Source organism: Rhodopirellula sp. UBA1907 (assembly GCF_002337565.1).
In the GTDB taxonomy this organism is placed as follows: Bacteria; Planctomycetota; Planctomycetia; order Pirellulales; family Pirellulaceae; genus Rhodopirellula; species Rhodopirellula europaea.
Map to the genome: position 1 here is coordinate 1 of NZ_DDGH01000109.1, position 50,313 is coordinate 50,313.

At 54.8% G+C, this 50,313-nt stretch carries 41 protein-coding genes and 1 tRNA gene; 21 read left to right on the forward strand and 21 right to left on the reverse strand.

Annotation, left to right across the window (positions count from 1 at the left end):
- From B2R17_RS27495 to B2R17_RS27540, 10 genes are all read left to right on the forward strand, one after another.
- Positions 1–744 (forward strand): AAA family ATPase (locus B2R17_RS27495; protein ID WP_286766515.1); only part of this gene is annotated, 744 nt, incomplete at its 5' end.
- Positions 745–762: 18 nt separating this feature from the next.
- Positions 763–1,746 carry a pyruvate kinase gene (locus B2R17_RS27500; protein ID WP_286766516.1) on the forward strand — a complete coding sequence of 328 codons (984 nt, stop codon included), beginning with the start codon at positions 763–765 and terminating at the stop codon, positions 1,744–1,746.
- A gap of 198 nt (positions 1,747–1,944) precedes the next feature.
- A complete protein-coding gene (locus B2R17_RS27505) occupies positions 1,945–2,562 on the forward strand; it encodes a 50S ribosomal protein L25 (protein WP_286766517.1) in 618 nt (205 codons plus the stop codon).
- Positions 2,559–3,131 (forward strand): aminoacyl-tRNA hydrolase, encoded by a 573-nt coding sequence (gene pth, locus B2R17_RS27510; RefSeq protein ID WP_008669448.1) that lies wholly within the window; start codon positions 2,559–2,561, stop codon positions 3,129–3,131. Before B2R17_RS27505 ends, pth begins: the two co-directional genes overlap by 4 nt.
- A 41-nt stretch (positions 3,132–3,172) precedes the next feature.
- Complete coding sequence (gene rpsF, locus B2R17_RS27515; protein ID WP_008654678.1) at positions 3,173–3,595, forward strand: 30S ribosomal protein S6; 423 nt, start codon at positions 3,173–3,175, stop codon at positions 3,593–3,595.
- 34 nt (positions 3,596–3,629) lie between these two features.
- Complete coding sequence (locus tag B2R17_RS27520; RefSeq protein ID WP_008654676.1) at positions 3,630–4,133, forward strand: single-stranded DNA-binding protein; 504 nt, start codon at positions 3,630–3,632, stop codon at positions 4,131–4,133.
- A gap of 78 nt (positions 4,134–4,211) precedes the next feature.
- The gene (gene rplI, locus B2R17_RS27525) at positions 4,212–4,745 is read left to right on the forward strand and encodes a 50S ribosomal protein L9 (protein ID WP_007324822.1); all 534 of its coding nucleotides are present in this window, start codon (positions 4,212–4,214) and stop codon (positions 4,743–4,745) included.
- 147 nt (positions 4,746–4,892) lie between these two features.
- A tRNA-Leu gene (locus B2R17_RS27530) sits at positions 4,893–4,974 on the forward strand.
- 25 nt (positions 4,975–4,999) lie between these two features.
- Positions 5,000–6,016, forward strand: a complete 1,017-nt coding sequence (locus tag B2R17_RS27535; protein WP_286766518.1) for a DUF6268 family outer membrane beta-barrel protein — start codon at positions 5,000–5,002, stop codon at positions 6,014–6,016.
- 105 nt (positions 6,017–6,121) lie between these two features.
- Positions 6,122–7,840 (forward strand): endo-1,4-beta-xylanase, encoded by a 1,719-nt coding sequence (locus tag B2R17_RS27540; RefSeq protein WP_286766519.1) that lies wholly within the window; start codon positions 6,122–6,124, stop codon positions 7,838–7,840.
- Between the two features lie 121 nt (positions 7,841–7,961).
- On the opposite strand, the gene B2R17_RS27545 is transcribed toward B2R17_RS27540, so the two are convergent.
- Positions 7,962–8,201 (reverse strand): hypothetical protein, encoded by a 240-nt coding sequence (locus B2R17_RS27545; RefSeq protein WP_286766520.1) that lies wholly within the window; start codon positions 8,199–8,201, stop codon positions 7,962–7,964.
- A gap of 88 nt (positions 8,202–8,289) precedes the next feature.
- Between B2R17_RS27545 and B2R17_RS27550 the strand changes: the two genes are divergently transcribed.
- Genes B2R17_RS27550 through B2R17_RS27560 form a run of 3 tightly spaced genes read left to right on the forward strand, consistent with a single transcriptional unit; the run spans position 8,290 to position 10,742 of the window.
- Entirely contained in the window at positions 8,290–9,174 is an 885-nt protein-coding gene (locus tag B2R17_RS27550) for a DUF1573 domain-containing protein (RefSeq protein WP_286766563.1), read from the forward strand.
- A 12-nt stretch (positions 9,175–9,186) separates the two neighbouring features.
- The gene (locus B2R17_RS27555) at positions 9,187–9,723 is read left to right on the forward strand and encodes a hypothetical protein (RefSeq protein ID WP_286766521.1); all 537 of its coding nucleotides are present in this window, start codon (positions 9,187–9,189) and stop codon (positions 9,721–9,723) included.
- The gene (locus tag B2R17_RS27560; protein ID WP_011122525.1) at positions 9,720–10,742 is read left to right on the forward strand and encodes a hypothetical protein; all 1,023 of its coding nucleotides are present in this window, start codon (positions 9,720–9,722) and stop codon (positions 10,740–10,742) included. Before B2R17_RS27555 ends, B2R17_RS27560 begins: the two co-directional genes overlap by 4 nt.
- A 150-nt stretch (positions 10,743–10,892) precedes the next feature.
- Here B2R17_RS27560 and B2R17_RS27565 read toward each other — a convergent pair whose 3' ends face one another.
- Positions 10,893–11,459 carry a DJ-1/PfpI family protein gene (locus B2R17_RS27565; RefSeq protein WP_286766522.1) on the reverse strand — a complete coding sequence of 189 codons (567 nt, stop codon included), beginning with the start codon at positions 11,457–11,459 and terminating at the stop codon, positions 10,893–10,895.
- A 181-nt stretch (positions 11,460–11,640) separates the two neighbouring features.
- Positions 11,641–12,114 carry a hypothetical protein gene (locus B2R17_RS27570; RefSeq protein WP_286766523.1) on the reverse strand — a complete coding sequence of 158 codons (474 nt, stop codon included), beginning with the start codon at positions 12,112–12,114 and terminating at the stop codon, positions 11,641–11,643.
- Positions 12,115–12,600: 486 nt separating this feature from the next.
- On the opposite strand from B2R17_RS27570, the gene B2R17_RS27575 reads away from it, so the two are divergent.
- Complete coding sequence (locus tag B2R17_RS27575; RefSeq protein WP_286766524.1) at positions 12,601–15,255, forward strand: flagellin hook IN motif-containing protein; 2,655 nt, start codon at positions 12,601–12,603, stop codon at positions 15,253–15,255.
- Positions 15,256–15,278: 23 nt separating this feature from the next.
- Here B2R17_RS27575 and cydB read toward each other — a convergent pair whose 3' ends face one another.
- The 6 genes from cydB to B2R17_RS27605 all read right to left on the reverse strand — a co-directional run bounded on the left by cydB (position 15,279) and on the right by B2R17_RS27605 (position 25,165).
- Positions 15,279–16,307 (reverse strand): cytochrome d ubiquinol oxidase subunit II, encoded by a 1,029-nt coding sequence (cydB, locus tag B2R17_RS27580; protein WP_286766525.1) that lies wholly within the window; start codon positions 16,305–16,307, stop codon positions 15,279–15,281.
- Complete coding sequence (locus tag B2R17_RS27585; protein WP_339886585.1) at positions 16,304–17,779, reverse strand: cytochrome ubiquinol oxidase subunit I; 1,476 nt, start codon at positions 17,777–17,779, stop codon at positions 16,304–16,306. The genes cydB and B2R17_RS27585 overlap by 4 nt, the downstream gene beginning before the upstream one ends.
- Before the next feature lie 37 nt (positions 17,780–17,816).
- A complete protein-coding gene (locus B2R17_RS27590) occupies positions 17,817–18,962 on the reverse strand; it encodes an FAD-dependent oxidoreductase (RefSeq protein ID WP_286766527.1) in 1,146 nt (381 codons plus the stop codon).
- A 168-nt stretch (positions 18,963–19,130) separates the two neighbouring features.
- Positions 19,131–20,564 (reverse strand): DUF1501 domain-containing protein, encoded by a 1,434-nt coding sequence (locus B2R17_RS27595; protein ID WP_286766528.1) that lies wholly within the window; start codon positions 20,562–20,564, stop codon positions 19,131–19,133.
- A gap of 199 nt (positions 20,565–20,763) precedes the next feature.
- Positions 20,764–23,988 carry a DUF1553 domain-containing protein gene (locus B2R17_RS27600; protein WP_339886579.1) on the reverse strand — a complete coding sequence of 1,075 codons (3,225 nt, stop codon included), beginning with the start codon at positions 23,986–23,988 and terminating at the stop codon, positions 20,764–20,766.
- A 70-nt stretch (positions 23,989–24,058) separates the two neighbouring features.
- Positions 24,059–25,165 carry a 6-bladed beta-propeller gene (locus tag B2R17_RS27605; protein ID WP_286766530.1) on the reverse strand — a complete coding sequence of 369 codons (1,107 nt, stop codon included), beginning with the start codon at positions 25,163–25,165 and terminating at the stop codon, positions 24,059–24,061.
- A gap of 137 nt (positions 25,166–25,302) precedes the next feature.
- Here B2R17_RS27605 and B2R17_RS27610 point away from each other — a divergent pair, with 137 nt between their 5' ends.
- Complete coding sequence (locus B2R17_RS27610; RefSeq protein ID WP_008654659.1) at positions 25,303–26,040, forward strand: AraC family transcriptional regulator; 738 nt, start codon at positions 25,303–25,305, stop codon at positions 26,038–26,040.
- A 290-nt stretch (positions 26,041–26,330) separates the two neighbouring features.
- The gene (locus tag B2R17_RS27615) at positions 26,331–27,275 is read left to right on the forward strand and encodes a hypothetical protein (protein WP_286766531.1); all 945 of its coding nucleotides are present in this window, start codon (positions 26,331–26,333) and stop codon (positions 27,273–27,275) included.
- A gap of 234 nt (positions 27,276–27,509) precedes the next feature.
- Here the strand turns inward: B2R17_RS27615 and B2R17_RS27620 are convergent, their stop codons facing one another.
- From B2R17_RS27620 to B2R17_RS27655, 8 genes are all read right to left on the reverse strand, one after another.
- Positions 27,510–29,099 carry a sulfatase gene (locus B2R17_RS27620; protein ID WP_286766532.1) on the reverse strand — a complete coding sequence of 530 codons (1,590 nt, stop codon included), beginning with the start codon at positions 29,097–29,099 and terminating at the stop codon, positions 27,510–27,512.
- A gap of 3 nt (positions 29,100–29,102) precedes the next feature.
- Complete coding sequence (locus B2R17_RS27625; RefSeq protein WP_286766533.1) at positions 29,103–30,563, reverse strand: sulfatase; 1,461 nt, start codon at positions 30,561–30,563, stop codon at positions 29,103–29,105.
- 78 nt (positions 30,564–30,641) lie between these two features.
- On the reverse strand, positions 30,642–32,003 hold the full coding sequence (locus B2R17_RS27630) for a FecR domain-containing protein (RefSeq protein ID WP_286766534.1): 1,362 nt from the start codon (positions 32,001–32,003) through the stop codon (positions 30,642–30,644).
- Positions 31,945–32,514, reverse strand: a complete 570-nt coding sequence (locus B2R17_RS27635; protein ID WP_233215637.1) for an RNA polymerase sigma factor — start codon at positions 32,512–32,514, stop codon at positions 31,945–31,947. The genes B2R17_RS27630 and B2R17_RS27635 overlap by 59 nt, the downstream gene beginning before the upstream one ends.
- A gap of 412 nt (positions 32,515–32,926) precedes the next feature.
- Positions 32,927–34,147 (reverse strand): DUF1559 domain-containing protein, encoded by a 1,221-nt coding sequence (locus B2R17_RS27640; RefSeq protein ID WP_339886577.1) that lies wholly within the window; start codon positions 34,145–34,147, stop codon positions 32,927–32,929.
- An 821-nt stretch (positions 34,148–34,968) separates the two neighbouring features.
- Positions 34,969–36,138 (reverse strand): radical SAM family heme chaperone HemW, encoded by a 1,170-nt coding sequence (gene hemW / locus B2R17_RS27645; RefSeq protein ID WP_286766536.1) that lies wholly within the window; start codon positions 36,136–36,138, stop codon positions 34,969–34,971.
- A 1-nt stretch (position 36,139) separates the two neighbouring features.
- Positions 36,140–36,979 (reverse strand): MBL fold metallo-hydrolase, encoded by an 840-nt coding sequence (locus B2R17_RS27650; RefSeq protein WP_286766537.1) that lies wholly within the window; start codon positions 36,977–36,979, stop codon positions 36,140–36,142.
- Positions 36,979–37,782 (reverse strand): segregation and condensation protein A, encoded by an 804-nt coding sequence (locus B2R17_RS27655; protein ID WP_286766538.1) that lies wholly within the window; start codon positions 37,780–37,782, stop codon positions 36,979–36,981. The genes B2R17_RS27650 and B2R17_RS27655 overlap by 1 nt, the downstream gene beginning before the upstream one ends.
- A 324-nt stretch (positions 37,783–38,106) precedes the next feature.
- Here B2R17_RS27655 and ilvN point away from each other — a divergent pair, with 324 nt between their 5' ends.
- The 3 genes from ilvN to B2R17_RS27670 all read left to right on the forward strand — a co-directional run bounded on the left by ilvN (position 38,107) and on the right by B2R17_RS27670 (position 40,343).
- Positions 38,107–38,646 (forward strand): acetolactate synthase small subunit, encoded by a 540-nt coding sequence (gene ilvN / locus B2R17_RS27660; protein WP_007339870.1) that lies wholly within the window; start codon positions 38,107–38,109, stop codon positions 38,644–38,646.
- Between the two features lie 61 nt (positions 38,647–38,707).
- Positions 38,708–39,712 (forward strand): ketol-acid reductoisomerase, encoded by a 1,005-nt coding sequence (ilvC, locus tag B2R17_RS27665; protein ID WP_007339869.1) that lies wholly within the window; start codon positions 38,708–38,710, stop codon positions 39,710–39,712.
- A gap of 4 nt (positions 39,713–39,716) precedes the next feature.
- The gene (locus B2R17_RS27670) at positions 39,717–40,343 is read left to right on the forward strand and encodes a DUF4254 domain-containing protein (protein WP_286766539.1); all 627 of its coding nucleotides are present in this window, start codon (positions 39,717–39,719) and stop codon (positions 40,341–40,343) included.
- Between the two features lie 290 nt (positions 40,344–40,633).
- On the opposite strand, the gene B2R17_RS27675 is transcribed toward B2R17_RS27670, so the two are convergent.
- Complete coding sequence (locus tag B2R17_RS27675; RefSeq protein ID WP_286766540.1) at positions 40,634–41,470, reverse strand: amidohydrolase family protein; 837 nt, start codon at positions 41,468–41,470, stop codon at positions 40,634–40,636.
- A gap of 355 nt (positions 41,471–41,825) precedes the next feature.
- Here B2R17_RS27675 and metH point away from each other — a divergent pair, with 355 nt between their 5' ends.
- The gene (metH, locus tag B2R17_RS27680) at positions 41,826–45,530 is read left to right on the forward strand and encodes a methionine synthase (protein ID WP_286766541.1); all 3,705 of its coding nucleotides are present in this window, start codon (positions 41,826–41,828) and stop codon (positions 45,528–45,530) included.
- Positions 45,517–46,845 (forward strand): ArnT family glycosyltransferase, encoded by a 1,329-nt coding sequence (locus B2R17_RS27685; RefSeq protein WP_286766542.1) that lies wholly within the window; start codon positions 45,517–45,519, stop codon positions 46,843–46,845. Before metH ends, B2R17_RS27685 begins: the two co-directional genes overlap by 14 nt.
- Before the next feature lie 174 nt (positions 46,846–47,019).
- Here B2R17_RS27685 and B2R17_RS27690 read toward each other — a convergent pair whose 3' ends face one another.
- Genes B2R17_RS27690 through B2R17_RS27700 form a run of 3 tightly spaced genes read right to left on the reverse strand, consistent with a single transcriptional unit; the run spans position 47,020 to position 50,167 of the window.
- Complete coding sequence (locus tag B2R17_RS27690; protein ID WP_286766543.1) at positions 47,020–48,714, reverse strand: serine/threonine-protein kinase; 1,695 nt, start codon at positions 48,712–48,714, stop codon at positions 47,020–47,022.
- A gap of 7 nt (positions 48,715–48,721) precedes the next feature.
- On the reverse strand, positions 48,722–49,387 hold the full coding sequence (locus B2R17_RS27695; RefSeq protein ID WP_286766544.1) for a sigma-70 family RNA polymerase sigma factor: 666 nt from the start codon (positions 49,385–49,387) through the stop codon (positions 48,722–48,724).
- Positions 49,388–49,441: 54 nt separating this feature from the next.
- Positions 49,442–50,167: a 3-keto-disaccharide hydrolase gene (locus B2R17_RS27700; protein WP_286766545.1), complete on the reverse strand. Its 726-nt coding sequence runs from the start codon at positions 50,165–50,167 to the stop codon at positions 49,442–49,444.
- Positions 50,168–50,313: the final 146 nt, after the last annotated feature.

Below are 50,313 nucleotides of genomic sequence, written 5' to 3' on the forward strand. Positions count from 1 at the left end.
GACTTCGATGTCGAAGCCGCTCAGCGTGGGATTTTGTACATCGACGAAGTGGACAAGATCGGCAGCACGAACGGCAATGTCTCGATCACTCGTGACGTTTCGGGCGAAGGCGTTCAGCAAAGCTTGTTGAAAATGCTGGAAGGCACCGTTGCCAACGTTCCACCGCAAGGCGGACGCAAGCATCCCGAGCAACAGTACATCCAGCTGGACACGAGCAACATCCTGTTCATCTGCGGCGGAACGTTCGTCGGAATTGAAGAGATCATTCGCCGTCGTCTCGGCCATCGCACGCTCGGATTTGGCGAAGGTGCCAACGTCCGCAACGAGCAAACTCCGGGCGAATTGGTCGCTCAAGTCCAAACCGAGGACATCCTGAAGTTCGGTTTGATTCCTGAGCTCGTTGGTCGGATGCCGGTCATCAGTTACCTGCAGCCGCTTGACTTGGAAGGTCTGATTCAAGTTCTGACCGAACCAAAGAACTCGCTGGTCAAGCAGTACCAAGCGTTGTTCGCGATGGAAAATTGCGAACTTGAGTTCACCGAAGAAGCCTTGCATGCGATCGCGAAGAAAGCGGTCGACAAGGGCGTCGGGGCTCGTGGTTTGCGAGGCATCATGGAAGACGTGATGCTGGACATCATGTATGACCTGCCGGAACAAGAAGCCGGCAAGGTTTACACGATTGACGAAGCGATCGTGACCGGCAAGCAAGACTTGTTCAAAATGCCAACGACCAAGAGTGCCTAGGCACCTTTGAATCATCTGATGATACGAATCCATTCGTTGAAGTCTGACTCGCATCGCCAAGCCCGCCTGTTTCAGGTTGGCTTGGCGTTTGCCGTTTGGTGTGCCCTGATTGCCGGGACGTTGGTCCTGGCCTCGATCACTGGTTCAAATTCCGCGTCTGCGCAACCGCCAATTGCCAAAGCGGCGTGGGGCGTGGATTCGGGTGTTGTTCGGTTGCCGGCCGGCTTGGTCGCTCAATCGATGCCACGCGATCGATTCAATCAGTTGTTGTTTCTGGGCACGCCCAAGCTGACCCATGGTGATGTCGATGACGTGATCGAAGTGGTTCGCCAAAACAGCAGCTTGTTTGGATTGGCGATCATGGCCACGGTTGTTCAGCAGGACGGCAAGTACCAGCTTCGCGAAGTCGGGCTGGGGCATTCCTACAAGATTGGCAAGCGTCCGACGATCGTCACGTCAGAGGAAGCGGAGTCGCTCGGTGCTGATCTGGGGATGATCGCCACTCGCGTGTTGGCCAAGAACGAAGCGATGATGGATCCGCCGATTGTGGTGATCCAGACCACGTCGTTGATCGTTTTCGATGTCACTGCGGTGATGGCGATCAATGGTCAACATGTCGATCGCCGGATGCGGCATTTGATATGGACGCACCCGACGACTGGGCGAACGGCGACGGCGGTTTGGTTGTTGAACGAAGAAATCACTCCTCCGGGTGCAAAACAGTGGGCGATCGAGTCCGCAATGCCGATTCATCTGATTCCGGCTGATACCGTCGAGGATCGGGCCATTCATGTCGATGGCGACGAAATCTCCTGGACGATACCCAGTGACCGGGCTTTTGCACTGCAGCGATTGCCTGGCAAGACGCAGGTTTCCTGGACTCCCGCTTTGCGAGAGCATTTGGGAAATCGAACGTTTGACAATGCGTCGCTGGGTGGAATGCTGGAAGCGATCAACGATGCGATTGCCAGTGCGACTGGATCGGAGACGCAAAACAGGTAGTTTTGGCCTTGCAGGCAGGCCGGAAATCGGCATACTGCCGTGCTTCGAAAAATTGCTCCGCCAGGAATCCCGCGCCCCGTGTTCGGAATCGCACTTCTCAAAGTGCCGTTTTTGATTCAACGATGATGGCTGCGAACACGATTTCAAAGCGGTTTTCCCCTTCCATATCCACTTTCATTGCCCAGGTCGGTCCCCGTTATGACGGACGTCATTCAAGTCACCAAACGTGAATCCACCGGCACGGCCGCCACTCGCCGTTTGCGTCGCGACGGTCATGTTCCTGCCGTCCTGTACGGTCACGGCGAAGCCAACGAACACTTGGCTGTTCCTTCGGCACAAGTCAAAGGCCTGCTTCGTCACCACAGCAAGACTGTCCAATTGTCCGGCGATGTCGATGAGACCGCCCTGGTCAGCGACATGCAGTGGGATCCATTGGGTATCGAAGTCCTGCACATGGACCTGATTCGGGTCAATCTGAAGGAAAAGGTCGAATTGGGCGTGCCAATCGTGCACCACGGCGAAGCTGTTGGTGTTCGCGAAGGCGGGATGTTGCTGGAAAACGTTCACGAAGTCGAAATTCGTTGCTCAGCCGGATCGATTCCTGACCACTTGGTTCTGGAAGTCTCCGAGTTGGGTGTTGGCGAGCACAAAACTGCCGGTGATCTGACGCTTCCTGAAGGCGTGGAACTGATCACTGATAGCGACGTTGTTGTCGCGCACATCGAAGCTCAACGCGACGAAGAAATCGCCGAAGCTGGTGACTCCTTGGCGGAACCTGAGGTGATCAGCAAAGGCTCCGGCGAAGCAGAAGAGTGAAGTTAGTCGTCGGCTTGGGTAACCCTGGTCGCAAATACGACCAAACCCGCCACAACATTGGATTCATGGTCGCCGACGCCCTCGTGCGTCGGTATGTCGGTTCTCCCCCGACGACCAAATTTGAGGGAGAGATCAGCGAGTGTCGCATCGAAAACGAAAAGGTTTTGGTGCTTTGCCCGCACACATACATGAACGCCAGTGGGCAAAGTGTCCGCAAGGCAATGGATTTTTACAAACTTTCCCCGGAAGACATCCTCGTCATTTGTGATGACTTGAACCTCGAAACCGGTCGCGTTCGATTGCGACGATCTGGTTCCGCTGGTGGTCAAAAAGGCCTGGTCGACATCATTCGTCACCTCGGCAGCGAACAATGGGCGAGACTAAAGATCGGAATCGGACGTCCGCCAGCGAAATGGCAGGTGTCTGATTATGTTTTGGGCAAGTTTGACAAAACCGAACTAGAAGAAATGGAACATGCCATCGTGCATTCCTGTGACGCCACCGCTTGCTGGGTGGCCAACGGAGTGACGGAAGCCATGAACCGTTACAATGCCGCCAGCGGCACTTAGTCAATTTTTTTCCCGTACCCGCACCTCCCGCGATCTTTCCCGTGGCAAAAGTCAACACTTACGAAACGCTGTTCATCCTCGATAGCAATCACTACGCACGCGATCCCGGTGGCGTCGCCAAGCAGCTCGAAGAGCTGATCGCCGAGAACGGTGGTGAAGTGCAAGTCAGTCGGATGTGGATGGAGCAAAAGCTTGCTTATCCAATCGACAAGCACCAGAAGGGCACCTACTACCTGATCTATTTCAGCATGGAAGGCCCGAACTTGACTCAATTGGCTCGCGCTTTCGCATTGGCTGAGCCCGTCATTCGTGAACTGACCATCAAGTTGGATCCACGCTTGGTCGAGCCAATCCTCGCCAACGCTCGTGGTGAACACTTCACCGGACCAGCTGGTGCGGAAGGTTCCGACGATGAGTCGACCGAAAGCACTGGCGAAGCGGTTGCTGAAACCGCCGATGCTTAATCGCGATTGACTCGAATTCCGGGAGGACACAACCATGGCAAGTTTTAACCGCGTGATGTTGATGGGTAATTTGACCCGCGACATCGAACTGCGTTACTTGCCCAGCGGAATGGCCGTCGCGGAGTTTTCGATCGCAGTCAACGAAAAACGCAAGGCGTCCGATGGACAGTGGGTTGAAGATGTTTCGTTCTTCGAGATCACGCTGTTTGGACGCACCGCAGAAGTTGCCAGTGAATACCTTTCCAAAGGTTCACCGATCTTCGTCGAAGGCCGTCTGAAACAGGACACGTGGGAAAAAGACGGTCAGAAGCGCTCCAAGGTCAAAGTGATCGGCGAACGCATGCAAATGATCGGCGGCCGAGGTGATTCCGGTGGCGGTGGTGGAGGCGGAAGACCCGCTGCTTCGCGACCGAATTCCGGTGGGGCTCCTGCCGAATCGCAACGTTCCAATTACGTCAATTCCAATACTCCTTCCTCGCATGATTCACAACCGACCGGAGACGGCCCTGGTTACGACGAACCGGACATCCCGTTCTAGCATCCAACCCGCCAAGTGACGTTTTCGATCACCTCCGATCATCCCGAATCAGAACCCTTTATCCTTCGACCCTGAACCATGTCAAAATCAGCGACTAGCCACTTCAAGCGGCTTCCAAAAGGCCAGAATGGCGGTATCGAACTGCTGTTGATCCACAACGTTGAACACCTCGGACGCCAAGGCGACTTGGTCGAAGTCAAACCCGGTTACGCGTTGAACTACTTGTTGCCACAAGGTTTGGCAACGATCGCAACCGACCACCACAAACGGATGGTCGAGAAGCACCGCGAAAAATTGCGTGCGATCGAATTGGAAAAGCTGAAAAGCTACCGCGAACAAGCCGACGAATTGGCCAAGCAGTCGATCACGATCGAAGCCAACGCCAACGACGAAGGTCACTTGTACGGCAGCGTTGGACCTCACGAGATCGTCGACGCTCTCAAGGCCAGTGGCATCACCTTGGCTCAGGACCAAATCCGTTTGGAAGGTCCTTTGAAAGAGTTGGGTCTGTACACGGTGAAGATTCACCTGCACAGCGAAGTCGATGCCAGCCTGAAGGTTTGGGTCGTGCCAACGGTTGCGGCAGAAGGCGGCGAACCAGGCGCCAGCTGATTTGGACTGCGACATTTTTGGCGTTGCAATCAGCGACGCAAAACGGCAGAAGAGATAGACGCAACCGTGCACCGATGTTCGACTCTGATGTCGAACGGTTGCACGGAATGCAATGAGACACGATCAGGCCCTGAGTCTGGTTGCCACGGGGCTGTGGCGGAACTGGCAGACGCGCTAGATTTAGGATCTAGTTCCTTCGGGAGTGCAGGTTCGATTCCTGTCAGCCCTATTTCCATCTGAACGAGTGAAACCTCATGGATGAGGCCACACGGTATCGATCTCGCATGGTGTATTGCGTGCGATCGTTTGTTTTGGGTGGTTTCTTGTTGTGGTTCACCGATGGAACCGCAATCAGCCAAACGCCGGTGACGCAAGTGTTGCCTTCGCATCCTCCGGCATTGCAGTACCCTCCCAATCAATGGCTGGCTGGTAATCAGCCTGAAATCGAGCTTGAGAACTTTCGTCGTGGCGTGTTCCAAGGCGGCGAATTGTTGGGCGGGTTCCTCACGGATGGCAGTGATGCCTCCGTCGGTCCAGGAACCACGGGTGGGCTTGATGAAACGTTCTGGGAAGTCCGGCTGAGCACTGGTATTCCTCTGGGAAGCCTCGACAACTTGCTCGGAGTGCGTCCATTCTTTCGGGCGGATCATTTCAGCGGTTTGTCAGGCATCGATGCCCCTGAGACGCTCTACAGCACCGGTGTCACGTTGTTCCATCGCAAGAAGTGGAATGAGCGAGTCTCAACCATTGTCATTGCAACACCATCGGTGCGGAGTGACTTCACTACGAGCGACAATGCGTTTCGTTTATTTGGCTTGGGGCTGGTCAATTGGCAGTGCCGCGACGATCTCAGTCTGTCTTTGGGCGCCGTCTACTTCGATCGCAGCGACCTGGGCGTGTTGCCGGCGTTTGGTTTGAGCTGGACTCCCACGCCGGAATGGAAGATCGATTTGATGATGCCTCGTCCGCAAATCAATCGACGATTGTGGGTCGATCCGGGCCAGGCGGAGGGCTGGGTATTTGTCGGCGGTTCAATCGGTGGCAACACGTGGGCGGTGACCCGTGAAGGCGGCGTCAGAGACGGTCAAAGCGATGAATTGACCGTGAATGGCCTTCGGGTCTTCGGCGGCTACGAAACGCTCGTGACGGGCAATCGTGGCTGGGGAGTGGAGGTCGGTTACGTCTTCAACCGGTCGATTGAGTATGAGCGGCAAGCGATCGAATTTGATTTGCACGATGCCGTGTTCGTCGAAGCCAGCTGGAAATTTTGAGCGTTGGTGAATTCCGAGAATTCCTGATCGGCTCGGTCTACAATCTGTGCGAAGGCGAGGTCCAGTGGATCTCCTTTTTCCGATGATTCCAGTGGCCGTCGCATCATGTTCTCTTCAAAAAGTCTGTCGTCCTTCGCTTCGTGCTTGGTTCTGTTTTCGCTATCAGCGGGGATCCATCGGCAGGCGTCGGCACAAGATGGATTTCCTGGCGATCGTTTGAAAGAGTTGGCTCCACCCAACTTCGCCATTGGCGGAGTGATGGGCGGGTACGACACCGAGTCGCTCAACACCCCGGTCCTTGATCTGGCTCGATCGGAGTTCAATGCGGTGACGGCAAAGGCGTTCATGCCGTTTGGTCCTTGGGCCGACCCCAACCAGCCGATCGACACGTCGGGGCTCACACAGAACGTTGCTTGGGCCGTTCAGAATGGCATGCAGGTGCACGCTCACGTGCTGGTCTATCCGACTGAGAATGTTCGACTGCCTTGGTTTCAGAACTTGCCGAACGAAGACGTCGAGCAGGTGCTTCAGCAGTACACATCGACGATGGCGGGCAGTGTGTCCGGCGGTGTTTGGGTGTGGGACGTTGTCAACGAAGTCATTGGCGACAACGGCGATGTGATGGATTCCGATGGACTTCGGATGGGGCTTGGTACAGGTGAAAACTATGTGCCCTACAAAGAGTACGCGGCGATGGGGCCAGACTACATCGCGAAAGCGTTTCAGTGGGCTCACGAAGCCGATCCAAACGCGTTGCTGATTCTCAACGAGTACTCCGCCGAAACGGTGAACGACAAATCGGATCGTTTGCTGGCGTTGTGCAAGCGACTGCGAGACCAAGGTGTTCCCATCGACGGAGTTGGTTTCCAAAACCACTGGCTCGACCTTCGCTACGAACCCAACTACGACAGCATTCGCGAAAACTTTCAACGGTTTGCCAACGAGGGTTTTCAAGTCTTCATCACCGAGTGTGACGTGGCGGCGGTTCAAACGCAGGATCCAGCGGGCAGTCCGCCGTCGCAGGAACAGCTTCAGCGACAAGCTCGCGTCTTTTCAAACCTGTTGCAGATCGCATTGGAACAACCTGCGTGCAAGTCATTCTTGATGTGGGACTACACCGATGAGACCTCGTGGTTGCAGGACACGGACTTCACGTTGACCTTGGCTGACCGGCGACCAGGATTTTCAGATACGGTAGTGCCGCCGGGAACGTCAATGTTCGCAACACCGATTTCAGGAGGGGATGGTGTGGTTCCGATTGCGCCGAAGTTGGCATACCTGCAGATGCAGGCGGTGCTGCTGAATCGACCTTTCGACACCTATCGAGTGACGAGTGGTTGGGATTGGCAAACGTCCTACTTGGCCCGCTTTGGGCAACCCAATTTGGATGGTCAGTTCGTTCCGGGGTCAGGGGTTTATGTGGAACGCTTGGACGATCAGTCCGAGACGTGGTCCAGCTTGAAGTGGGAACTGGAGCGGATTGATGCGAGTGCTTATCGCATTCGCAACCTGTGGGGCGATGGGGCGGACTATCTGACTCGGCAGCCTGCCTCCAATGAAGATCCCGATCAAATTCTGCCTGGCGGTACCGTCGAAATGCAGACGCTCAATGAAGCTTGGACGAGCCAGCAATGGTTTTTCATTCCGGCCGGCAACGGTGGCTTTCGATTGGTCAACGGATGGGCACCCGAAGACGGCGTTCTGACCCGCGAGGCTCAGGGCCAGAACACCGCCGGCGACAATGTGCCTGGCCCTGAGGTTCGATTGCATCCACCGGCGGATTGGTCCAGCCAGGTCTGGTACTTCCACCGCATCGGCCAATGAGTTGCAAGGAACCATTCTGCCGAGTCAAACCGGCAGAATGAAAGCAACGAGTGGGAGAAGATCTTGACTGTACGCATCAAAACAAATGTGACTCCAGGGTCAACGAGGTTCGCCTAATCACCTACTCTGGAAAACTCCCGAAAAAAAGAATGAAAAACTGGCGTCCCAGGTCTTCGTTCGTTACGTTGGACCCACCGACAGGCTGGTAAGAAGCACCCACGGGAAGGTCAAGGGAGAAGATGATACGTTCCGGATTGACGTCAACGCAAAGCGACCACCATTTGATCTTCGTATCACTTGCGTACTTCATTTCAATGTGCTGTCCCTTTCCCGGGATCGAAGCAGCGGAAAATTCTTCCACTGAGATCTCAAAAAATATTTTATTCTCGAACGTAGATGTGTCAACTTTACTAAGTACTGGCTAGGTAAAGACCACACCAACAGACACGATACTCGCGAACGAGACATGCAGCGTAGAGATACCATTTGTAAACTCGCCCGAGACTACCGTAATTGTAGATTCTATAAAAACTAGCTGCGGTTGCTTTTCGAGAAGTATTGGAACACTGAAGCTGCATTCAAATGAAACAACCCTTGTGTCATTTGAATTGCACGGACGAAAACCAGGTAACTTTGGCGTCGACATCGTGCTGACGCTCGCCAATGGATCAAAGAAGAAGGTGATTCTCAGGGGAGTGGCTAAGCCCAGATTTCGTCTGCATCCCGAAGTAATTGAGGTTCACGAACGCGAAACAGAAGACTACGAATGCTATTTGGAAAACAATTCTGGACAGATGTTTGATGAAACGGTTCGACTTGCTTTTGAGAAAACTCAGTCAGGTGGAATTTCGATAACAGAACGAAGCGCGAATCGTCTAACATTCATGCTCAACAAGAAATTGGTTGCCGAGGCAACCGAGAACGACGGCGGACTGTTGCAGGGAATATTGTATTCGGGAGAGATAGAACACAAATTGTCGATAAAAGTCCTGGACGCCAAACGGGCTGTGAGACTACCAAGAATTGTTACAGCTGAAGGTGAAGGCTTGCGTGAGTTTAGTATCTATCTCCGTAGTAGCAGTGCAAAAATAACTGAAGACGACGCTCGAAACACGACGATTCAAAAACTCGCTCCGATTTCATCGAGTGTTCAGGGAGGCACTCTCGAGCTAGTTTCCTATCGGGCAGTTAGCCCGCTTTTAACGAAACTTACCTACAAACTTGAGGCAAGTTTCAAAAACCTCCTAGCCTCCAGGTCGGTCTTAAGCTTGTCGTTAAACGACAAGATAGATGGAAAGCTCATCCTGTTGATCCCTCAGTCAAATGATCAGTGAAAGTTTGTTACGATGTTAAAACCTAGAAGCGTCGCCGTCTTATTTGTGGTGTTCTTCCAATCAGTGGTGACCGGCCAAGATTGCTTTTATTACAACGGGGACAAGCTGTGCCCGTCTCCGCCTCAAAGAGATCCTTGCGGCGACGTTGCGTGTGACGGTGTTTGTCCAAAGGGTGCGAATGGCTCCAATCGTATCTATGTACAATGGCCATTCCCTGAAGAAGACGAAGAAACCATGGTTCCTTGGCTCGGCGAGGAACTCATCGAGAATGATGGAGAGGACGGTTACGGACGTATTGAACGGGGTGATTTCACGTGTTTCACGGTCTATAGCTGTACGTGCAAGCAGTTGTTTTTGGTCGGAACAATGGGTGCGGTAGTCAAGCAATGTGTCCCAGGGACCTGGTTATTCGACGGGGAGGTGGTCATCGAAGAACTCGACTATGAGTGGCCGTGCGAAAACATTGATCTGGAGCAGGACGATACTGGCGGCGATGGGACCATGGATGAAGACGAAGCCGGTAGTGCTGGTGATGGAGGCTATGAATGATTCACGTAGTCAAATGCTGGCAGCACACAATGAGAATTTCTTTCGTCAGTCTTTTTGTTGTTTTGTGGCCACGAGTAACGATAGCTGATGGTCCGTCTTCAGTGGCAATTCCAAACGAAGATGCTGTGGTCAATGCGCTCGTCAGTTATCTTGAACATGGAAGTGAGATTCAAAAGGACTTTGCAGCTTGGGTATCTGTTGAACAAACGACAACAGGGGACGATTTTGAATTACCGCTTGTCTTGAAAGTGCAATACATCTTTGCTGCGAACGAAGTGGACTCGTGGCAGTATTGGTCTCAGGGACAGAAGTCTAGTCGTGGCCCCGAAAACAATCCGTTTTGGGCGCAGTACTTGCGAAATCCGGATCATATAACAACGCTACGTGTTGGGGTCGGTCCCATTGTACGGAAAGGTGAAATTAAGGAAAAAGCAAAACAGAACTTACACTTTCGCAATCCGTTTCACAGAGCATTGTCCGATGTCACCGCGATCCAGATGAACAGAACATCTGAGCAGTATTTAACCAGGTTGTTCTTGGAAGTTGCGAAACTAGGGGAAGCAAGTTACGAAAAAAAAACCGGGGATCTGTTGGCTCGCTTTGAACTTGGTGGCAATGGATTTGACGTTTGGATCGATGTTCGATTTAGCAGTGATAAAGGAATGATGCCGAGCGAGGTGGTTTTTAATTCAATGGAAGATGGGAAGGTGATGATTTCAAACTACACCCGTACCAAATGGCAGCAAAAGGCAAAGCATTGGTTGCCGACCTCTTTCGAATCTTTCACGCAGGACTGCGCAGGCACGGTCAAACAGGATTTAATCGTTGATGTTGAATGGAAGGTTGGCGACGAGGCCCCAAATCAGCTTCCAGCTTACGAGGACGACGATTGGCGTCGGTATTTTTGTGAGCTGTTTGAGCGTGACTGCTACGATCACAAGGCAAGAATGGCCGAGTTGTCAGCCATGAGGGGATTGTTCAAGAAATCGAAACAGACAGAACCCAGCGACCCGGAATGAGGTGGCGTCAATATGGCGTCTGGTATCAGTTGACCGAAGTTCGCACATCTCACCGGCTTAGACGGAGGTGAAGAGTCTTTCGCTTTGTTGTGGTTGCCTTCGTCGACTGAGTATGAAGCGATTTCCTGACGGTAAGTCACCCGCGACTGCTTAGCCTTTGGAATCGCGAGCGGCTTCGAGTTGCTTGATCCATGGCGCGATATAGAAGCCGTTGTCGCGGTAGGTCCGTCCGCTGACGAGGTTGCCATCGATCACGCAGGGTTCATCGACGAAGATCCCGCCGCAAACTTCTAAGTCAAACTGGCACTTCGCAACGGTCGCCATTCGGCGTCCGCGAACTCGATCGGCGTAGGCGGGGATCTCGACTCCGTGGCAAACGCTGGCGATGGGTTTGTTGGTGTCAAAGAAGTGTTGGGTGATCCGCACCAAGTCCTCGTCGTAGCGGATGTACTCGGGTGCTCTGCCGCCGGAGAAGAAGATGCCGGCGTAGTCTTCTTCCTTCACATCCGCGAAGGGAACATCGCAATCCAGCGTGTAGCCTTCCCATTCCTTGGTGATCGTCCATCCCGGTTTGATTTCGTGCAAGACGAGCTGGTAGAGCCGTTTTTCGGGTGCAATGACGACCGGTTCGAAGCCAGCTTCTTGCAGCCGGTAGTACGGATACATCGTGTCCAGCAACTCGGTGGCATCACCGACAACAATCAACACTTTTTCCATGACGGATTCCCGTGGTACAGTCGCGAAAATCGTCGCGTGGCAATCAGTTCGCCTCGCACACGCCGATTTCTAAGACCATCACTTTACCTTGTCGCGGAATGGTCGCGTATCAGGCAACGAGTTTTCACCAGAATGGTAGCTGCCGAATGAGGTGATGCTGCGCCACGGCTGTCGCGCTCGATCAGCGAGGGCGAACGAGCTTTTCCAAGTAGTCATCCGCTTCACGAGAGACCCATTCATCTGGATCGACTTCCTGCGTCGTGGATGATGAGGCCTTGGGCTTTGTCCAACGGAGTCCGCTGTTTTTCCATGCCAGTAGGTAGCGACCAAAGACTGTGGTCAGCAGACCGGGCATGGTCGCTACCAATGATGCCAGCAACGGAACCAGCGTCATCTGAAACAACAAGCCTGAGCTACCAGCGATCGCGTCGTTGTCGCTCAGCTGCAATCCAATGGCAGAAAGCAACTCGATGAACGTCGAGATGATTCCCGCAGCAACCGGCAACCAAGTCAAAGGTTGAAATGCAGCGAGCACTTGTGGGTTCTTGAAACGTACCACCAGTATCAATGCCACGATGAACAACGCGGCCGACAGAATGCTGAGGACCAACGTGAGCGGCAATCCGATCAATTGGATGAGAAACTGAACGTTCAAAACAGCTCGCTCCAGACGAGAATGAAGGAATCGCGGTAGTGGACGGCGGGGGGGACGTTCTGTCCAGTTCCAATGTTCGATCCGCCTTGAAGCTCGTCAAATCTTCATTTGAGCGAGACCGGCTGCGTTTAGCTGACGTCCTTCACGTGCTCCCGATCGGTGCGAAGGGAACCAACTAGCTCACCGAAAACGCTCGCTCTTAATGCCTTTTGAAGCCGCCGAGTGGAAAATATCGCATGTTCTCGCCGCTTCAGGTCCATTCTTGACCTAGAGTTCAGGTGCTGGCTCACGAGAGGCCAGTTTTGGAGCCGGGGGGTTCCTTCTTAGGAGACATGGGCAGTTTGCTGTTCCAATCCAAGTACCCCTACGATGACAATCAGCTCCAGTACATCAACGAGTTTCGCTAGTCGGTCTCTCCTCGTCGAGAACTTTCAACTGAGCGCCCGTGCGCCCAGTCAGTCCGAACCCGAAACACTTCTGCGTCGCGTGGACACCACGTCTGACCGGATCAACTCACTGGTTGCTGGCATCGGTGAAAAGCTGTTGGATGCCGCTCGAGCCGGAAGTTCTTTCACAAATCTTCAGGGCAGCATCGACACCGCACTGACTGAGATCAGTGAGCTCCTCGGGCAATCATTGACGTTAGGCGGATCCGAGAATTCCGTTGTTCGCGGCCTCGATTCCAGTCAGATCAAAGACCTAGAAATCTTGTCGTTGCCGCCCAATGGATCGGCACGATTTTCCGGTGGGATTACGCAACAAGCCGGCAATGCGAAGGTTTTGATCACCGATGCCGGACGTCTGCAGGGCGGCGGTTCACTCGACCTGAAGATCGGCGACTCGGAGCGTCGGATCCAGTTTCAACCCGGGCGTTCCATTGCGGGCATGGCTCAGCAAATCAATTCGAAGAACGTTGGCGTCAAGGCGATCGAGCTGGATGGGAAATTACGTTTGACTTCGCGGACTTCTCAATCGCTGGAAGCGACCGTGCGTCCCGTTCGAGTGGGACGAAACTATGGCGACAATCAATTGTTTGGAGTCAACGCGTCACAGATCGATCGTGTTGATTTAAGTCGATTGCCCGAAGGCGTATCTGAAACGGTCCAAGGACAAGTCGATTCTGTGGCTGCCGTTGCTCGGCTGACTTACCAAGGCAATGCCAGTGGATTGGTCACCGGGTCGGCAAGCTTTGATCTGAGCGGAGATCTTGGCACCGCGAATGTGGAAACTACTCGTGGTGAATCGTTGCTTTCATTTGCTGAGAAAATCAATAACGTTTCGGCATTCACTGGCGTCAAGGCGGAAGTCAACGGGAATGAGCTTCGGCTTGTATCCCAAATGAGAGGTGACGATGCGGAAGTGCGATTGTCCAACGTCGTTCGACAGTTTCGTCCGACGGTTGAAGGGGTGAATGCGGCGCAGATTCCACGTTTCGATTTGCAAAGCATCGCGGATGGAGCCGTGGTCGAATTATCCGGCACTGTCACCACCGCTGCGGACACTGCGAAGTTGCAATACCAGGGCAGTGGCGGCAACGTAGCCGACACCGCCTTGTTCACACTTTCGGGCAGCCTGGGTAGCGAACAAATTGCCATTGTCCAAGGTGAATCGCTGACAGATGTGCGTGATCGAATCAATGCGGAAACAGAGTCCACGGGTGTGGTTGCCACCGTGGACGGCGACACGCTTCAGTTCAGCGGTCAAACGATTGGATCGTCCGAAAGCATTCAGGTGACGTTGGATGACATCACTCAATATGTCGATGTCGAAGGCGTCAACGCGGGGCAGATTCAAGGGTTCACGGTGAATTCGTCCGAGCCCCGGTCGACCAACACTTTGAGCGGAACCGTCGACCAAACGGCAACCAAAGGCCAGCTGACCTACGACGGTTTCTTGGGCTCAGTCAGTGGTAGTGCAACGTTCAATCTGACGGGTGAACTGGGTACGGCCGAAATCGATGTTGACGCCTTTCAATCGCTCAGTTCTCTTCGCGACGACATCAACGACCGAACGGGTGACACGGGCGTGGTGGCGACGCTGTCTGGCAGTAGGCTGACGCTGGAAAGCCAAGGTGAGGGCTCGGATGGTATTGTCGAAGTAGACGTTGTTTCGGGCTCCTTCGACACCGATGGCGGGGATGGAAACGGGAACGCCGCTGGCACGGATGCCCAATTGACCATCAATGGTGAATCCGTCGTGGCCGATGGGAACCATGTGGACTATGCCGATTCACTCGGGTCGTATTCCTTTGACGTGCAGTCCGGATTCACTGGCACATTCGACTCGATTGAAGTGACCACATCAGACGGAAGTTTTGACCTTTCCGGAGGTGATGAAACCGGGACGGCTTACGGCGTGGATGCAGAGGCCACTTTCAACGGTCAATCGTTCGTTGCTGATGGCGATGAGTTTGATGTCACCATCGATTCCGCTGTCATGACATTCGATGTCGAAACTGGATTCCTTGGTGCGATTGACCCCATCACGTTGCGATCCGATGAAGATGAGTTTTCTGTCTCAGGAGGAGATGGAAATGGCAACGCCTATGGACAAGACGGCCAAGCAACCATCAACGGCCAAACCTACACTTCATCCACCAACACGTTCGAGGTGTCCCTCGGCGAGAGTTCGATCGATTTGGAGTTTGTCGACGGTTTTGTAGGAGCTCTGGACGCATTTGAAATCGATTCCGAGGTCACCCTGCAGCGTCGCACTGGGAGTCCAAGTACCTACCGCTCATCAGCGACTCGCGAACAATTCGCGATCAACGGGCAAGAAGTGACCAAGGTCAACGGACGGTATGAATTCGAACAGGATGGCGTGAGGATCGGTTTTCAACTCGCAGAAGGTTTTCGCGGCAGTTTCGAAAACTTCACGATCACGGCGAATGGGTCCGCATCGGAATCCTATCGCAGTTCCCAGATGGAGGCGTTGACTGGCACAACATTGGAAGCAACCCAGACCGCGCTGGCGGATCTGTTTCAATTGGCATCGGGTGGAAAGTACGACAGCGAAAACGTGGACGCGCTGGATGCTTACAACGTGACGAAAGACGCTTTGGCCAATTTGCAATCGATGTTCGGAGTTTCCTCCCGGCAAGGGCGTTCACTCAACGGATTGCTGTTCGACCAAAGTGCCTGATTGATGTCGCACCGTCGTTGTTCTCAATAGCTATTGGATTCCAACCGCACCTTTCCTCGGAAGATCCAATAGATGATCACGGTGTAGCTGAGAACACACGGCATCCCGATTCCCGCGATGATCAACATAATGTTCAGTGTGCCCTCGCTGCTTCTCGCGTTTTCGAGCGTGATGCTGTAGGACGGGTCGATCGTCGAAAGCATGAAGTTGGGAAAGATCCCGACGCTAAAGAGCGAGGCCAAAGCCAGGATCACCATCGCCGATGAGAAGAATGCATAGGCAGGCTTACCAAGGTGCATCGCGCGCGGGATGTTCAATACCGCCAACGCGTTAAGAATCGGAACGACCCATAGAATGGGATAGTTGGCAATGTTCTCGGTCGCATGCGGCACGTGCCACCACGTCGCGAAAGTGACGAGCGAATACATCCCGGCGAATACGTAGAACAAGGGTGTGATGGCTGCTCTCACGCGCTGCTGCAATTTTTGTTCTGTTTTTAAATACAAGAAGATCGCACCGTGCAGTGCAAACAGTGAAACGGTCAGCGTGCCCACCAGCAAGGGGTACCAAGTCAATTGGCTGAACAAGCTGCCTTCGTAGTGGTACATGGGGCCGAGTTCCATTCCCTGCATGATGTTTCCACCGGCGATGCCGAGCAGCAACGCAGCGCAGGTTGACGACAAAAAGAAACCAAAGTCCCAAAGTCGTCTCCAAGTGGGCGAGTGAACTTTCGAACGAAACTCAAGGCTGACGGCACGGCCAATCAAACAAGTCAGCAGCAAGTAGAACGCGAGATAGAAACTACTGAACACGGTTGCGTAGGCGACGGGGAAAGCAGCGAAGAGAGCCCCGCCAAATGTGACCAGCCAAACCTCATTTCCGTCCCACAGCGGGCCGATGGAGTTCATCACCAGTCGACGCTCCTCATCCGTTTTCGCGATGAACGGGTGAAGGATTCCAACGCCCAAGTCAAATCCATCCAGAATCGTGTAGCCGCATAGCAAAACGCCCAATAAAACAAACCATATGAACGTGACGGTTTCGTAGCTCATTCCGAGTCCTCCTCGAGAAAATCCCCGCCGTGCGATTTGCCGGTCCGTTGGAATTGCTCCGACATCGAATTTGGATGCGTGCGTCGCTTGTGTTCTAACAATGCATCAATGCTTTCCGGGCCATGCTGGATTTTGTGATTCAAGACAAACACCCACACGGCGAAGAGCATCGAGTAGATGATCCCGAACAAGATGATGGAGCTGAGGACTTGCTCGGCGGTGACCGATTCGCTCAGGCCATCGGCTGTTCTCAGGCCGATCATTTCCACGCCGTCTTGGATCGACGGATAGACGATCCAAGGTTGTCGGCCAACTTCGGCGGTGATCCAGCCAGCCTGATTCGCGGTCATGGCAGCGATGGGCATGAACACGATTGTCCACAGCAACCAACGGCGTTGTAGCAGAGTGCCGCGAAACCAGAACCAGCAGGCGAGTGACGAAACTCCAATCATCATGGTTCCCAGTCCAACCATCAGGTGAAATGTTTGAAACGGCAACCAAACCGGTGGTCGTTCATCGGAAGGGATTTGGTCCATTCCAGGCACAGGTTCCATTGGGTCGTTGTGAACCATCAGACTCAGCAGATAGGGAACTCGAACGCCAAAGTGAACCTTTTCTTCTTCGGCATCAGGCCATCCGAAAAGGTAAAGTCCCGTGGGCTGATCCGTCGTTTCGAAGTGGGCCTCCATCGCGGCCAGTTTTGCCGGCTGAGTTTCGACGAGCTTCTGAGCCGAGTCATGACCGGTGGCTCCGGCCAGAAGCGTGAACAGCAACGATGTGGGCAATGCGATCGACAAACAGCGACGCGCAATCTCTTCGTGTCGTCCCTTGAGCAAGTAGTACGAACAAACCGAAGCGACGAAGAAAGCCCCCAGAACGAATGCTCCGATCAACGTATGAGTCAGGCGATCAACCGAGGAAGGGTTGAAAACCATTGCCCAGAAATCGGTGACTTCAGCCCTGGGCATGGACTCGCCTTGCACGTCATGCCAAACGATGTGATAGCCGGCCGGCGTCTGTTGCCAACTGTTGGCGACGACGATCCAAACCGCACTGAACATCGATCCGAGAAACACCATCAACGTGCTGAACAAGTGCATGGTCGGACCGACTCGATCCCACCCAAACACCAGCACCGCCAAAAACCCGCTTTCCAAAAAGAACGCAAAGATTCCTTCGGCGGCCAGTGCGGATCCGAATACGTCTCCGACAAACCGAGAGTAGGCGGCCCAGTTGGTGCCGAACTCAAACTCCATGACGATACCCGTCGACACACCCATCGCGAAATTGACGGCAAAGATTCGTGTCCAAAACCGGGCGGCCGCTTCCCATGCCGGATTGCGAGTGCGGTAGTACGCCAGTTCGCATAGGAATAGTTGCAGGCCCAGACCAATCGACAACGGCGGAAACAGGTAGTGGAACATGATCGTTCCTGCAAACTGCAACCGGCTGAGAATCTCAACGTCCATCATGGCGAAGTGTCCGTGGGTTGATGTCATGGTGAGTTCATCACGGCGAAGGAAATTGGCGTATGAATCGGCGATCAATCCAAGTCTTCAGCGTCCAACACCATTTCGCATGAAATGAAAACCATCCGTAGTCGAGCAGGCCTTTTCCATCACCGGTATTCAAGATTTTGAGAAACGTTTTCCGTGAACGAAACTTCTTCATCGGAGCATTTTCAATGAACGCTCGAAGATTGTGCCACAGAATGGGACTTTGACGCACCGCGGTCACGCCGGCTTTCGGGGCAGGGGAACGAATGACTGTTCCCGCGTCTCCAACGGCAAAAACATGTTGGTGCGACAACGATTGCAGTGTGTCTGATGTGGCAATGAAGCCTCGGTCATCGGTGTCGAGACGGGTCTGATGAAGAATGATTGGTGGGGCCGCACCGGTCGCCCAAACGACCGCTTCGAACGGAATCGTCTTGCCATTGTTTGTGGTGAGTGATTCATCGCTAACTTGGGTGACGGTTGATTTGAAGTGGGTTTCAATGTTTCGCTCCGCCAACAACCGCAGAATGGTTTCTTGGCTTCTCGCATTCAGCTCATCGCCAACGGATGGGCTGCGAGAGAACAGATGCAATTGCACCTGATCGAGTCGGCCTTGTTTGCGGAGATGTTCGTGCAGGCACAGCAAGATTTCGACGCTGGCCACGCCACCACCCACGATGGCAACCCGTTTATTGATGACCTTTGGATCACTCGCGCAGTCGATTCGTTCGGACAGTCGCCGCAAGAACGTTTGCATCGGTTTAGTTGGAACGATCAACGATGATTCGTGTTCGTTCCAACCGGCCGGCATCGATCCAATTCCGATCGATAACACATCGAATGGCACCGGGACGTGGTCGGAGAAGCAAATTTGGTTCGAATCCAGATCGATGAATGTTGCTTTGGCGACGATCAATGTCGCCCCGGCTCGATCAGCCATCACTCGCAAGTCGATTTGCATTTCCTCTTCGGTGAATTGTTCACCGAGGGTGCCGGGCAACATGCCAGAATACGTTGCGATGGGAAACGGGCTGATGCAAACCAAGTCGCAGCGATCGATTGGATGATCAACCCATTGTTTCAGCACGTGGGCATTGGTGTGTCCGATGCCGAGCAACACAATCGTTTTTTGATTCGGCGGCTTGCGAACCGAGTTCATGTTCTTGCATTCAACACGCGAAAACATCGAGCGGGACGGTATGTCCCAGCCGAAACGATGCCTATGCATTATTGCCGAACGGACGCACGCGAAAAGCTGTGGCGAAGCGTCACACGCGGTGGAACGTCGCTTCGGATACCAGATGCAAAGCGATACTCGGTTGAAAGATCACGCCAGAATGTCGCGAACGACGTGGCCGTGCACATCAGTCAGTCGGAACCGGCGGCCTTGGTACTTGTAGGTCAGTCGCTCGTGATCGATGCCCATCAGATTCAAAATGGTCGCGTTGAAGTCGTGCACGTGGACGCCATTTTCTGCCACGTTGTAGCTGAACTCGTCCGTCGTTCCGTAACTCATTCCGGGCCGAATTCCGCCGCCGGCCATCCAGGTCGTGAAGCAACGCGGGTGGTGATCGCGGCCATAGTTGCCTGGGGTCAACGTGCCTTGTGAGTACGACGTGCGTCCAAATTCACCACCCCAGATGACCAAGGTGTCATCCAGCATTCCCAGACGCTTGAGGTCCTTCACCAGTGCGGCGGACGCTTGGTCGGTTTCCTTGGCTTGGCCAGTGATTCCCTTGGGCAGGTTGGAGTGCTGGTCCCATCCTTGATGGTAGAGCTGAATGAACCGAACGTCGCGCTGAGCCAATCGACGAGCTAACAAGCAGTTGGCGGCGAAGGTCCCCGGTTGCTTGGCGTCTTCACCGTATAACTCGAATGTCGACTCCGGTTCGTCCGAGAAATCCGTGGCGTCAGGCACGCTGGTTTGCATCTTGAACGCCATTTCGTACTGAGCGATCCGCGATTGGATCTCCGGGTCAAATTCGCGTTGATACTGGTGCGAGTTCAAGCGGTTGATCGAGTCGAGTTGTTGACGGCGATGATCACGAGAAATTCCGTCTGGGTTGGACAAATACAACACGGGATCTTCACCGCCTCGGAACTGGACACCTTGATACTTGGAATCCAAAAATCCGTTGCCCCACAAACGTGAGTAGAGCGGTTGGCCGCCTTGGCCTTTGGTGACCAACACCACGAAGGCGGGAAGGTCATCGTTTTCGCTGCCCAGCCCGTAGGAAATCCACGAACCGAGCGATGGCCGGCCAGCGATCTGCGACCCGGTTTGAAAGAACGTGATCGCGGGGTCATGGTTGATCGCTTCGGTGTGCATCGATTTGATGAAGCACACATCGTCAACGATGTCGCGGTGATACGGCAGCAGTTCACTCAACCAAGCACCGGATTGACCATGTTGAGCAAACTTGAACTTGGAAGCCGCGACCGGCAGCGAGCTTTGGTTCACCGACATGCCGGTCAAGCGTTGCTCGCCACGAACCTCGGGGGGCAATTCGCGTCCGTGCATTCGTTCGAGCATCGGCTTGTGATCGAACAAGTCTTGCTGGGCGGGGCCGCCGGATTGAAACAAGTAGATGATCCGTTTTGCTTTGGGAGCAAAGTGCATCCCGCCAAGATCGGCAGTGGGTGTCGCAGCCGAGGCCATGTCTCGTCCGAGCAAGTGCGCGAGTGCGGCGGCACCGACGGTGGAGGTGGCTTGTTTGAGGAAGACACGGCGTTTGGATTGCAGTGAGAAATCAGGAGTCATGATGGGTTCCCTCGCATGAAAGATGGCGAGACAGGTGGTGGCTTGGAAGTTCGATAAAACGATTTGGGGAAGGGCGGCCCTAGCGGGCCGTTGATTGAATGAGCCGCACCGCGTTAGCGGCGGTTGGTCAGACGCCAACCGGGGCTAACGCCCATCGGCTAGTTGTTGCCATTCGGTATGCGACTAAATCAACAATCGGCTAGCGTTTCCAAATCGTCGCGTCCAAGTTCAGGATGACTTGGCACAGTGAGGTCGTGGCAGCGAGTTCGGCGAGGGAAACGTCGCTGGGTAATTCGCGTTCACCGATCGACAGGTAGCTTTTGGCTGCCTCGATGTCTTTCTCGAAAAACGTTTGCTCTTGTTGATAGAGCGTGACGAGTTCTTCCAGTTCGGTTGCATCGGGACGTCGTCCTGACAATTGCAAGAAAGCGTTCTCGATTCGCTGTTCGGGTGCTTCGTTGCTCATCAATGTGGTCGCTAGTACCCGAGCGGCTTCGATGAATTGTTCATCGTTGAGCAGCACGAGTGCTTGCAATGGCGTGTTGGTTCGCGATCGTTTGACCGTGCAGACTTCACGCGACGATGCGTCGAAGACCATCATGTTGGGAAGCGGAGCGGTGCGTTTCCAAACGGAATACAGCGACCGGCGGTACAGCGATTTGCCAACCGATTGCTGATACGGTGGCGACATCCCGTTGGATTCTCGCCAAAGGTCTTGGCCCGGTTGATAAGGCGACACCGGAGGTCCGCCCATTTCTGGGTTCAGCAATCCGGAAGCGGCCAAGGCGAGGTCGCGAATTTGTTCGGCCGCGAGTCGATAGGACGGGCCGCGGGCAAGCAATCGATTGGTCGGGTCGCTGTTGAACTGTTCCTGCGTGCAGCGAGAATCTTGACGATAGGTCGCGGAGAGCACGATGTTGCGGCACAGGCGTTGGATGTCCCAATCGTGATCAACAAAATCGCGAGCCAACCAATCGAGAAGCTTGGGATGAGTTGGCAGGTCTCCTTGCAAACCAAAGTTCTCGGGCGTGCGGACCAACGGATCGGCGAAGAAGTTGCCCCACAGTCGGTTGACAGCAACGCGAGCGGTCAGCGGGTGCTCGGGATGCGTAATCCATTGAGCCAACCCCAAGCGATCCTTCGGAGCGTCCTCAGGGAATGGAATCGGGATGGCTTTCAAAACCGTTCGTTCGACCCGTGTGGTTTCGTCGGTCTCGGCATCGTATTCCCCGCGGAGCAGCAGGTGCGTTTCGCGAGGTTCATCCAGCTCACGCATGATCGGGATTTCTTGGATGATTTCTTCGGCCATCACGAATTCGTGTCGAGCCTGGCGAAGCTGAGCAAACGCGTCGCGAGCGTCTTGATCCAGCGCGGACGCAAACGTTGCTGCGTCAGCGGGCCGAGCTTCACCCGTCGCCAAAACTTGCAGTTCAAGCGAAGTCAGGTTGCGTTCGTAAAGTCGGACGTCGTCGATCAAGCCGCCGGCGAACCCGCGGGCTCGGAAGCGTTGGCCGATCACGAATTCACCACCGTGATCCACCACGACGTTGCATGATTTCTTCAGCTCGTCACGCAGTGTCACCGTTTTCAGTTCGCGACCGTTGAGGAAAAGCTTCAGCCCTGATGCCTGGGACGATCCGTCATAGGTTGCCGCGACTTGATTCCATTGGTTGGCTGGGATTGGTTTTACCGTGCGAACGCTGATGGCATTTCCAGGCCAAACCCGAGCCATGCGTGATTCGAGGTGGCCGTCTTGGATCGTCAGGTCGTATCCGTTGTAGCCGCAGTCCGTTCCGCGAGTGTGATGGACGATCAGGCTGCGTTCGGGCGATCGTTCGGGATCGTTGAGCGTGACAACGACGGTGAAGGGCGTCCAGCGATCAAGCGGTTCGATGTCATGCGTGGTCACACCGCGCTCGCCATCCAGTTTCAATGCCATCCGTTTGGTCGGGGTATCCGGTTGATCTGATGTCGCTTCTTTGGAATTGTCTTTGGCAGCCGAGCGGGCTTTCTCGTCATCGGCAAGCGTGGGGTTCAGACGAGCGATCTCACAGTCTTCGACGGGCACCAAGTCACACATCTTCGCCCAAGATCGATCGGACTCGGATGGGTGATAAATGGGTTTGACGGCGTTGTCGAAACCTTGATCAAACGCCAACGCGAGTCGCAGGTCGGGAATGTCGTCGGCGGTGATGGATGCCGCGTCGCTGGCATGAAAACGCTTCTTGGCATCCGCACGAACGGTTTCGTATTGGCGTTCGGATGTGACCAATTTGGTGCGAGCCAGCTCAAGTGCAGCGGATTCTTCTTCGGTGGGAAGCAGCATCGACGGGCACGGGACTTTCTCGGTGCGGTCGTAAACGCCGCTTTCGTCGATCGAATTGAAGAACGCCGAGAGTGAATAGAATTCACGAGCGGTGATCGGGTCGTACTTGTGATCGTGGCAGCGGGCACATTCCAACGTCAGTCCCATCACCGCGGTGCTGAAAGTGTGAACGCGATCGGCCGCGTTTTCGACTCGCCACTCTTTAAAGACCGCGCCGCCTTCGTTGTTCAGACGATGGATGCGATTGAACGCGGTCGCCAGTCGCTGGTCTTGCGTGGGTTCTTCCAATAAGTCGCCGGCGATTTGCCAGGTCAAGAAATTGTCGTAAGGAAGGTTCTGATTCAGGGCACGAACGACCCAGTCACGGTAGGGCCACTGCGTGTTGAGTTTGTCGCTTTGGTAGCCATAAGAATCCGCGTAGCGAGCGACGTCGAGCCAAGCGATCGACATGTGTTCGCCGAACGCAGATGATTGCAGAAGTTGATCGACCGCATCGGTGTACGCTTTTTCGCGATCGGTTTGGACGGCTTGCTCGAAGTTCCGGATCGTTTCCGCTGACGGTGGCAATCCGGTCAGGTCCAAGGTGACTCGTCGCAACCATCGCAATGGATCCGCTTCCACGTTGGGTTGTTGCCCGGCCGCTTCGATCTTCGCCAATACAAATTGGTCAATGGTTTGCTTGGGCCATTCAGTCTGTTTGACCTGCGGTACTTCCACCGTTCGAGGTAGTTTCTCGAAGGACCAATGGGCTGCGTAAGGAGATCCCTCTTCGATCCAACGTTTCAGCAGGTCCTTCTGTTCTGCGGTCAATTCCAAATTCGCGTGCGGCGGTGGCATCACGAGGTCTGGATCATCGCTTTGAACACGATCCAGCAGTTCGTCCGATTCCAAAACGTACGCCGCGTCTTCGCGGATATCCAAACGCAGGTCCGCTTCCCGAGTGGCTTCATCGGGACCGTGGCAGAAGTAGCAACGGTCCGAAAGAATCGGGCGGATGTCACGGTTGAAATCAATGTCGTCGGCCGCGAAGGCAACGGTGCAACTCACCGTCGGCCAAACGAGAAGCAGAGGTAGGAAAGAACGAATCGAAACGAACATATTGAACTAGCAGCTGTGGGGAAGGTTGCTGGGGTGCAGGGCGGTCCGGGCGGGCAGACTCCGACGCGGACTAAATGCGTTCGAGTTTGATCGGCGGCGTGTGGTTGGCGTTCCACTGGCACACGTACAGGTTCTTGTCTTCGTCGACGCAAACATCGTGTCCGTGCATGATCGGCTGGCTTTCCAGTTGGTAGGACTTTTGAAGCACGCCATCGACATACTCGGGTTCGGAACCACCTGGGTTGGAAACGACTTGGTCGCCTTCCATGATGGTCATGAATCCCGTGTGTCCCGCCCAAGGCGATCCTCCCGAACGTGGTTGAGACCAGCAGACTCCCGCGTACAAGTTTTGGTCGTCGATGACCGGGCGACAGACTCGCATGTTCGGCAGCGAAACCGTCTTCACGTACTGGCCGTCCAGCGTGAAGTACTTGAAGCAACATTCACTGCGTGAGGTGCAGACGATTAAAGGTTGATTCGGGTCGCGGGTGTCGAGTGCGACTCCGTGGGCGTTCTTCAGATTCATGTTGGGGTCTTCGTTGTTGTGCCCACCCCAGTGGCGAATGTATTCGCCGTTGCTGTTGTACTGGATCACATAGTCTTTGCCGTAGCCATCAGCCACATAGATGTCGCCATTGGGACCGACCGTGGTTTCGGTTGGGCAAAACGGATCGCCGGCGTTGTAGATGCCCATGGTTTGTGGGTGCCCGATGTCAAACAAGATGCGGCCGTCCAACGACATCTTGGTCACGCGGCCGTTGTTGCGGATCGATTTGCCGTTGCGATCAAGCGTCCATCCGCCATCGGTGATCAACAGGAATTCTTCGTCACCTTCGTCCATCAAGCTGAGGCCATGACCGCCGGGGAAGATGGTTCCCCAGGCATCCAGCAGTTTGCCGGATTTGTCAAAGACGAGGATGTTGTTGTCGGTGTGGTCGCCGATCATGAACAGCCGACCGCTTTTGTCTTGCACCATTTCGTGACAGTTGAGAAGCGGCGTTCGGAGCGCGCTGATTTGGGCCCAATCGCGAATCACGCGATAGCGATAATCGCCGTGCCCGATGATCTCGGGCTCATCCTTGGGCGGAGCTGCGGTCAACGTGCGAGTGGCAGCGGTCGCGGCGAGAGCGGTGACGGCGGATTTTTGCAAGAAGTTGCGGCGGGGTGTCTGGGTCAAGATTCAAGATCCAGCAGGAGCGATGGGATGCGAGCGAAGCGTGGTCCCGCTCGGGAATGACTGATTCGCAGACCAGTTTCGCTGGGAAAACGCTGGTTGTCTTGCATGAAGCGATTATTCTTGTGTAAAAAAGCAGCATGAAAAAGACACTCAATAGACAAGCGTTTTTCGCTCGTTTGGCTCCCGGACAGGAGATATTGAAGCTGTTCGATTGGATGCCCGATGTGTCGTTTTTCGTCAAAGATCGCGAGGGCAGGTTCATGGCGCTCAATCGCCGCGGCTGTGAGTATTGCGGCGTGTTGTCTGAGTCGGAAGCAATCGGAAAGACCGATCACGACTTCTTTCCAAAGACACGGGCGGACGAATACCGCGAAGACGATTTGCAGGTGATGGAATCGAAGGAAGCGATCATCAACCGAATCGAAAGTGCGCCCGAAGAAGCGGGGTCGCCGCGATTGGTCACGACCAGCAAGATCCCGCTGAAGGATCGTCGTGGACGTGTGATCGGTGTGGCCGGTTTTTCACGTCAAGTCGAGCGGATGCAATCGGGCAGCGCGGACTCGTTGGAAAAAGTGATGCAGTACATCCACGCTCACTATCGCGAAGACATTCCGACGGGGCACTTGGCTGAGATGGCGGGGTTGTCGGCAAGCCATTTTGAGCGGCGATTCCGATTGGCGTTTGGTGCTTCACCACGACAGTATTTGATCCGCGTTCGAGTGGAGAACGCGGCGCGATGGTTGCGAGAAACGGACGAGCGTGTGACCACGATCGCGCAAAGTTGCGGTTTCTATGACCACGCACACTTCAGTCGCAGTTTTCAGCGGATCATGAAGATGTCGCCGACTGAGTATCGCAAACGCAAACAGAGTTGAACGCCGCTCCCACAGAGTAGAACAATTGGCCCCCATTGTTCTGTCAGGCAGCGTGCTCTTCCAAGCTATTTTCCAGATTCAAAGCAACGATCTCACTGAACTTCCAACGCGTGAAGCAAAGATGCGGAGGTTCACCTCGTTTGGAATGGCTGGCTCATTCATGGGGGTTAGCTTTCAAACTGCTATTCTTATAAGTTTGCAAGCCTGTCGAGTGTGGTTCGTCGCAGGCAAGTATTGCTAGAATGCGGGAGCCGTTTTTGTATTTGACGCACATCCGTGATGGTTATGAAATGCGAAGTTTCCTTGTCTTGAAGATCGCTGTTCTAGACCTAGGGGCAAGGTGCCTTGCTTGTGTGTTGTTTGCGTCCGTTGTGATGGCTGGAACAGCTCCGGCCGGTGAGTACGGCGACCTCACAGCCCAGCAACAAGCCGATTTGTCTCGTTTCTTGGGGTGGGTCTGGGCCGACGGCAAGCCACTGAACACTGACCAAGTAACCGGAATTCGCTCGGAGGTACGCCATGCGAAATACAAAGCTGTCGTGGAACGGCTCTTGTCGATTCCCGAGCTTGGTATGCAATTGGGGAACACGGATGGCGAACCTGATAAACGGAAGGTCAAAGCTCCTTGGGACTTTTGGAACCATTCGCTGCCAGGCGGAAACCCAGGTGATCCACAGCTCCTGAAAGACGCGATTCGCAATCCTAATTTCTTAGCCGGAGTGATCGAGGGAGAGGGCGGTCGAAGCAAAAAGGGACAGCTCTACTACATGGACGACCATTTCCACGGACCGGCCCGTCAAGACAAGCTGTACGGTCTGGCTCACTTTGGAGCCGAAAGAATTCTGCAGCTCTTCGAATTGCTTGGAGAAACCTACGGTTTTACTCGCACCAGCCTGCGAATTGGCGGAGAGAACCCATCTTCACCGATCTACACGTACGCCGAAATCGATGAAGCTCGCGCTGATCTGCATCGGCGATTCGCGGCCGCAAAAGCCCACAATGAAGCCGAGAATCAGGAAGGAAGGAGCGACTATCAAAAGTTGATTCCCACCCATCTCTTTGTCCATTCCGACGACTGGGACACGCTACGAAGCTACGGGTTCTTCTTTGCGGGACGCATACCAGACTCGCCAACCGGGACGCCGCATCGTAGCGTGGCGGATGGAACGTTTCCCGCGAGCGACCTGCCGTTGGCGACAGGTACCATGAGCTTCTTTGGACCAACGAGTAAATAGGCAGGTTGGCAGGAGTCCTTTGGTATTTGGACTGTTTCGGTAGATGCCAATGCAGCCACGTGCAACCGCGGGCCAACGGTAATGAGCCGTACCGCGTTAGCGGCGGTTAGTCACACGCCAACCGGGGCCAACGCCCATCGGCTAATTGTTGTCATTCGGTATACGACCAATTCAACAGGCTGCTAACACCCAAACGGCTCACATGATTGTGCCCGAGCGTTCCTGCCGACGTGTTTAGTTCGAGAATTGTCGGTTCTGAGTGGCTGCGACGTGCGCTTGGTTCATCTTGGCGAGTTTCTCTTCAATTTCTTGGTAGGAAGGGTTCCCCGACAGATTCGTTCGCTCGAGCGGATCGGATTGGTAGTCGTACAGTTCGGTGAACTGTGGTTTTTGTTTGAGTCGTGCTCCGCTGCGTTTCTTAGTCATCACGCCTTTGTACCACGCGATGTATCGATAACGTTCTGTGCGAATCGCGACTCCCCAGTGCTTGTCGTGTGGGAAGATCGTCGCGGCGAATTCGTTTACTGAGTCTCGACTGTGCTGCAGAATGGGAGCGAGACTTTTTCCTTCGGTCCCGGTCGGCGGTTCCAGGTCGGTCAATTCGCAGAGCGTTGGAAAGATGTCGATGAGATTGACCGGCGATCGGTTGATGCCAGCACCAGCAAGGTCTGGGCTTGCGATGACCAATGGAGTTCGAGTTGATTGCTCGTAGTTGGTGTGTTTGCCCCAAAGTTGCTTGTCGCCGAGGTGGAATCCGTGATCACCCCAAAGCACGATGATCGTATCTTCCTGCATGCCGGTCTCTTTGAGCTTGGCTATCAAGCGACCGATCTGAGCGTCGACATAGGACACGCAGGCGAGATAGCCGTGGATGAGTTCTCTTTGGGTGGGCGGTGAGATGGGGCCGGTCGTTGGCACGCCGCTGTAGGTGCGGGCTTCTACATATTCGGTTTCGGCACATTTCGGCGAGTCTTGTGGATATCGCTGGTGGGCAGCGAGTTCGAGCGTCTCGCGATCGTAGAGATCCCAGTATTTCTTCGGAGCGACAAAGGGAAGGTGCGGTTTGACAAAACCGATCGCCAGAAAGAATGGCGTGCTCGAGTTCTTGAGCGTTTCCAGTTGTTCGATCCCGCGATTGGCGATCGCACCGTCTTGGTAGGCGTCGTCGGGAACGTCATAGCATTCCACAGCCGGACCACCGCCGTGATCGCGTACGTATTGCTGCAGCTTTTTGTCCGTTAGACCCAATGCGGAACCTTTCTTTTTCAGCTCTGCAACGAGATCCTTCAAGGCGGGGTTGTGATAGCGACCGCTGATGATCGGCCCACCGATGTTCGCGTTGTAGGGATTTCGTCCGAAGAAATGAGTCCAAGACGCCGCGTCCTGGGGGCCGTTCCAATCGCCGTCCAGATTGCGCGGGTCGAATATTTTACCGGTCCCAATGGTGACATAGCCATTGTTTTTGAAGTGCTGTGGCAGTGTGACCAGGTCAGGAAATCGCGGACGAAACCTGTATCGTTCCGGGCCCATTCCATAGATGCCGAGCGTGTCGGGATAGTAACCGGTCAGTAGGCTCATGCGAGATGGGCCGCACAACGCCTGTTGGCAGTGTGCGTTTTGGAAGACCATTCCGGATGCGGCAAGCGCATCGATGTTGGGTGAGTGAACGTGTTCGTGTCCGTAGCAATTCAGCAGCGGTTTGAGATCGTCCACCGCAATGAACAACACGTTTTTTTGCTTGGCCTGGACCGGATAGGCGGCGAAAGCAGCGAGCACCAGCAACAGCCATCGTTTCCACACGGCTGTTTTGAGTAGAGGCATCATGGTTTATCTGTTGGTTAGGTTGCGATTGGGGGAGTCTGCATCCCTGACATTGTCCAACGCTTTGCCGGAAAGCACTTTCGGCGCCTCCGATTTCGGTAGCCATTTTTCGGCAAGGTCACGCTTCATTGGTTCGTGTTCTGGGTTGCTCGCTAGATTGGTCCATTCATTGGGATCTCTTGTGTGGTCGTAGAGTTCTTCAGTGCCGTCGAAATAGCGGGTGTATCGCCAGTTCTTCGTTCGCAAGGTGTAGTTGCCACGACCCCAAGTGGTCATCGCCGGTCGGTCGATCGGTTTTTGGGGGTCTTTCAGCCACGGCACCAAACTGATTCCGTCCACGTATTCCGGCGGTGTAAGGCCGGTTAGGTCACACAATGTTCGATAAACATTGATGAGTCCAACCGGTTCAGAACATCGTTTCCCGTTGCCATCCTGGCCTCGCGGATCCCAGATGATGAACGGGACCCTGGTGGATTCTTCCCACAGTGAAAATTTGGTGTAGGAACTTTTTTCACCGAGGTGGAATCCGTGGTCCGACCAGAGAACCACGATGGTATTGTCGAGGTACGTGCTTTCTTCGAGCGCTGTCATCACACGACCGATATTGTCATCGGTAAAAGAAATGCACGACAGATAACCACGGCGGACTTCGTTCCAGCAGTCATGCTGCTCAAAACGGTCGACGACGGATTGGAATGCCATCGACTGGCCAACCGCGGGAATGTCTTCCAGGTCAGACTGCGTCATTGGCGGTGGTGCAATCTCGTCGGGGAAGCGGTCGTAGTTTTCTTCCGGTGTGATGAATTCGATGTGAGGACGAATGAACCCAACGGCGAGAAAGAAGGGTTTTTCGTGCTGCTTCTGCAGGAAACTGACCGCATGGGAAGCAGTCCGGTAGTCAACAAAATGGTCGAGCGGGTTGGTTGCCGCGCAAACTCTCAAATATCGATTCTTCCTGTCTTTGTTGTCTGCCATGAACCCTTTTCCCTCGGCTCCTTTGATTTTGATATCGCCGAAGGAAGCGTATTCGTCCCAGGTTTCGTCTTCTTCATAGGTGTTGTCAGGGTTGTGAAACACCTTGGTCACGCCACAGGTGGTGTAACCGTTTTCTTTGAAATGACGGGGAAGGTTTGTGTAGCGATCGAGCACCTTCCGATCGACTTTTTTCAGTTTGTAAAACGGATAAAGCCCTGATTTATGGGGCTCGACTCCCAGGAGTAACGCGTTGCGACTGGGAGAGCATCCCGGCGCGGTGCAATGTGCGTTGGTGAACGTAACGCCTTTCGCAGCCAACCTGTCCATGTGTGGTGTCTTTGCTTCAGGGTGACCGCCCAGGAAACCGCACCAGTCATTCATGTCATCAATGCAAATCATCAAGACGTTGGGGCGTTCATGTTGGGCGTCCGCAATGGAAGCGAAGAAGCAGCAGATGGCCAAGGAGATGGCGATGGTGTGTTTTGAAATCACTAGGTTAGGTTTCCGAGAATGGGTCGGATGATTGAAGGCGATCGATAGACCGTGAGTCTTGCAACCCACCTGCGAGTGCTATTTCTTGAGTGTGAATTCGAGTTTCGGTTCGCTGGCTTCGGGATGCGGAACGCCAGCAAAGGCATGGCATGGGACGTCGTTGGTCCTGATCGGTAGGTTCTGCCGTTCGATGACGAAAGTCACTTCGGTATCTTTCCGTTCTTTGAGAAATTCCAACAACCTTTGGTTGCTGATTTCAAAGCTTCCGTTTTGTTGACTACGCGGCACGTCAAACGTTCCGAGGATCACACCGTCGTCGGGACTAGGAGAGTCTTGCCAACGACATTCAACGTTCCAGCCAGCCTTTTCTGGGTTCGTGATTCCGTAGACCGCATATCGATTCAATTCCGGTAGGCTGCTGAATAGGCCGTAGGGAAAGGGGACAAGGTTGAGCCGAAGTAGCACCGAATCGACCTCATCGAAGTTGACGTTGGAGAGATCGAAGGCAAAGAATGACCGTCGATCCCATTGCTTCTTCATCAGCCGGTTGACAGTTAAGTATTTAGGCTGGATGAACTCGCGTCTGTCATTACGGATCGCAGTGCCTTCACGACCGCCAGTGCCGACAATCAGCGTTTGGGGACCAGGAGCAGGGCCAAGTTCAGGTTCGATCGGTTTTCCTTCGACAAGTGCGTTTGACTCAACCGTGATCGCCTTGCCAACGCCGCGCAACCGAGCGTTTTCGCCGGTTGAGGCAACGTAGACAGAAATTTCACCGTCAAGGACTTTGAAACTGGAACGATCGCTGGACGGATCAACGCTCACTGAGAACTCAGTACCGTGGTCAACCGCATAGCCGTTCGGGGTTTCCATGATGAACCCGATGGCGGATTTTGGTACATCGATCCTTGCCCTTCCGGACAGGATTCTTCCCCGCATCGGTGTAATCAGTTCCAGTCGGGCTGGTCCTTGGATCGAAACGTCAACGCCGGATCGGAACTGGATCGTTGCCATTCCTGTCTTCAAATCCAGAAGACCTGCGGCCAGGTCTGATCCGGTGGTAGTGGGGAGAGCACTTTCCCAGGAAGCGTTCTCTCCTGAAATCAACGTCGCGACTGGTGACGCAGCAAAGAAACGAGGCGCAAGCACGATCGCGAGCAGAATCGACGCTGCCAAGGCTGCTTGGGCGGCAAGGAATATCCATCTCGATTTCGTCCAACCGGGTGATGCGATCGCAGCAGCGGATTCCAATTGAACCTCAGGATTGCGAGCATTCTGGCCATGTTCGTGGATCAAACCTGTCAGCAATCGAACATCGTTGAATTGCTTCACTCGTTCCGGACAACCGCTTAGTTCATAGCCGAGTTTTTCGAGTTCATCCTCATTGAGTACACCCTCGAGATAGCGTGTTGTCAGATGTTGAAATTCTTCTTCTGTCATAGTGGGATGTCTCCGCGTTCCACGCACCCAACCGGTCTTGAACACATTCGCCCAACGTGCTGTAAATTCGGTGCAACGTTTTATAAATTGTGTCCGGGGTACGCCCCAGTTTTTCCGCTACTTCAATGCCGCTCAATCCTTCAGAGAATCGAAGCCGAACTACGTCGCGGCAGTGAACCGTTAGGTTTGCGAGGCATTGGTGAAGTGCATCGACACGCAAGTTAATTTCATCGGCATCGCGACATTCGAGATCTGCGTCCACTAAATCCAAAATTGACTCATCGAGGAGAGATGGTCGATAATTTTGTCGGCGGATGAACTCATAGCAGCGGCGACGGAGAACTTTCCAGGACCAGTCGCGAAGATGACGGGGGCCTTCAAAGACGCTTTCATTCTCGAAGACCTTCACCAGCATGTCCTGGTAAGCATCTTCGGCGAGCTGTGACTGACGCAAGATCGACCAAGCAAGCGCGACTTGCTTGGTCCTTTCTTGCATCAGAATGCCGAGCATTTCGCTTCGATCCATCATCGTTGTTTGGGTGCCGATTTCGCTTCCTTTGCAGCCTGTTCAGCTGACTTTTTGTCACGAGCATCACGCTCGGCCTGAATGTCGGCGGCTGTTTGCAGGTCCATGATGACCTCGGGTTCTGAACTTCCGCTGCAACCGATAGCAGGGACGAATAGTGTGCAAGCAATGACTCCGCAGATTGCGAACCTTAGCATTGGAATTCCTAGTGTTGAGTGCGCAAGCTGTTTAGCGTTGCGCAGTGGTGGGGATGTGAAGATGTTGGGTGGCTGTGTGCCGCTCGTTCGCTTTGAATTGCCTTGCCGATCGGCAAGGCATTCAGCAGCAATCACCACAGCCAATAGGGCTGGATACTCACGAAGGCATCCAGCATGAATCGTTGATTTATTTCGGAGGTCTAAAACTCGGAGTTGATGACTTCTCCGGACGCACGTGTCCCAAGGGATCCCCACAGACCGAATGGACTCCTTGCACCCGCGTTGGATGGTGCTGCGTTGATGGCACGAACGGTTTTGGCGGTTTGGTTGCCGGCGTCAATGGAGTCGGTGATGAACTTCACCGCTCCGTCACCCATCAATACGTGGGCTCCGCCTAGGTGGCGACTGCCGGCAGGAGCCAAGACTTCCATTTGCACGGACTTCAGCGAGTTCGGGCTTTGGTTGTTGTCGACGCAGAACTCACGGTTGGGAGGCAGGATTGTTTGAAAGCCAGTGTGGAGCAAGAAACCCGACGCCCATTGGAACCCTCGTGCCCGGTCGGCAGCGGACGCGTTTTGCAGATCGCTGCTCACATTGGGGTCCCAGAACTGAGGGCGTTCAGGATCACGGAACTGTTCGCAATAGCTTGGGTTGTTCATGACAGCGGCCCAAGCTTTATTGCCAATGTGAGGCTGCGTGCGAATATCGTTGTCCCCCATGTCGGTCGGGATTTCACCACACATGAGCGTGTTGGATAGCCCGTCGAGAACGTCGCGAAACTTGGTGCTTTCCATCGGTACAAACATCCCCCGCTGAGACGCACGTAATCTTTCGATGCGCGAGCTATTGGGCGGTGTCATATCCCAGTCGTAGGCTCCTGAGTTGCCTTTTTCAATTGCATCGCCCATGCATGCGGCATAGTTCGTTCTTCCATTCGCCGGCAAACCCGTTCCCGGATCGCTGGGGCAGCGGAACGCTGGTATCTCAGTCACCCAAGGGACAAATGTTGCACGATTTGGCGTTGGCCCCATGGGTGGGTAGAAGTTCGGTGCAACCGGAAGAGTTGGATCGCCGTTGCTGATGTGTTCCCACAGTGCGGTTTGCTCGATGAAAGGCATCAGCCCCACCAAGAAACTCAGTTGAAGCCGATTGTCTATGTTGGAACTCGCGTAGTGACCACCCAGGTAACCACCACCATCGGTGCCGCCACGCTGCACAGGCAGTTGGTTGTATGCCGAGTGATAGTTGTGAAGTGCGAGTCCAATCTGTTTGACATTGTTCCCACAACTCATACGGCGAGCGGCCTCGCGAGCTGCTTGAACAGCAGGGAGCAGCAAACCTACCAACACTCCAATGATCGCGATCACGACGAGTAGTTCTACGAGAGTGAATCCATGCCTATCTCGACATCTATTTAACACAATCTACCTCTTTAATTCATTGAAAACACAAGGTTGCTAGTCAAGCATCAAGCCCGATTGAAATAGCGAGATAAGCTTGCCAAGCAGTAGGTGCCGTCTCACATACCAAAGGAGCCGGACCAGAAGACCTACTGCACTCGTCTACATGCGCGACCTGAAAGTTCTGGACAATGAAATCAATCATTTCTTACGAAAAGTTGGAGTCGCTTTTTGGAAACGACAAACAGACTGTGGCAGGGTCGTGAGAGTTGAGATAAGTCGTGGTTGATTTTGACGACGGAGTATCAAAGCAGGATCCTCTAACACTTCAAACGGACAACCCGTAATAGATGAAGTTTTGATGAACTGCATTTGGATGCGCGGCGACTTTCATGATGGACCCATACGACGCATGAAGATGCACGTCTCTTTGTGCATCAGGTAGGGGACCAGGACTGGGTGGCAGGAGGGGTGTGTCGAGGTTTTGTATTCTCGTGTGCCTTCTCTGTTAAGATCGATAAGCTGCATGAAAGACGATCAGATTGTTGAAGGCTTTTCGTCAGTGTTTGCACCATCACGATTCGATGCGGACCACGTGGTTATCAACCCATTCAACGAGCATCGTGACTTGCCCGAGACTGAAACATCGTTTCTTGCTTACGCGTGCGCTGCGTTGCGGCCAGGTACAGCCGGGGCGAACGTCTAAACGGCTCACATAATTCTGCCCGATCGTTCCTGCCCACGTGCTTATCGTGTGAAGCGAGGGCACGGTAGTTCCACCCATTCACTTCGAGCTCTTTCACGAAGCAACCCAGCAACGAAAACTGTTGAGGGCAGCGGTTCTACTCTGGCTCAGACAGCAGAGCGGTTGCGACTGTGTCTGCGAACAGGATGCCGCGACGGGTGAGTTGCAAATGGTGATTCTGGTGCGTGACCAGTTCCATCGATTGAAGTTTGGTCAGCGTTTGGGCAAGCAAGGTTTCCAGGTCGATTGAAGTACGGTCACGAACCGTTGAAAGGTCGATCCCGTCGAGCTGGCGAATTCCGAATGCGGCCAGTTCACGAGCGTACTGTTCCAATGTGATGGTCTCGGTTTCGTCGGTTGCACGTCCGCCGGCCAGTATGCGTTTCAGATAGGTCGTCGTGCTTCGATGATTGACTTCGCGTCGACCGTCAACGAAGCGAGCGGCTCCAGGACCAACGGCGTGCCAGCCACGTCCTGCCCAGTAGGCCAGGTTGTGTTGGCATCGGAAGGATTCTCGGGCAAAGCTGCTGATCTCGTACTGCTGCCAACCGTCGCTTGAGAATTGTTGTTGAGCGGCTTCGTACATTTGCAGTTCGAGCGTCTCATCGGTTTCTGCCAAATCACCGCGCAAACGCCGTGACCAGAAGGAGGTGCCTTTTTCGAATGTCAGGGCATAGGTGGAGACATGCGAGATCGAGGAGGCTGCGGCGATCGACAAATCATTTTGCCAAGTCGCGAGAGTTTCGTTCGGGGCACCAAAGATCAGATCGATCGAGACATTGCCGACTCGTTGGTGAGCGGCTTCGATCGCATCGAGTGCGATGGATTCGTCATGGCCGCGTTCGAGGCATCGCAATTTGTCGGCGTTGAACGACTGAACGCCGAGGCTGATCCGATTGACGCCGATGGCTTGCAAAGCATCCAAGCACTCGGGCGAGATGTCTTCGGGGTTTGCTTCCGCGGTGATCTCAGCATCGTCGGCGATCGGGAATGCCTCCGCGATGGCTCGATGCAGTCGCAGCAGATGTGCGGCTGACAATCGCGTTGGCGTGCCACCGCCCAAGAAGATTGTTTGCAGCGGCACATCTCGCGACGAGTTGTCGATGCCTTTGAGTTCTCGCTCGACGGCATCAATGTATTGATCTTGTAGCTCGTCGCGACCAGCGATCACGCTGAAGTTGCAGTAACCGCAACGATGACGACAGAACGGAACGTGCACATACAGCGACTGTGGTTGGGGCCAGCCGCCGGGAGGATTGCACGTCATGTTAGATCCAAAGTTTCAGCCGGTCGTCCAGCATGCCGGGCAATGCTTTTTTGACAAAGCGTCGGATTTGGACGTCGGTGTAACGCGTGCTGGCGTGAGACCCGATGATCAATTCGTTCTTGAAGTTGTCCGCTCGTTCGCGATAGTCATCCACGTGCATGTGGCCATGTTTGTGGATCTTTGATCGGCGATGTTCGGGCGCAGCAAACGTGAGTTCACTGATCAGAATTTTGGACTCATAAAACTCGGGGTTGTTGTCCAATCCCTTGGGTGATGTGTCGCCGGTGTAAGCGAACACGGGCACGCGTTGCTCGGTCGTGATTTCGGTGCCGGCCATCTTCAGGTCGCGAATTTTTTCGCCGGGCAGGTCCAGGTACTCGGGTTTGAGTTTGTGTCGACGTTGGTAGACGATGAACCCAAGTGCATCGATCGTGTGATGCACGTTCATGGATTTCACAACGTACTCACGACCGATCTTGGTTTCGTCGCCATCCAGCAATCCGATCAACTCACACGGCATCGCGCCGCGATCGAGGCTGCGGAAGGTTTGCAACATCTTCCACGCCATGTCGACCGCTGAATCGGGCAGGTAGATGATCGGCGGATCCATCTTCATCATTCGGCGGCGGGACACGTACGCGGGAAGGGCAGCGATGTGATCCAGGTGCGCGTGCGAGATGAACATGGTCGGCGTGCCCATGAAGTCCCAGGGTTGGACCCCGACATCAAAGAGCAGCTTGAGTTCGTTGATTCGCCAGCAGGTTTGCACGGCGGCACGCGAATAGCCCTCGATCGTCAGTCCGTTGTGGACATGCGAGAGGAGCGGAATGTTATCGACCATCAACGCATCCGGATCGGCATGTTGCTGTTGTCGATCGAGTCGGTGCCGTAGTTGTCGACTTCGTTGACGTTCAAATTGTCTGAATAGCGTTCGGTCCGCACGACTTCGATTTCACCTTCGTCGTTTTGGTCGACCGCAGCACCGTGGTGCCGAGTCAGTTCCAACATGGCCAGGAACCAACCGATGTAGGCCGATTTGTGTTGCCCGGCGGACACCAAATCGACCAGCGGAACGCGGGGGTGGGCCGCCAGTTCTTTGTGGATCTTTTGCATATAGACGTGAATGGGGGTGTCGTCGTAAATGACCTCGGTGGCCGGTGGCCCGGCGGATTCACGCATGATCCGTCCAAAGGCACTGACCAAGTCCCAGATCTCCAGCTCGACGATCGGTTGATCGGCCGGATCGTTGCGGCGGGTCGGGAGGTCGTCGGCGACGCGTTCAAATCGGGTTTGCCAACGAGCGGACATTTCGTCCAGCACAGCCGCCGCGTCGCGAATTTCTTTGTATTGCAGGAGGCGTTCGACCAACGCTTCGTGGGTGTCCTGGACGGCTTCTTCTGCGGTTTCGTCTTCAATTTTGGGAAGAACCGCCTGGCTTTTCATTTCCACCAAGGTGGCGGCCAGTTCCAGGAAATCGCCCACTTCGCCCAAATCGAGCTCCTGGAGCACGTCCAAGTGAGCGACGTATTGGTCGACCACTTTGGCCAGCGACATCTCCGTCAGCGACAATTCTTGGCGGCGGACCAAGTACAGCAGCAGATCGATTGGCCCTCGATAGACCGGCAAATCGATGCGAAAGCTCATGCAGTGGGTCGCTCAGGAACAGAAAGGGCTGAAAGTTAGGTGAATGAGGGACAAAAATGGCAGGAACAGGTTCGAGAGGCGAGCTGGTTCCGGCGGAATCGGGTGCCGAAGCGGAGCTATCAGCGAACATTCGGCGTCTGGAAGTGCTCTGTCCCGGCAGATCGAGCAGCGAGTTTGCAGCGATTGGCCCGAAGCCCTTGGCAGCGTCAACCTCCAAAATTATCATGCGTCGCTCTTGATCGCGACCCTTCCGTTGTATTTGTCGCGTCTTCGACGCGATTGGCGATCTTTTTTGCTCTCACATGGCGACTCACAGGCATTTTCATGGCCAGTCCCAACCAACGTCATTTGCTCTCGGCGCTCGTTCAAAACGTGCCCGGAGTGCTTGCACACATTTCCGGAATGCTCGCTTCCCGCGGTTACAACATTGATTCGTTGGCTGTCGGTGAAACCGAGGATCCAACGCTTTCGCGAATGACGTTTGTCGTTGTCGGCGACGACCAAGTCCTCGACCAAGTCCGCAAACAACTCGAGAAAATCGTCACGGTCGTGCGTGTGCTGGATATCAGCTCCAACGATTACGTCGAACGCGATCTCCTGCTGGTCAAAGTCACCGCACCCGCAGGTGGCGTCCGCAGCGAAATTCGCGAATTGGTCGATATCTTCCGCGGTCAAATCGTCGATGTCGGCGAAGGGGAAGTGATGATCGAAATCAGCGGCCGAGCCAACAAAGTCCAGGCTTTCATCGAACGAATCGATCGCTACGGCATCGTCGAATTGGTCCGCACGGGCCGCATCGCAATGGTTCGCAGTGGTTCGCAAGTCACCTCGAGTGAGCCTGCTGCTGAAACCGTCCAAGCCTAACACCGATTCTGTACCGATCCCTTCCAAATCATCTTTCCCCACACACCCTGAGTGACTTCTCATGGCAGCCACCATTTACTACGAAAACGACGCCGACCTGTCCCACTTGAAAGGCAAGAAGGTCGCGATCTTGGGTTACGGTTCGCAAGGACACGCCCAAGCTCAAAACCTGCGTGACAGCGGTTGCGAGGTCATCATTGGCCAGCGTCCCGGCAGTGCAAACTACGACTTGGCCGTCTCGCACGGGTTCGAGCCTATGTCGATCGCCGAGGCCACCAAGGCAGCCGACGTCATCAACGTGTTGCTTCCCGATGAAGTTCAAGCGGACATCTATCGCGATTCGATTCGTGACAATTTGTCCGAAGGCAACGTGTTGATGTGCTCGCACGGTTTCAACATTCACTTCGGTCAAATCGATCCTCCCAAGGGCATCGACACTCTGCTCGTCGCTCCCAAGGGCCCCGGCCACTTGGTCCGTAGCGAGTACGAAAAGGGCGGCGGCGTTCCTGCGTTGATCGCACTGGGCGAAGGTGCTTCGGAAACCACCAAGCAAATCGGTTTGGCATACGCCAAGGGCATCGGCGGAACTCGCGGTGGTGTCATCGAAACCACTTTCGCGGAAGAAACCGAAACCGACTTGTTCGGCGAACAAGTTGTCTTGTGCGGCGGTGTCAGCGAATTGGTCAAGGCTGGTTTCGACACGTTGGTCGAAGCTGGTTACCAGCCTGAAATGGCTTACTTCGAGTGCATGCACGAACTGAAGTTGATCGTCGATTTGTTGTACGAAGGTGGCTTGAGCTACATGCGATACAGCATCAGCAACACCGCTGAGTACGGCGATTACGTCACCGGCCCACGCATCATCACCGATGAAACCAAAGCCGAAATGAAGAAGGTTCTCGAAGAGATCCAACAAGGCGAGTTCGCTCGCAAGTGGATCAGCGAAAACCGTGCGGGTGCTCCTTTCTTCAAGGCGACCCGACGTCGCGAACGTTTGCACGGTGTCGAGCAAATCGGTCTCGGCCTTCGCCGCATGATGAACTGGATCGACGAAAAAGAAGTTTGATCCGGTGAGCGGCCCCGCTGACGATTCAGGCCGCATTCCAAAGGTCACCGGTTCGGTCCAAGACTGGGCGCAATTGCAGATCGATTGCGTCCGCCGGTGGCACGATGAACCCATGGCCAACCCGTATTCGGGTTGGCTGAAATGGGTGTGCCAGCAACATGCTTTCAATTTTGAGTTGTGGCACGAAGAAGACGTCGCACGCAATCCAAACGTGACCGACGCTCGCATTGCAGAAGTCAAACGTTCCATCGATCGGCTGAATCAACAGCGAAACGATTGGATCGAAAAGCTGGACGATGCGATCACGGAATCCATCCAGCAATCGGATGTCGTGGTTCCTGAGAACGCTCCGATCAACACCGAGACGCCCGGCAGTGCGATCGACCGGTTGTCGATCATGTCGCTGCGTTTGTTTCATTACGCCGAGCAGTTGCAACGGCAGGATGTCGATGCCGGGCACCGATCCAAGGTGGAAGCGAGGTGGTTGCTTTGCCAAGTCCAGCATGCGGATCTGTCAGCGTCATTGCAAAAGTTGATCGATGACATTTTCGCTGGCCGCAAACGTCACAAGACGTACCGCCAAATGAAGATGTACAACGACCCCAGCCTCAACCCTGAGATGTCGGGTTGAGGGGTCGGGTTTTGACGGCCTTGCTAACGCGGCGGGTTGTGAAATGAGCGACGCATTGGCGTTCGATGGCTGCTCGCCTCGCTTTATTCCAAAGCATCGGCGAGGAAGCCATGTGAAACATGGCCTACATGTCTCCGTAGCCGAATTCGCCAAGAATTCGGACGGGCATGGGCGAGCCATGTCGGCGGGCAACCTGTAGCACGGCGGTCTCCGCCGTGAGTTCCCCTCGGCGGTGGCATCCGGCATTGCATCCATCATGCTCCGAATTCTTGGCGAATCCGGCTACATCTTTAGGCGTCCAACCCATATGCCTTGATCGCGTTGCCGGCGAAGAAAGTGGCTTGTTCGTCGTCGCTCAATTCGGATGCCAATTCGCGAACGGTGTCGAGCCATTGCTTGTGGCCGGTTCGAAGCAAGCACACGGGCCAGTCACTGCCGAACATCAGACGCTGCGGCCCGAACGCTTCCAAGGCAACGTCCCAGTACGGACGAATGGTTTCGATGTTCCATTCCGCGTCGCGAACTTCGGTGGCCACGCCAGAGAACTTGCAGGTCAAATTTTCGCGGCGGGCGAGTTCTTTGAAGTGCGGTTCCCACTGGGGATCCATCTTGCCACCTGAGATCGTTGGCTTGGCAATGTGGTCGACCACCATCGGCAAACTCGCGTGGCGGTCCGCGAAATCGATCGCGGCGGGAAGCTGTTTGGCGAAGATCAGAATGTCATAGACCAAGTTGTGTTGGCCGAGCAGCGAGACGCCGTGATTGAACGCTTGGCCGTCGAGAAAGCGATTGTCCGGTTCGTCTTGAACAACATGTCGCATGCCGACCAGCTTGTCGGTACCGGAGACGGATTCCAACTGCGATTCGATGTCGGAATCCGCCAGCCCGGTCCAGCCCACCACGCCGCGAATCAGGGGTTCTTCGGAAGCGATTTTCAGCAGGTCCTCGGTTTCTCGCATCGACTGACGAGCCTGAACGCTGACGAAGCCATCGACTCCGCTTTCAGCGGCGATCTCGCGTAATTGTGCGGCGAGGAAGTCCTGGCGAAGGACGCTCATGTCGTCGCTGATCCAGCCGTATTCTTCCGGATCGTAGGCCCAAAGGTGGTGGTGCGAATCGATCAACATGATGATTTTCTCTATAGAGAAATGTGGTTTGGGGAAGGTGTTCGGCGTGGCAAAACACGCGCGAGCCACATCCTATCTTGCAACGCCAACAAGGGAACCTGAAGGCTGCTTGGTGTGTCCTGCTTGAGCAACAAAATGGTGCCTGACGGGCCGCAGCCGATCCCGCGATCATCCCGGTGGAGGACCACCGAGCGACGGATGCACTCGTCACCCACTTGAAAATTGCGTTCGTCTCTGCCGTTCGGGTTGCTCGTTTGTTGGTAGGCGACGAAGATATCGGTTCAAAGGTGCGGGAAAACGGCGTCTTTTCTCACCCTCTTTGATTTTCATCCCTTCGCCTGCTTTTGGGTTATCCATGTTGCAAGCCACGTCGACTGATCAGCTTCTCGCCGAACTCATCCGCGAACGCATTTTGATGCTCGATGGTGCGATGGGGACGATGATCCAGCGGTTGGAATTGGATGAAGCGGCGGTGCGTAGCGACCGGTTCGCTGACCACCACAAAGACCTGAAGAACTTCTCAGACATTTTGTGCCTGACTCATCCTGAGAAGATCACCGAGATCCACTCGAAGTACTACGAAGCCGGCAGCGACATTGTCGAAACGAACTCGTTTGGTGCGTCGCCAATTGGGATGGTCGAGTTTGACCTCCCGTTGGATTTAGTCGACGAGATCAACGTGGCCGCCGTTGCTTGCGCTCGCAAAGCCGCTGATCAGTGGACCGAGAAGACACCCGACAAACCTCGCTTTGTTGCTGGTTCGATTGGGCCAACGACGATGCAGCTCGCCATCAGCACCGACGTCGAGGACGCTGCTTTTCGAGCGACCACGTTCGACAAGCTGGCCGACAGCTACTACGCCCAAGTGAAATCGCTGTGCGAAGCCGGCGTGGATATCCTGCTGCCTGAAACCGCCATCGACACGTTGAACCTGAAGTCGTGTTTGTTCGCGATTCAGCGTTACTTTGACGAAGGCGGCCGGCGGGTTCCCGTGATGGTATCGGGGACGTTCGACAAAGGCGGCCGAACGTTTGTCAGTGGTCAAAGCGTCGAAGCTTTCGTCACCGCACTGTCACACTTCCCCGTGTTGTCGGTCGGGATGAACTGTGCCCTCGGGCCAGACATCATGCGTCCGCACGTGGAGGAAATGTCCAAAGCGACCGGGCTGCCAATCAGCTGTCACCCCAACGCTGGGTTGCCCAATGAGATGGGCGCGTTCGACTTGGACCCCAAGCCGATGGCAGAGATCGTTGGTGAGTACGCCGACAATGGCTGGATCAACATTCTTGGTGGTTGTTGCGGAACCACTCCCGATCACATCCGTGCGATGACGGAACGGGTCAAGAATTGCAAACCCAAGCAGGACGACAAGGGCGGTCCAGTATGGACTCGGTTGTCGGGTCAGTTGCCGATGGTGATGCGGCCCGAGATCCCATTCACGATGGTCGGTGAACGCACCAACGTGACCGGTAGTCGCAAGTTCGCTCGCTTGATTCGCAACGAAGAGTACGACGAAGCGGTCGAGGTTGCGCGCGAACAAGTCGAGAACGGTGCAACGATCATCGATGTGAACTTCGATGATGCGTTGCTCGATGGCGTCGAAGCCATGACGCGATTCTTGCGTTTGATCGCGGGTGACTCCGTCGTGGCCGCCGTTCCCGTGATGATCGACAGCAGTCGCTGGGAAGTCATCGAGGCTGGTCTGCAAAACGTGCAGGGCAAAGCGATCGTCAACTCGATCTCTCTGAAAGACGGCGAAGAAGAGTTTCTCCGTCGTGCAAGGTTGGTGCGCCAATACGGTGCGGCGACGGTGGTGATGGCGTTTGACGAAGAGGGCCAAGCAGCCGACGAGGACAACAAGGTCCGAATTTGCAAACGAGCTTACGACTTATTGGTCAACCAAGCCCACTTCCCGCCCGAAGACATCATCTTTGACCCCAACATCCTGACGGTTGCGACCGGGATGGAAGAGCACAACAACTACGCAGTTGATTTCGTCAACGCGGTCGAACGGATCAAGAAAGAATGTCCCGGTGCAAAGACCAGCGGCGGCGTCAGCAACATCAGCTTCAGCTTCCGTGGCAACGACCCGGTTCGCGAAGCCATCCACAGCGCGTTTCTGTACCGAGCCGTGAAGGCCGGTTTGGACATGGGGATCGTCAACGCGGGGCAGTTGGAAGTCTACGAAGAGATTCCCAAGGATCTGCTGGAACATGTCGAGGATGTGCTTTGGAACCGACGCGATGACGCGACCGATCGCATGCTGGAATTTGCCGAGACTGTCAAAGGCAGCGGCAAGAAAAAATCCGGCGAAGACCTGGCTTGGCGAGAGAACTCGATCGAAGAACGGATGAAGCATGCTCTGATCAAGGGCATCGACAAATACATCGTCGAAGACACCGAGGAGGCGCGTCAGCACTACGACAAATGCTTGCACATCATCGAAGGTCCGTTGATGGCTGGGATGAGTGTGGTGGGTGATTTGTTTGGTCAAGGCAAGATGTTTTTGCCTCAGGTCGTTAAGTCCGCACGCGTGATGAAGAAGGCGGTCGCCTACCTCGAACCGTTCATGGAACAGGAAAAGGTCGAGGCTGGAACTCAAGATCACAAAGCTCGCGGCAAGTTCTTAATCGCGACGGTCAAAGGCGACGTTCATGACATCGGCAAGAACATTGTCGGTGTGGTTTTGCAGTGCAATAACTACGAAGTGATCGACCTGGGCGTGATGGTTTCCAGCGAAAAGATTTTGGAGGAAGCCGTCAAGCAAGACGCTGACATGATTGGTTTGTCAGGGCTGATCACACCCAGCCTCGATGAGATGGTTCATGTCGCTCGCGAGATGAAACGCATCGGGATGAAGAAGCCATTGTTGGTCGGCGGTGCAACGACGAGTGCCAAGCACACGGCGGTTCGGATCGCACCGGCATACGACGGTCCGGTGTTGCACGTCTTGGACGCCAGTCGCAGTGTTGGTGTCGTGGAGAAGTTGCTCAGCGATGATTCTCGCGATGCATTTTTGGAAGCCAATGTCAGCGAACAAGAGAAGCTGGTCAGCAGCTTCCGCGAACGCAAGCAGACCTTGGTTCCTTATGAACAAGCTCTCGAGAAACGATTCAAAACGGATTGGGAATCGGTTCGCATTGACCAACCTGAATTCATTGGTACGAAGGTGCTCGATGACTTCCCGCTGGCAACACTTCGTGACTACATCGATTGGTCACCATACTTCATGACTTGGGAGCTAAAGGGCAAGTACCCGAAGATCTTCCAAGATGAAACGGTTGGTCCGATTGCCAAAGAGGTGTTCGAGAAAGCGAACAAGATGCTTGACCGAGTTATCGATGAAAAACTGATTCAAGCCAAAGGCGTGTACGGTTTCTGGCCAGCGGCATCGGACGGCGATGACATCATCGTTTACACCGATGAGTCGCGAACGGAAGAACGCACGCGATTCCATTGCTTGCGTCAGCAATGGGAGCGTCGCGGGCAGAAGGATTTCCGTTCGTTGGCCGACTACATCGCGCCCGTCGACAGTGGTCGCAAAGACTACCTCGGTGGTTTCGCCGTGACCGCTGGATTGGGCGCTGAGGAATTGTCGATGCGATTCAAGAAGGAGCTCGACGACGAAGGTTCGATCATCGCTTCTGCGGTCGCCGATCGCTGTGCCGAAGCCTTCGCGGAATACTTGCACCAACAAGTCCGCGAGCAATGGCAATACGGCAGGGAAGAGGATCTGACCAACGAGGACATGATCGCGGAGAAGTACCGCGGCATTCGGCCGGCGGCGGGCTATCCTGCGTGTCCCGATCACACTGAGAAGCGAACCCTGTTTGACTTGTTAGAAGCCGAGAAGAACACCGGAATCAATCTGACCGAGAGCTATGCGATGTCGCCGGGAGCCAGCGTCAGTGGTTTGTACTTCTCGCATCCAGATGCCAAGTACTTCACGGTCGATCGGATGACGAAAGACCAAATTGAATCATATGCGGCTCGCAAGGGCTGGCCGATTTCGGAAGTTGAGCGTTGGTTGTCACCCAACTTGGCGTATGACCCATCCTGATCGTCGGTGGCTGTGGTTGGTCAGCGGGATCACCCTCGCATTTTTAGTGCGAGGTTCGATCGTGCTGGCCAAACTGGATTCGTTGGATGCGGATCCGGATGCCTATCGAGTGATCGCGGAAACGCTGGCCCAAACCGGTACCTTCGGTTTGATGGGTGAAGGTGAGGTGGCGACCCCGACCGCGTTTCGTCCTCCGCTGTATCCGTGGTTGCTCTCATTCTTTGTTGACAACGATGGCCATTTGGCATCCGGTTGGGTGGCCATGTTGCATGTGTGTTTGGGTGTTCTGACGATTGGTTTGACGTGGGACATCGCTCGCCGTTGGTGGTCCGATCGAGTTGCTTGGATCGCAGCGAGCCTGGTGGCCATAGATCCGATGCTATTGTGGCAATCCACACTGGTGATGACGGAAACCATTGCCACTGCGTTGACGGCGATGGTTTGGTGGTGGTGGGTGGCGAGGCTGAACCCCAGGCCGGGAGCCGTCAAATTGGACGGCGACGAACGAATCAATTCGTGTGATCTGTCACCTTCGCGGCCGATCATCGATGCCGTTGTGTTTGGCGGATTGTTGTCGCTGACTGTTTTGTGCCGGCCGACGTTCTTGGTTTGGGCGGCGATGTTGATTCCGGCTTTGTTCTTCGTCGGTCCAAGTTGTCGGATACGGCGAGTGGCTCGCGTCGGCGTCGTGGGTTTGATTCTCGTTGCGACTGTTGGTCTTTGGACGTTGCGGAATGTTACGCAACTTGGTCACCCGATTTGGGCAACCACGCATGGTGGCTACACATTGTTGCTGGCGAACAATGAATCGTTTTATGACTCCCTGAATGAGTCATCGATTGGATGGAAACCTTGGGAACGTACGCCGTGGGATCCGACCGAGTTCTTCGCTGAGTACGAGGCCCGAGAAAGAGGCGACGACGAGGTGTCGGATGATCGGGTTGCCTATGAAATGGCCAGGTCCACCATCTCGAATCGGCCGGCGATGTTTGCTTGGTCGTGCGTCGTTCGGGCGACGAGTCTATGGCATCCGTTTCCCGCTCGCACGCCCGATCGATCGATGATGGTGATCCTTCTGATCGGGATTTATCAAAGCGGAATGCTGTTGTTCGCTGTGCTTGGAGTTGGTCGGCACTGGCGTCAGTGGCGACGCCCGAATGCTTGGCCTGTGTTCGCGTTGGTGATCACGCTGACCGCGGTGCACAGTGTGTACTGGAGCAACCCACGAATGCGTTCGCCGGTCATTCCGATGTTGGCCGTTGCGGTGGCGTGCTTGGTGGTTCCAAAGAAGGCGGACCGAACCACAACCACGTAGCCGGACACCGTAGGCTAGGTTCTACCTAGCGACCGTGATTCGCTGGTCCGTCGGAAGCTTGTGATGGATCGTGCTGTTGACGCCTCGCTTTGTTCCAAAGCATCGGTTGGGATTCCAGGTGGAACCTGGACTACGAATAAAATGCGAAGGGAAATTGCAAAGTAGTTTATCTGTTCAGCGTTGTTCGAGCAGGGATCGTTGGCGTTCGTACTTGTAGCCGGGCATGAAGAAGCATCCCGCTGCGACGATGCCAAAGATCAAGTGAGCGGCGGATGGGAACACCGCCATCGCTACCGAGGTTGCGAGCAAGAGCACTGTTTGAATGTAAAACGCTCCGCTCAGCATCCCGGCTTTGATCAGGAAGACCATGGCGGTGATCACGCCCAGCATCGGTGCCAATCGCAATGGTTCCAGTCCGATCCACCATTCCAACGGAAACAGCAGGGCGGTCGCAATCAGGCTGGCGCCCCACACATGGGCGACTTGTCGTTCAATGAACGTGACCGGTCCCATGCGTTGACGCAGTTTCCAAAACACGGCGGCCCAGGCACTCAGTCCGATCACCCACACGAAGACATAAATCCAACGCTCATTGATCCCAGCGAGCGCCATTTGCCAAGTCATCAGACTGGCCACCAACAGCACCAGCGAATGCCACATCCAAAGCAGCCCCCACTTTTCAAGCACGGCCGCATGATGGGTTTCGCGAAAGACTCTCGCGAGGACTTGGTTGAAACGGCCGCTGCGAGCGGAGACGCGTTCATCGGCGAGGTAGGCTTCGATGTCGCTGGCGAGTGCTTCCGCGGTCGGGTATCTCAGGTCGGCTGGTTTTTGCAAACAACGAATCGTGATCATCTCGAGATCACGATCCAAACTTGGACGTAGCGCTCGCGGCGGCGTCGGATCTTGTTCCGTGACCAACATCACCAGTTCCATCGGTGATTCGGCGACGAAGGGGGCCCGTCCGGTCAAAGCGAAATACAGAACGCAGCCGAGCGAATAGACGTCGCTGGCGGGACCGATGTCACCGCGACGACCACCGGCTTGTTCGGGTGACATGTACGCGGGGGTGCCGACCAACATGCCGGTTCGGGTCAGGTCCATCTTGGCACCGACCTGTTTGGCCAATCCAAAATCCGTGATCATCGGTCGCCCGTCTTTGGCGATCAGGATGTTGCCCGGTTTGATGTCGCGGTGCAGGATGCCAGCTTGATGAGCCACCGCGACGGCGCGAGCGATTTGGGCGACCATTCGTGCCGCCTCGCGAGGTGCCATGGGACCGCACGCAACTCTCTGGGAAAGGGTTTGTCCTTCGATGAATTGCATGCTGAAAAATGGCCGGCCTTCGATGTCACCGACTTCGTACACGGGCACAATGCTGGGGTGATCCAGAGATGCAGTTGCCGCGGCTTCGGCCATGAAGCGTTGCAGATCGGCGTCGCTGGCCAAACGGCCCCGAAGGATCATCTTGATCGCGACTTCTCGGTCGAGCGATCGTTGGCGGGCACGAAAGACCACGCCCATGCCGCCTCGGCCAACTTCTTCCAGCAAATCAAAGTCGCCGATGGTTGTCGGCAATCGAAGGCTACGCCAACGAGCCGACGAGTCTTCTGAAACGTCGGGGACATCCGGAACCACCGGGGCTTCATCGTGGGCGGTGCCGGCGGTGTCGGTGACCAATACGGCACCCCACAGTTGCTGCAAATCATCTGCAAGTGTTGGGTGTTGTTCGCAAATGGCGTGGAAGTCGACGGCTTCGCCCTGGCAAACTTTGTCTGTGATCTCCGCTAGCACATCGGCAAGGTACTGATCGTGCGAACGAACTTCGTCGGATGAGCCGGTGTGCGACGGGTCTGGCGAAGAGGCCATCGAAGCCTCAACCCTGCGAGTCGTTGTCGACGCCGAAGTTTTCCTTGTCTTCTTCCAGCACCGCTTTCAAGCGACGAACCGCACGCAGGTAGCGCATGCTGGCGGCGGGTGGATTGAGGTTAAGAACTTCAGCGATCTCGAGGTTCGAAAGGTGCTCGTAGTGACGCATTAGGATGACTTCGCGGTCGCCTTCGTCCAGCTTCTGAATGGCCGCCTCGACTTGCGTCGCGATTTCACGCTGGGTCGCGACGGCGGCGGGAGTCATCGCGGGGTCGCACAATTGAATCGCGAGATCGACGGATGATTCATCCACACGGCCGCCGCCGGCGATCGGTTGCTCGCGGTCCATGTTGCGTTTGGCACTGACACGGTGGCGGCGGTAGGTGTCAATGATGTGGTCCCAGGCGATTTGCCGGAGCCACAAATGGAACGCCATCACCGGATCGTCGAGGTACTTTTGGAGACGTCCGCTGGCTTCGACCAAAACTTCTTGGACGACGTCACTGACGTCCACGCGTCGCTGGACTTTTCGGTCCAAACGGACCTCCACCAATCGACGGATCGGGCCGCGGTGTCGGTCTAGCAGTTGATTGACGGCTTCGGGGTCGCCCTGGCGTGCTGCTTTGATCAGCACTTCCGTGTTGTCGCCCGATGGCCATAAAGATTTGGTCATGGTCACGCTCCAATCACATGGTAGCGTGTTGGAAATAGGGCAATCGTCCCTGGCTCACTTCCATTCGCGAATTTGAATGTTCTTGAACCAAACTTTCATGGCGGGGCCTCGGTGCAATTGCAACGCGATGACTCCCGAGTCGGCTTTTTTGCCGGGTTGTTGGTCGACCAAACGGATCATCAGCGTTTCGTTGATGAATTGTTCCAAGTGGTTGTCTCTCACCAAGATTCGGTAGTCGTTCCATTCGCCCAGATGGATGCTGTTGGCGAGTTCTTCGGCGGTCGCGAATTGTTCGGTCGTCTTTTCGCCGGTCGCCCAAATCGTGGTTTGTTGTCCGCGAGTGGCCAAAATTCCGCGGCCTTTTTCTTCGTACAGGATCCCTGCGAAACGATTGGTCGCATCGATGTCGGCTTGGTAGCCACCGACGATGAATTTCTCTTCGTCGAGGACTTTGCTGCGGTACTGGATGCCCGAGTTGCCACCAATCATCTTGAACTGCAGAGTCAGCTCGAAGCTGCCTTTGACCGGGCGATCGAGGATCAAGAACGTGTTTTGCTTGATCGGTTCCTCATCGGTCGTTTGACCGTGAATCGCACCGTCGTCGACCGACCAAAGGTCCTCACGCCCACGCCAGCCGTCGAGGGTTTTGCCATCGAACAAGGTGACGGTTTTGGCACCTTTCATTGTTTTGGCCAGAACAGCCTTATCGCTGTCTTGGGCGTTGGCGGGGGAAGCCGCGAAGGTGGCGGCAAGAGTCAGGATGCAAAGAACACGGTTCACGGTTGAGCTCATGAGGTGGGGCGGGAAGGTGTGTTTCGGGCAAGAGAATGCCGGGAAGGGCAGTTTAACCGGAGGAATCTATGGATGGGGCTCGGACGGCAAAATCCTGTTGGTGACAAACGGCTCGCCGCTGATACGGGCAAGCC

What these genes read in the sequence shown, in the direction of transcription:
- B2R17_RS27555 (WP_286766521.1), top strand. Translation starts at nt 9,187, where the DNA reads ATGTTAAAACCTAGAAGCGTCGCCGTCTTATTTGTGGTGTTCTTCCAA.
- B2R17_RS27505 (WP_286766517.1), top strand. Translation starts at nt 1,945, where the DNA reads ATGACGGACGTCATTCAAGTCACCAAACGTGAATCCACCGGCACGGCC.
- B2R17_RS27610 (WP_008654659.1), top strand. Translation starts at nt 25,303, where the DNA reads ATGAAAAAGACACTCAATAGACAAGCGTTTTTCGCTCGTTTGGCTCCC.
- B2R17_RS27635 (WP_233215637.1), bottom strand. Translation starts at nt 32,514, where the DNA reads ATGCTCGGCATTCTGATGCAAGAAAGGACCAAGCAAGTCGCGCTTGCT.
- B2R17_RS27615 (WP_286766531.1), top strand. Translation starts at nt 26,331, where the DNA reads ATGCGAAGTTTCCTTGTCTTGAAGATCGCTGTTCTAGACCTAGGGGCA.
- B2R17_RS27630 (WP_286766534.1), bottom strand. Translation starts at nt 32,003, where the DNA reads ATGACAGAAGAAGAATTTCAACATCTGACAACACGCTATCTCGAGGGT.
- ilvC (WP_007339869.1), top strand. Translation starts at nt 38,708, where the DNA reads ATGGCAGCCACCATTTACTACGAAAACGACGCCGACCTGTCCCACTTG.
- B2R17_RS27695 (WP_286766544.1), bottom strand. Translation starts at nt 49,387, where the DNA reads ATGACCAAATCTTTATGGCCATCGGGCGACAACACGGAAGTGCTGATC.
- B2R17_RS27595 (WP_286766528.1), bottom strand. Translation starts at nt 20,564, where the DNA reads ATGACTCCTGATTTCTCACTGCAATCCAAACGCCGTGTCTTCCTCAAA.
- B2R17_RS27600 (WP_339886579.1), bottom strand. Translation starts at nt 23,988, where the DNA reads ATGTTCGTTTCGATTCGTTCTTTCCTACCTCTGCTTCTCGTTTGGCCG.
- B2R17_RS27565 (WP_286766522.1), bottom strand. Translation starts at nt 11,459, where the DNA reads ATGGAAAAAGTGTTGATTGTTGTCGGTGATGCCACCGAGTTGCTGGAC.
- B2R17_RS27675 (WP_286766540.1), bottom strand. Translation starts at nt 41,470, where the DNA reads ATGTTGATCGATTCGCACCACCACCTTTGGGCCTACGATCCGGAAGAA.
- B2R17_RS27535 (WP_286766518.1), top strand. Translation starts at nt 5,000, where the DNA reads ATGGATGAGGCCACACGGTATCGATCTCGCATGGTGTATTGCGTGCGA.
- rplI (WP_007324822.1), top strand. Translation starts at nt 4,212, where the DNA reads ATGTCAAAATCAGCGACTAGCCACTTCAAGCGGCTTCCAAAAGGCCAG.
- B2R17_RS27650 (WP_286766537.1), bottom strand. Translation starts at nt 36,979, where the DNA reads ATGGTCGATAACATTCCGCTCCTCTCGCATGTCCACAACGGACTGACG.
- B2R17_RS27540 (WP_286766519.1), top strand. Translation starts at nt 6,122, where the DNA reads ATGTTCTCTTCAAAAAGTCTGTCGTCCTTCGCTTCGTGCTTGGTTCTG.
- ilvN (WP_007339870.1), top strand. Translation starts at nt 38,107, where the DNA reads ATGGCCAGTCCCAACCAACGTCATTTGCTCTCGGCGCTCGTTCAAAAC.
- metH (WP_286766541.1), top strand. Translation starts at nt 41,826, where the DNA reads ATGTTGCAAGCCACGTCGACTGATCAGCTTCTCGCCGAACTCATCCGC.
- B2R17_RS27685 (WP_286766542.1), top strand. Translation starts at nt 45,517, where the DNA reads ATGACCCATCCTGATCGTCGGTGGCTGTGGTTGGTCAGCGGGATCACC.
- B2R17_RS27560 (WP_011122525.1), top strand. Translation starts at nt 9,720, where the DNA reads ATGATTCACGTAGTCAAATGCTGGCAGCACACAATGAGAATTTCTTTC.
- B2R17_RS27620 (WP_286766532.1), bottom strand. Translation starts at nt 29,099, where the DNA reads ATGATGCCTCTACTCAAAACAGCCGTGTGGAAACGATGGCTGTTGCTG.
- B2R17_RS27585 (WP_339886585.1), bottom strand. Translation starts at nt 17,779, where the DNA reads ATGATGGACGTTGAGATTCTCAGCCGGTTGCAGTTTGCAGGAACGATC.
- B2R17_RS27655 (WP_286766538.1), bottom strand. Translation starts at nt 37,782, where the DNA reads ATGAGCTTTCGCATCGATTTGCCGGTCTATCGAGGGCCAATCGATCTG.
- B2R17_RS27520 (WP_008654676.1), top strand. Translation starts at nt 3,630, where the DNA reads ATGGCAAGTTTTAACCGCGTGATGTTGATGGGTAATTTGACCCGCGAC.
- hemW (WP_286766536.1), bottom strand. Translation starts at nt 36,138, where the DNA reads ATGACGTGCAATCCTCCCGGCGGCTGGCCCCAACCACAGTCGCTGTAT.
- cydB (WP_286766525.1), bottom strand. Translation starts at nt 16,307, where the DNA reads ATGAGCTACGAAACCGTCACGTTCATATGGTTTGTTTTATTGGGCGTT.
- B2R17_RS27590 (WP_286766527.1), bottom strand. Translation starts at nt 18,962, where the DNA reads ATGAACTCGGTTCGCAAGCCGCCGAATCAAAAAACGATTGTGTTGCTC.
- B2R17_RS27500 (WP_286766516.1), top strand. Translation starts at nt 763, where the DNA reads ATGATACGAATCCATTCGTTGAAGTCTGACTCGCATCGCCAAGCCCGC.
- B2R17_RS27690 (WP_286766543.1), bottom strand. Translation starts at nt 48,714, where the DNA reads ATGGCCTCTTCGCCAGACCCGTCGCACACCGGCTCATCCGACGAAGTT.